We start from the raw sequence: 56,657 nt of genomic DNA on the forward strand, positions 1-56,657 counted from the left end.
GGTGGCGCTCACCCTGCTCGGCCCGATCGGCCCGACCATGGGCACCAACCTGATCATCGACGCCTTCCTGGTCGTCGTGGTCGGCGGGATCGGCCAGCTCAAGGGCAGTGTGATGGTCGCCTTCGCCCTCGGTGTGCTCCAGGCCACTGGGGAGTACCTGACCACCCTCAGCGTCGCCAAGGTGATCGTGTTCGTGGCGATCGTCGCGTTCCTCCAGTGGCGACCACAGGGCCTGTTCACGCTGCGGACCAGGAGCCTCGCATGACCGCCGTCACCCCCGCGCCGCCCAGCACCGCCGTCGCACCGGCCCCCGCCGGCGCCGCACCACCGAACCCGCCGGGACGGCGCTCGCGGCTGCGGACGGCGGCCGGGTTCGCCTTCGGCGCGGCGCTGCTCTTCGCCGTCGCCCCGCTGGTGCTGTCGGACTTCCGGCTGGCGCTGCTCGCCAAGTACCTCTGCGTCGCCATGGTCGCGGTCGGCATCGGGATCGCCTGGGGCCGGGGTGGGATGCTCACCCTGGGCCAGGGCGTCTTCTTCGGCCTGGGCGGCTACGCGATGGCCATGCACCTCAAGCTCGCCGACGCGGGCCCGGGTGGGATGCCCGACTTCATGCAGCTGTACGGGCAGCTCGACGAGCTGCCGCTGTGGTGGCGGCCGTTCGCCAGCCCGTGGTTCGCGCTGCCCGCCACGGTGCTGCTGCCGATGGCTGTCGCCTTCGGGCTCGGCTCACTGGTGTTCCGCCGCCGGGTGCGCGGCGCGTACTTCGCCATCCTCAGCCAGGCGCTCGCCGCCGCGATGGTGATCCTGCTGATCGGTCAGCAGGGCACCACCGGCGGCACCAACGGGCTCACCGACATCAAGGGCTTCTTCGGCTACGACCTGGACGACCCGGTCAACCAGCGGATGGTGTACTTCATCATCGCCGGGACGCTGCTGGCGTTGCTCGCGCTGACCCGGCAGCTCATCCACAGCCGCTACGGCGAGCTGCTGGTGGCGGTCCGCGACGGTGAGGAACGGGTCCGCTTCCTGGGCTACGACCCGGCGTCGGTCAAGCTGGTGGCGTACGTGGTCGCGGCCGGCATGGCCGGGCTGGCCGGTGCGCTGTTCGTGCCGGCGGTGGGCATCATCTCGCCGGCGCTGATCGGCATCGTCCCGTCGATCGAGTTCGTCATCGGCGTCGCTGTGGGTGGCCGGGCCACACTGCTCGGGCCGGTGCTCGGTGCGGTGGCGGTGGCCTGGGCGCGGACCGCCCTGTCCGAGCGGTTCCCGGGCACCTGGACGTACCTGCAGGGGTTGCTCTTCGTGGTGGTGGTGGCGTTCCTTCCCGGCGGCCTGGCGTCGCTGTGGGCGCTGGCTCGCCGCCGTGACGTCGGCGCGCGGCCGGTGCGGCGCGGGTGGTTGCCGGCGGCCCGACGACGCGCCGAACGGACGGAGGTGCCTGCGGCATGAGTGAACGCACCGAGCGCAGCGAGGGCCGTGAGCGCATGCCCGACCGGCACGGCACGAGCGGGGAACGGTTGGACGGGTTGTCCGTCCGCGACGTGCGGGTCAGCTTCGACGGTTTCACCGCCGTCGACGGGGTCAGCCTGGAGGTGCCCGCCGGGGACATCAGGTTCCTGATCGGGCCGAACGGGGCCGGCAAGACCACACTGGTCGACGCGATCACCGGCCTGGTCCGGGCCACCGGCTCGGTCCGCTTCGGTGCCGAGGAGCTGCTGGGTCGCCCGGTGCACCGGATCAGCCGGCTCGGCATCGGGCGGACGTTCCAGACCTCGACGGTCTTCGAGGAGCTGTCGGTGTTGCAGAACCTCGACATCGCCGCCGGGGCCCGGCGCAGCTGGGCGACGCTGGCCCGGCGTCGCCGTGGTGTCCCCGACGAGGTGGCCGCGGCGCTGGAGACCATCGGGCTGGCCGGGCGCGCCGGGCATCTCGCCGGGACCCTCGCGCACGGCCAGAAGCAGTGGCTGGAGATCGGCATGTTGCTGGTGCAGGACGCCCGGCTGTTGCTGCTGGACGAACCGGTCGCCGGCATGAGCCACGAGGAACGCGACGCCACCGGCGCCCTGTTGGAGACGGTGAGCCGGGACCGCACTGTCGTCGTGATCGAGCACGACATGGACTTCCTGCGCCGGTTCGCGCGCAGCGTCACGGTGCTGCACGCCGGGCGGGTGCTCAGCGAGGGCACCGTGGCGCAGGTCCAGGCGGACCCGCGCGTGCAGGAGGTCTACCTTGGCCACCCGGTCGACGCCGGGTCGGCCCGCACCGGCCGGGAGGCATGATGCTGACGCTGCGCGGGGTGCACGCCGGGTACGGGCGTTCTCGGGTGCTGCACGGGGTCGACCTGGCCGTCCCGCCCGACGGGGTGGCCGCGGTGCTCGGGCACAACGGCGCCGGCAAGAGCACACTGCTGCGGGTCGCGGCCGGCCTGCTGCGTCCGAGCGCCGGCACCGTCGAGTTGGACGGTGCGGACGTCACCCGCGCCGGGCCGCACGAGCGGGTGGCGCGGGGGATGGCGTCCGTCCCGCAGGGCCAGCAGTGCTTCCCGCACCTGACCGCCGCGGAGAACCTGCGGTTGGTCGCCGACGGCCGGCGCGACGGGGCGGTGGCCACGGCGGAGGTGCTGGATCTGTTCCCGGCGCTGCGCCCGCTGCTGCGGCGTCGGGCCGGGCTGCTCTCCGGCGGTCAGCGTCAGCAGTTGGCCATCGCCCGTGCCCTGATCACCCGGCCCCGGCTGTTGATGCTCGACGAGCCGACCGAGGGCATCCAGCCGTCGGTGGTCGCGGAGATCCAGGAGCGGATCGTCGAGTTGACCCGGCAGGCCGGGTTCAGTGTGCTCCTCGTCGAGCAGCACCTGGGTTTCGCGTTGCGGGTGGCGGACCGTTACCACGTGCTGGAGTCCGGCCGGGTCACCTCGCACGGCGACGGGGGTGTCACGGCGGAGCGGGAGGTCCGGGCCGCCCTGGCGGTCTGATCGGCGGGGCGTCTGTCACGGCTGGAGCCGGTTGAGGAAGTCGCGGACCAGCCGGACGACCTCGTCGAGGTGCGTCTCGAGCAGCCAGTGGCCGCCGTCGAGCAGGTGCAGGTCCGCGTCGGGCAGGTCCCGCAGGTAGGCGCGGGCCGCGCCTTCGGGCATGTAGCCGTCGTGCGGCCCCCACACGATCAGTGTGGGCGGCCGGTGGGTCCGCAGGTACTCCTGCTGGCGCGGGAACCAGGCGACGGTGCTGCCCTGGTCGGCGAGGAGTCGCAGCCAGGCGTCGCGCCGCCGCGGATCGGTGACCAGCGCGCCGGAGAGCCGCCACAGGTCCGGGCTCACCCGGTCGGTCAGCCGGTCCGGCAGTTCGCCCAGGAACTCGCCGCGAAAGCCGTCCTCGCTGATCGCCGTGGCCAACTCCGCTCGGCCCTCGTCGGTCGGGTCGCGCCAGAACCGCTTCAGCGGCTCGTACTTGGGCCCGTGCTGGTCGGGGTAGATGTCGCCGTTCTGGATGACCAGGCCGGCGACCCGCTGCGGGGCGGCCATCGCCAGGCGCAGCCCGAACTGGCTGCCGTAGTCCTGCAGGTAGATCACGTAGCGGGTCAGCCCCAGCGTGTCGACGAAGCGCTGGAGCAGGTGAGCGTGGGCGTCGAAGGTGTACGCGAACCGGTCGGGGTCGGGCAGCGCGCTGTAACCGAAGCCCGGGCAGTCGGGCGCGATGACGTGCCACCGGTCGGCCAGCGCGGGCAGCAGGTGGCGGAACTGGAACGATGACGACGGGTACCCGTGCGGCAGCAGCACGACCGGCGCGTCGACGGGACCGGCCTCGCGGTAGAAGATCGCGATGCCGTCGACGTCGACGGTCCGGTGGCGTACGGCGTTCTCGGCCATTGACTCTCCTGATCCGGTCACGGGGTGGACCCCTCGACCGTGCCAGACGTCCGGCCGTCGCGGTGCGGCATTGCGGTCAGCTCGTCGGTGCGGGCCCGGTCGAGTCGCGGACGACCAGCAGGTGCCCGGTGGGGCGGCGGCGGGGGCGGGTCGTGCGGGGCTTGAGCGCGAGGGTCAGTGCCGTGCGGCCCATCTCGGTCATCGGCAGCCGGATGGTGGTGAGGCTGGGTGCGAGGTCGGCGGCCACGGAGACGTCGTCGAAGCCGACCACTGACATCCGCGCGGGCACCGGCACCCGGCGGGACCGCAGTGTGGACAGCACGCCCATGGCCATCACGTCGTTGAGCGCGATGATCGCCGTCGTCTCCGGATGCTCGTTGAGGATCCGCTCGGCGGCGGCGCGCCCACCGTCGCGGGTGAAGGCGCTGTGCACGACGGCGAGGTCGACGGGGGACCGGCCGCGCTGGCGCACTGCCGCCGAGACCCCGGCCAGCCGGTCGGCGACGGTGGTGAGGCCGGCGCTGCCCGCGGCGACCGCGATCCGTCGGTGGCCGAGATCCATCAGGTGCTGGGCGAGGGCGTGGCCACCGGCCTCGTTGTCCGGCAGGACGGCGTCGACGCCGAGCGCGTGTCGGCCGATGGCCGCGGCCCGGCCGCCGTGGTCCTGGAACGCGGCCAGCTCGGCGCGGGCCGCGCTCTCCATCCGTGGGTCGTCGTAGCCGGAACCGCTGATCAGGACGATGCCGACCCGTTGGGCGATCAGGTGGCGCAGCTGGTGCAGCTCGTAGTCGGGGTCGCGGCCGGACTGGCAGATCTGCACCAGCAGCCCCTGCTCGGCGGCGAGCTGGATGACCCCGGCGGCGATCTCGGCGAAGTACGGGTCGTCGACCTGGTGGACGATCAGACCCACGGTGGAGGTGGCTCCTCCGGCCAGGGTGCGGGCGTACGGGTTGGCCACGTAGCCCAGCTCGCGGGCGATCTGGCGGATCCGGTCGGCCACCTCGGCGCTGACCCCCGCGCGGCCGGCGAGGGCCCGGGAGGCGGTCGCCAGCGAGACAGCTGCGTGTTCGGCGACGTCCACGAGGCGCGGCCGCCGGCTGGCCCTGGACATCCGCAACCCTCCGGAAACATTCATGTCACCCGATCTATTGCGAGTGGCATTGATCGAAGCCTAGGGTACGTAAGCGCTTACGTAAGCGCTTACGTGACCGGCATCCTCCCTGCCGCGAAACGAGGTGACAGCCATGTCCACTGCCCGACGAGCGGCCGTCTCCCTGCTGGCGATCGGCGTCCTGGCCGGTGTGGGCACGCCACCGGCACAGGCGGACCGGCACCCCTCGCCCGACGTCCACCCGGCGCTGCGCACGCATCTGGTCGCCGCGTACGACTTCGACCACCCGGTGCCCGGCGACCCGGCCCTGGAACGCGACCAGGGCCGTTCCGGCACCGAGATCGAGCTGGTCAACGGCGGCGCGGCGATGCGGGTGCCGGACCACGCCTACCGGGGCAGCCGCAACGCGGTGCAGACCCGCCAAGTCGACCCCACTGGTGCCGGCAACGACGACTGGAAGGCCGGCACCTGGTCGGCCAGCGGGGTGCGGACGCTGCGCGCCTTCAGCGCCACCGCCGGCACCACGGTGATGGGCTGGTTCAAGCTGAACATGGACAGCCCGCTGCCCAACTCCACTACCGCCGACCCGGACGACAGGTACAACGCCATCGGCCTGGCCGGGGTGTTGACCGGCGACTCCGACGGCCACGGCGTCCGCGCCCTGCTGGAGCTGATCGACGTCGACGGGCAGGTGCGCCTCGTCGCGCTCGGCCGGCGGCTCGACGGCGGCAACTCGCAGACCTTCGCCGCCACCCAGGACTGGCGCGAGCTGCTGCCGGTGGGGCAGTGGGTGCACCTGGCCGCCACCTTCGACTTCGACACCGGCGCGCTCGCCCTCTACCGCAACGGTGAACCGGTGGACGGCTTCTACACCCGCGCCGACGACCCGTGGCTGGTGTCCGGACCCGGCCCGCACCTGACCAGCGCGTCCGACCCCCGGGGCATCAAGATCGGCGGCAGCTTCCCGCAGGACACGGTGGAACGCAACCCGTGCGACTGCCGGATGGACGGCCTGATGTTCCTCGACAGTGTGGTCTCCGCGAACGACGTACGGAGGCAGTACCGCCACCTTGCCCGCTGACCACCCTCGGCACCGTCCCACCGAGAAGGAGACACGCGTGCGCACACTGCACCGCCGCGCCGGCGCCACCCGCCGGCTAACAGTGAGGGCCTGGCTCACCGCCCTCGTGCTGATCCTGTCCACACTGGTCGCCACGCCCGCGCGGGCCGCCGACGCGGTCTACGACCCGATCCCCGAGATGCCGACCCAGTCCCGACTCGGGCTGGTGCTCAGCGAGTACGCCAGCTTCCCGCAGTCGTACCCCACGCCGGCGCCGACCGACGCGCGGCTCATGCGTACCGCGCGGATCAACACCATCATGGAGGTGCCCGACGGCTCCGGCCGACGGGCGGTGCCCGACCTCAACGGCAGCCTCTACCTCGTCGAGAATGGGGTGCCGCACGTCTACCTGGACGTGGCCGCGACGTTCGCGCCGCCGTTCTTCTCCGGTCGTGGGCTCGGCCAGGGCTTCGGGTATGTCGCGTTCCACCCGGAGTTCGGGGTGAACGGCCGGTTCTACACCATCCACACCGAGTTGGCGTCGACGACGACCGCCGTACCGGACTACGCCCAGCCCAACACGCTCTTCCACGGCGTCATCACCGAGTGGACGGCGACCGACCCGGCCGCCGCCACCTTCGCCGGTACGCACCGCGAGGTGCTGCGCATCGGCTTCGGCGGCCAGGTGCACGGCATCCAGGAAATCAACTTCAACCCCACCGCCAAGCGCCACGACCGTGACTACGGCCTGCTGTACCTCGCCGTCGGCGACGGCGGGCAGGGCGCGCGCAACACCGACCCGCAGAACCTGGCGGTGCCGCACGGCAAGCTGCTGCGGATCGACCCGCGGGGCACCAACGCCGCGAACGGGCGCTACGGCATCCCACCGACGAACCCGTTCGTGGGGCGGGCGGGCGCGCTCGGCGAGCTCTACGCGGTGGGTTTCCGGGACCCGCACCGGTTCAGCTGGGACCGGGCGACCGGTCGGATGTACCTCGGGCACATCGGTGAACACGCCGTCGAGGCGATCTACGAGGTCCGTGCCGGGGACAACTTCGGCTGGAGCGAGCGGGAAGGCTCATTCGTCTTCGACAAGACGGCCACCAACCCCTGCGACCGGCTGCTCCCGCTGCCCGCCGACGACGCCAGCTACGGCTACACCTACCCGGTCGCCGCGTACGACCACGACCCCGCCGCCGGCTGGAACTGCACCGACGACGTCGGTGTCGCGGTGGCCGGTGGTTTCGTCTACCGGGGGCGGACGCTGCCCGCGCTGCGCGGCAAGTACGTCTTCGGTGACCTGGTCGACGGCCGGGTGTTCTACACCGAGGCCAACGAGATGCGCCGGGGCCGGGGTCTGGCCACCATCCACCAGCTCGCCCTCTTCGACCCGGCGGGCACCCCGGTCCGGATGCGCGACCTGTCCGCGCCGGGTGCGCCCGGCGACCCCAACCGGGTCGACCTGCGCTTCGGCACCGACGCCGCCGGTGAGCTCTACGTCGTCGCGAAGGCCAACGGGAAGGTCTGGAAGGTGACCGGCACCACCGGGTACGCCAGCGGCGACGTCGGGGACGTCACGCTGCGCCGCACCGCCGGGGCGGCCAACTGGGCGCCGGTGACGCCGGCGAAGTGGCGGTTCGCAGGCGACCAGGTCATCCTGGCCGAGGCCGGGGAGAGCCGGCCGGGTCCGCGCCGACCCTTCGAGTACGCCGTGCTGACCGCCGGACCGGCGTGGTCGTCGGTGCGGGTGGACGCTCAGGTACGGCTCGACACACCGGTGGAGGTCAGCAACCGGGACGTGATCATCGTCTTCGGCTGGCGCTCGGACACCGAGTTCTACTACGCCCACCTCTCCACCGACAACACGATCTATCCGCACAACGGCATCTTCAAGGTGGACAACGCCGACCGGGAACGCATCGACCACCAGTGGAACGGCCGGTCCCGGGGCGCGAACCCGGCGATCACCGATGCCCGGTGGCACCGGGTGCGGGTGGTGCACCTGCCGGCCACCGGCGAGATCGCCGTCTACGTCGACGGAGACCGGGACCCGCTGTTGACCGCGAAGGACACCACATTCGGCGCGGGGCGGGTCGGCTTCGGGTCGTTCGACAACGTGGGCCGAGTGCGCGACCTGACCGTCACCGGCACACCAGCCGGCACCGGGTCAATGGCGGGCTAGACCGCGCCGTAGTGCAGGGACAGCCCGGTGGCGGCCCGGTCGGCGGTGATCTGCATCATGCTGCCCACCATCGTCGCCCGGTCCGTCACCAGGGCCGTCCCGTCGGGCGCGTAGGTGATCCGGTCGCTGACCAGCACCGGTGCTCCCTCGGCCTCGTCCAGATACCGGGCCACGTCGGCGCTCAACACCTCCGGGCGGATCGTCTCCGTGGCCCGGGCCACCGGCACGCCGAGGTCGGCCAGGGCCGCGTACAGCGACGTGCCGGTGAAGTCCACGTCGTGCAACCGGCTCGCGTGCGGCTCGCGGACCCAGGAAATCTGGTGAATGGCGCGGCGGCCGGCGAACGCGCGGACCCGCTCGAGGCGCAGGCCCGTCTCGGCCTCGCGGACCCGCAGCCGGGCCGCGACGCGTGCGGGCAGCCGGCGCTGCGCGCGGGAGAGCACCGTCGTGTGGACCTCGTGGCCCTGCTCACGCAGGTCGTCGCCGAAGCTCCGCAAGGATCCCAGCTGGTACGCCGCGGGCGACGGCGCGACGTAGGTGCCCTTGCCGGGCCGCTGGACGATCAGCCCTTCGGCGCTCAGTTCGCGCAGGGCCTGCCGCAGTGTCATCACCGTGACGCCGTACGCCGCGCTCAGCTCGCGTTGCGCGGGCAGCGCGTCGCCCGGCCGGTAGTGGCCGTCGCGGATCTTGGCGGCGAGGTCGGCGGCGATGGCCCGATAGCGTGCCACTGGTCTGCCTCCCGATGCGTCGACTGTCCGCCCCCCGTCGTCGACGGCCACCGCCGATCATCGCACGGGGGCCACCGGCGACAGCGCGGCCCGCAGCGACGCCACGAAGGCCCCGACCTCGGCGGGGTTCGCGCCGTCGAGGATGCGCCGCATGACGGCCGCGCCGACGATGACGCCGTCGGCTGCCGCCGCCGCCTCGGCCGCCTGCTGCGGGGTCGAGATGCCGAAGCCCACCAGCACGGGCAGGTCGGTGACCTGCTTGAGTCGGGCGGCCAGCAGGACGGCCGAGGGCGCGAGCCGGTCACGTTCGCCGGTCGTGCCCATGACCGACACGGCGTACACGAAACCCTGACTGCGCCGGCCGATCTCGGCGAGCCGGTCGTCCGGCGTGGCAGGTGAGGCGAGCAGACTCACCTGGACGCCCGGCACGTCCAACCCGGCCAGCTCGTCGAGGGGCAGGTCGGGCACGATCAGCCCGCTCACCCCGGCCGCCGCGAGCGCGTCGCCGAACCCCGGCCGCAGCGCGATGTTGGCGTACGTGCTGGCGACCAGGGGGATGCCCACCCGCGTTCCGGCGAGGTCCGCCAGGACCGAGGCGGGCGTGGTGCCCCGGGCCAGCGCCGCGTCCGAGGCTTCCTGGATGGTGGGGCCGTCCACAGTGGGATCGGAGAACGGCAGCCCGACCTCGATCATGTCGGCCCCGGCGTGCGCGAAGGCGCTCAGGAAGGCCGTCCAACCGGGCACGATCCCGCCGGTGATGTAGGGCATCAACAGCTTCATCCGAGGTCCGCCTCCGCGATCAGGGTGGTCACGTCCTTGTCGCCGCGCCCCGAGAGGGTGACGAGCACTGTCGACCCGCTGGGCAGCTCCGGTGTGCCGGCGGCGCGAACGACCCAGGCGAGCGCGTGGGCCGACTCGATGGCGGGCAGCACGCCCTCGGCCCGCGCGAGCCGGACGGCGGCCGCGATCGCCTCCCCGTCGGAGGCGGTGACGTACCGGGCGCGCCCCAGATCGCGCAGGTACGCGTGCTCGGGGCCGACGCCCGGGTAGTCCAGCCCGGCCGCGATCGAGTGCGCCTCCCTGATCTGCCCGTGCTCGTCCTGCAGGAACAGCGACCGGAAGCCGTGCAGAACGCCGACCTCCCCGTTCGCCGCGCCGGAGCCGCCTTCGGCTTCGACCCCGACGAGCTTCGCCGACGTCTCGACGAACCCGGCGAACGTGCCGGCCGCGTTGCTGCCGCCGCCGACGCAGGCGACCACGTAGTCGGGGGTGGCAGCGGGCAGTTCGGCCGCGCACTGCTGTCGGGCCTCGTCACCGATGACGCGCTGGAATTCGCGGACCATCATCGGATAGGGGTGCGGACCGATGACCGAGCCCACGCAGTAGTACGCCTCGTCGGCGTCGGTCACCCAGTGGCGCATGGCCTCGCTGGTGGCGTCCTTGAGCGTGCGGCTGCCGGTGGTCACCGTAACGACCTCGGCGCCCAGCAGCCGCATCCGGAAGACGTTGTGCGCCTGGCGTTCCACGTCGCGTTCGCCCATGAACACCGTCACCGGTAGACCGAGCAGGGCACCGGCCGTCGCCGTCGCGACGCCGTGCATGCCCGCTCCGGTCTCGGCGATCAGACGGGTACGCCCCATGCGCCGGGCCAGCAGCGCCTGCCCGAGCACGTTGTTGATTTTGTGGGATCCGGTGTGCGTCAGGTCTTCCCGCTTGAGCAGCACCGTCACGCCAAGTTCGGCCGACAGTCGCACGGCCGGCGTCAGCGGCGTCGGTCGTCCCACGTGCGCCGACAGCAGCGCGGTGAGGCTGCCACGGAACCGGGGATCGGCCCACGCCTCGGAGAAGGCCTCGGCGACCGCCTCGCAGGCGGGGATCAGGGATTCCGGCACGTACCGCCCGCCATAGCTTCCGTACCGCCCGGGGGGAACCGTCGCGCGTACTGTTATAGAACTCATGCAACAGTTATAGAACAGTTTGCCGTGCCCTGGCAACAGCCGACCCGCCTCGTCATCCGTCGACCTGCGCCGCGGCACCCCGTGCGCTTCGTAGACTTCCTGTCATGCCGGAGATCGTCGAGTTGCTGGCCTCGCCCGTGCACCGCTTCCTGGGCCGGCCCGCCGACGGTCCGGCACCCGCCCCACCCGGCGAGCTGGTCGACGCCGTCCGGATCCGGGCCGGCCTCGGCATCGTCGGCGACCGCTACTTCGGTCAGCAGGCACACCGCGACGCCAGCGTCACCGTCATCGCCCGGGAATCGCTGCCGGACGGCATCGGCCTGGCCGAGGTGCGGCGCAACATCCTCACCACCGGGATCGCCGTCGACGAGCTGATCGGCAGAGTGCTGGTGCTGGACTCCGGCGACGGCCCGGTCAGCCTGCGGGTCAACCGGGCGGCCCGACCGTGCGCCTGGATGGACGTCACCGTCGGCCCGGGGGCGTGGAAGGCGCTGCGCACCACCGGCGGCATCCGCTGCACCCCCCTCAACGACGGCACCCTGCGCGTCGGCCCGATCGACGCCGTCGTGACCTGAGGAAAGGGCTCGACGGCAGCACACCGGGACCGGATCGTGGTCAGTTCCCGTTCCCGTTGGTTAGGCGGAATCGGCGAGGTGACGCCGCGACGAGCCGATGCGTGGTAGAACCAAACCGCGCATCGGCTCGTGGGTCTCCGGGCAGCCGGAGCCTTGCCGGACGAGGCCTCATCCGAACAGAGGTGGTGCGGTGAACGCCGAGCTGCGGCAGCTCATCGAGGAGCTGCGGGCCGACCTGGCCGATCTGCCGGAGAGCCTGGCGTACGCCGAGTTCGGCGAGGGGGCGGCCATCGACGCCGTGCCGGCGGGGCTCCCGGCCGACCTGCGGGATCTCCTGCTGGTGACCGACGGGATACGGGCGGGTCGGGTCGAGCTGGCGTCCACGTCGACCCTGCCCGGGATCCAGTACCACCTGGACTACGCGCCCGAATTCTCGGCCATTCCGCAGAACCGGGCCGGCTGGCTGGTGATCGGCACCCGCAGCGACGAACCGGTCTTCATGGACCGTGGCACCGGAGCGATCTGGTACTTCCCACCGACCGGCACCGAGTGGTTCATGTCCGACGCGTTCGAGGAGCTCGCCCCCGACGTGGAATCCTTCGTGGACTACTACCTGCTCGGGCCGGGTTACGCCGACCTGACCCCCGCCGACGACCGGTGGTTCGCGTTCCTCGACGAGCAGGGCCTGCTCGACGAGGACGACGAGGACGACGAGGACCCGAGCTGAGTCAGACCGGGCTGATGTGCGCGGCCAGGACCCGCCAGCCGTGTGGGTCGTCGTGGACCCAGGTCCGGGTGTAGCGCAGCCGCGCCGCGAACGGCACCCCGTCGAGGGTTCCGGACACCCGACCCAGGAAGAACGTGACCCCCGTTCTACCGACGACGAGCAGGTCCAGTTCCTCCTCCACCAACTCCTCGACGACCGAGCGGCGGTCCCGGTGGGCGGTCAGGTCGTCCTGCTTGGTGAGCGCACGCCCGTCCGGGCCGATGGCGATCAGCTGGTCGACCAGCAGTTGGTCCAGGGCGGCGACGTCGCCGGCTCGCTGGGCGGCCTGCAGGGTGCGCTCGGCGTCGAGCAGCTCCGCCTCTCGTGCGCTGTCCGGCATCGTGGCGTCCTCCTGTTCGGGGCTGACCCGGGGCCACCGTCGGCCCGGGCTGTCCGCATTGTGACAGCCGTCGTGGCCCGCGTGGGCGGGGATCGCCGCCGACGTTCACAGACTCAGGCGAATCCGTACGACGGTCTCTCCGGGGCCGGTGAGCACCGCCACCTCGTCACAGATCTGCTCGACGATGGCCAGCCCGCGACCGCGTACCGAGTCGGCGGCCGGCATGCTCCGCCCGAACGCCCGCGCCGGCCCGTGGTCGACCACGTCGCAGAACAGCTGACCCGACTCCGCCCAGAGCCGGACCCAGCCGCCGCCGGTGGTGTGCTGCAACGTGTTGGTGGCCAGCTCGCTGACCGCCAGCGTCAACAGCTCCACCCGCTCGGCCGACAGGCCGCGGGCCAGCGCCCCGGCGCTGACGAACGCGCGCAGCGCTCGCACGTCGGTCGCGACCTGGTACGCCATGGTGTCTGTGGCGTGGGTCGGGACATTCTGCTCGGCCACGGCCTCCCGTCGCTCTCCCGGCATCAGCCCGCCCGACGCGGCTGCCCGGCCGGCGGCACCGCGATCCACGCGGGTGTCGTCGGCGTGCGAGCCTCGAAGTGCGCCATCGGGCAGCCGGAACCCTTCTCGTAGCGACAGCTGTTCTTCACATCATGTCATCCACTGACCCGTTGGCCGTCTCGTCCGTTCGGCGGTTGATCACCTGCGGGCCGGACCGCCCGGCTGGGCTCGCTGGCCGGACACGGTCACCGCGCGGCCGGGGCGGACTTCGCGGCACGGTGCTGCCGTCGGGCCGGTGGACGGGTTCGCCGTCACTGACGGATGTCCAGGGCGCCGATCAGCCCGTCGCGCAGCGTGAACCGGTACCGCAGCTCGACCGGGCTGCCGGGGAAGTCGCCGGACACCCGGGTGAGGGCCAGGTACGAATCGCCCGCCTGCGGGGTGAGGCGGACCGGCTCGGCGGTGTACGAGTACGCGTCCATGGTCTTCTGCCGCCAGGAGCGGATCGAGGCCCGCCCGTCGTACAGCCGGTCCTCGTCGGCGACGCTGGCGGTGTCGGCGAAGCAGGCGACGAAGGCGTCCAGGTCCCGGTCGTTGACGGCCCGGAAGTACCGGTCGATCACGTCTGGCAGGTCGAGGGCCATCTGCTCCTCCTGCGGCACGGGCCGCCGTCGGGCAGCCGTCGGGTTCCCGGTCCGACCTCACCGTACGAGAAGCCGACGGCGTCGCGCGGGGCAACCAGCAGAACCATCGCGCCGGCCGTCGGGTTTGCTGCCGCGTGGCCCGGGTAGCCACGCGTCTCCGAGGCGAAGGGCGGGGACATGGCCGAGCTGGCGTTCGTCGACAAGGTTGCGGCACGCGCGAATGTTTCGCCGGAACAGGCGCGCCCGCTCACCGAGGCGGTCCTGCGGACCCTCACCGAGCGGCTCAGCGGCGGGGAGGCGGGCGCGTTGGCCCCCCACCTGGCCGACGAACTGAGCCCGCTGCTGGTCAAGGCGGCCGAGCCGGCCGAAACGTTCGACTACGACGAGTTCCTGCGCCGGGTGGCCGACCGCGCCGGGATCGACCGCCCGGCCGCCGAGCGGGGCACCCGCGCGGTGTTGCAGACGATGCACCGGGTGGTCGGGCACCGGGAGTTCGAGGACGCGCTGGCCCAGTTGCCGGCGGACCTGCGGGCGCTGGCGCAGCCGCTGCCGCACGGCCCCTGACCGACGCCTCGGAGCGCCTCCCACAGGATGCCGGGGGCGGGGGTCTTCTCCGCGCGGGGCCGACCGGGGGATGATGCCGGTGCGACAGCGGTCAACCGTGGAGGTCAGGCGATGGCGACGCGTACCCCGGAGGGTGTGGACGCCGCGCGGGCCCGGCGGCGTGGCGGTCTGCTGGTCGTCGCCTTCGGCCTGCTGGCGTACGCCGGGACGACAGCTGTCGACGCGCCGACCCGCGCTCTGGGGCTGTCCTGGTCGATCATCGGAGCGGCCGGCGCGCTCGGCGTGCTGACCATCATGGTCGCGGCCCGCCGCCGGGCGGTGCGCCTCGCGGACGCCGCCCGCCTGATGATGGCGGTGGCGGCGCTCGCCGCGCTGGCCGTCGGGGTCGCGTTGGCGCCCCGCGGCGCCGAGCGCGGATTCGTCATCGCGGTGACCGGGGTGCTGGCCGCGGCGCTGGCGGCGTCCGCGTTGCTCGCCGGTGACCTGCGGCCAAGGGGCCGGGGCGCGGCCTGACCCGCCGATCAGGCCACGCCCCCACGTCCGACTGTCAGCCGGTCACCCCGCTGCTGACCACCCACTTCTGGTGTGCGCCGCCCGCATAGGTGCCGAGCTGGATCTGGGTGCCCTCGGCGGTGTTGCCGCCGGCGGCCTCCATGATCTTCCCGGACTGCGGGTTGCGGATCGACCCGTCGCTCTGCGGTTGCCAGACCTGCGCGCCGGTGCCGTTGCAGGTCCAGAGCTGGATCTTCGTGCCGTTCGCGGTGCCCGCATTGTCCACGTCCAGGCACTTGCCGAGCGCGCGGTAGGTGTCGCCGACCCGGGTCCACGACTGCGCGGCGGTGTTGTTGCAGGTCCAGAGCTGGATCTTCGTACCGTCGGCGGTGCCCGAGTTGTCGACGTCCAGGCACCTGCCGCCGACGCCGGTGATGGTGCCGCCGCTCGGCGGTGGCGGACTGCCCGGGATGGAGTTGAGCGTGTACCACGCCTCGGTGCTCCACAGTGACTGGCCGGTGGTGGAGGTGAACGGGCGCGGCGAGCGCAGGTGCACCACCCGACCGGCCTTGCGACCGGGCACCACCAGGGTGACCTTCTTTCCGTCCGAGGAGAGGGTGGCCGAGGTGACGGTCAGCGTCTCCTCGTCGATCTTCGGCCCGCCGTAGGCCGACGTCGCCACGTACCGCCATTGCTTGATCTTGTAGCGCGCGGCCAGTTCGGCGGCGGTCCCCGCCGAGACGGGCTGGGTGTACTCCACCTCGAAGCCGGTGGTGGTGGCGCGCATCGCGAGCATCTCGAACGTGGTGGAACTGTTCGGGGTCAGCTTCTGCAGGCCGTACGACAGTTTGCCGCTCTGGCCCCAGTTGCCGCCCGCGCCGAGCCCGCCGACGTAGATCGCGCCGTCCGGGCCGATGTTGACCTCGGAGACACCCGCCTCCAGGCCCTGGGTGAGCCGGAACAGGGCGCCCTGGTACTCGCCGTTGACCTTCTCCACGTTCGCCCGTTGCAGGCCACCGTAGGTCACGTCGCCGATCACGAACTGGCCGGCGTACCGGCCGCTGGTCAGGTAGAGCGGCGTGCTGGGCGAGTTGGCGATCTCGTTCTGCGGCATCCAGAGCACCGGCTGCGTGACCGGGGCGGTGTCGAACGGCCCCGCCGGGTTCGTGTAGTGGTTGAAGAACCGGCCCTGCTTGACGTGCACCAGCTTCGACGAGGGCAGCCAGCCGCCCTGGTTGTCGGTGACGAAGAGGCCGCTCTCCGGACCCCAGCCGATGCCGTGCGGCGTACGCAGGCCGCCGGCGACGTAACTGACCGCGCCGGTGTCCTTGTTGACCTTGATGGTGGTGCCCCGGTTGGTGGCGGGTTGCGGGTTGGTGGTGGCGCCGCCGGAGTTGATCGACACCGACAGGTTCAGGTAGAAGAACCCGTCGGCGTAGAGCAGGCCGAAGGCGAACTCGTGGAAGTTGCCGCCGTAGGGCCAGGTGGCAACGGTTTCCAGGCGCTCGGCTGCCTCGTCGCCGCCGGTGTTCACCAGCCGGGTCAACCGCTGTTTCTCGGTCACGTAGACCACCCCGTCGACGACCTTGAGCCCCATCGGTTCCTTCAGGCCGCCGGCGATCTTCTTGGTGGTGACGGTGCCGGGGCTGGTCGAGCCGCCGGTGTTGCCGAGGATCCAGACCTCGCCGTCCTGGGAGGTGCCGGACTGGTCGCTACCGCCCCAGGTGCTGATGACGAGCCGGCCGTCGGCCAGCCAGTCCATCCCGGTGACCTTCGGCTGGAAGCCGCTGGGCCGCAGGTTGGTCAGCGTGTAGCCGGGGTGCACGCCGGTCAGCGGCAGCCCGTCGCCGGGGGAGTCGAAGACCCCTTCGCACTCCTTGCGGCCGGGCGCGGTCACCCGGACCACGCCGGCGTCGGTGCTCAGCGCCGAGTTCGGTACGACCACGAAGGCCGACGAGCCGGGCGTCTTCCACTCCAGGGTGATCTGCTGTCCACCGCCGCGCTCGAAGTGGTCGATGCGCAGCGGGTGCAGGCCGGCGGTGAGGGTGACGGTTCCCTCCTTGGGCGGGGTGGCGCCGTGCAGCCCGTCGTGGTTGATCACCACGGCGTTGTCGATGGACAGTTTGGATCCGTCGTCGCTGCTGAGCCGGAACGTGTAGCTGCCGGCCTGGGTGGTGGTGATGTTGCCGAGCACCTGCGAGACGAAGTTGTCCTCGAAGCCGAAGTCGGCCGCCGAGGTCCAGTTGATGGTGGACATCAGCTTGTCCACGTTCGGGGTCTGGGCGGGCTTGAGGGTGCACAGCTCGGACAGCGGCACCTGCACGTCGAAGACGCGCAGTGTGACGCCCGGTTCCTGCGCGGGGGCGGCGGTGGCGGGGACGGCCCAGAGGCCGGCGGCGAGGACGAGCGCCAGCGCACCGAGGACGGGATGGTGGAGTCGGCGTAGCAGGGGTGTGCCCATCGTTCCTCCAGGAGGCAGTGGAGTGCCCGACGGCCGGCGTGGATCAGCGGTGAGGATGACCGTCGGCCCCGGCTCCGTAACGTCCTCGACGCCGACGAGTGACAGTGCGGAAACACCGGGTTGATGGGTCGAGACATTAAGGTGTTTCGATTGCACTGTCCATGGCTTCGCCTCGATACATCAAAAGTTTCCTATGTCCGTGCGAAAGTTCGAGGCGGTACGCGAAGAATGCCGGTTGCTGCGGTGGTCTACCGCCGTCCGCGCCGCGCGGGACCACCCGTCCGGGCACCGGTCTTCCGAGTCGGAGCCGCAGCCTTGCGGGCGCCTGCGCCCCGACCCGCCGGGCCTGCCGGCCGCCGGCCCGCCGGGGAGGCGCCCCGCGCCGCAGGTCGACGGCGGGCCGCCAGCAACACCACCGCCGAGACCACCACGACGATCAGGGCCGGGACCAGCCAGGCCGGAAAGCCGCCGCCACGCTGCTCCGGGGCGGCGCCGGCCGGGTCGTCCGCCGCCGCGTCGGTGAGGGCGACCGGGCTGCCGGTGGCTCCTGGGGTGGTCGAGCCCCCACCCTCGGCCTGGGCGATCAGCGCCGGATCCGGCCCCGCCGTGGGCGGCGACCAACCGGCCGGGGCAGGCGTGCCGGGGCCCTGGTAGTCGAAGCTCACCTCGCCCCGCACCGCCTCACCGTCGGAGGCCACGGAGAGATAGCTGGCGGTGTAACGGCCCTTCGCCGGCCAGTGGGCGACGGTCACCATGGCCGGGAAGCCGGTGTGGTACAGCCGTGGCTCGAACACGCCGTTGACCATGAAGTACTCGGTGACCGGCTTGTCCAGTCGCTTCGGCTCACCGTGCGACCAGCCACTGTCCACTCGCGACCCGTCCGGCCCGGTGACGGCGAAGTGCGCGTTCGAAGCCGGCTTCTCGGTGAAGTACAACGCCAGCTGCGTCAGCGGCTCGCGTACCACGGTGCCGGTCAGCGGGGTGGAGGTCGCCAGCTGGCCGTGCGCGTACGCCGGGGCGACCGGCAGCAGCAGCGACACCGCCAGGGCCGCTGCCAGCGCCGCCACGGTACGGCTCAGAACCTTACGCACAGTGACCAGCTTCGATCGCATTCGTTCATCATGGTCATTTCCCCGGCACCGAACAAGACGTAGAGTTCTCCTCCCCGACGATCAAACCGACACCCGTCCCCCTCGCGTCGTTCGGAGTCCACCCGTGTTCGTCCGCACCCCCGCCGCCCGCACCGCCGCGACCGTCACCGCCGTCGCCCTCGCCGCCCTGCTCCTCGCCGGTTGCGGGCAGGACGACGACCCCTCGGTGGGCACCCCCTCGACGGCGCCGACGTCCGCCGGCCCGTCGGGCGCCACCCCCACCGCACCCGCCCCGACGCCCACCGGCACCCCCAGCGCCGCCGCCAGCACCCCGGCGGTGGACCGACAGATCACCGTGACGATCGCGAAGCGGCGGGTCGATCCGCCGACCGGGCGGGTCACCGTCAGTAAGGGCGAGCTGGTCCGGATCACTGTCACCTCCGACGTGTCCGACGAGTTGCACGTGCACGGCTACGACCTGGGCGCCCGGCTGCCGGCCGGCACGCCCGGCTCGGTCGAGTTCCGCGCCGACCAGACCGGACTGTTCGAGGTGGAGACGCACGACTCCGAGCTGGTGCTCTTCCAGCTCGTCGTCCGCTGAGCGGCATGACGGCCGCTCCCACGCTGCTGGCCCACGGTGTCGGTGGCCGCCAGGACCTGCCGATCACGCTGCCGCAGCTCGTCGTCGCCGCCGCGCTGACCCTCGTCGTCACGTTCGTGGCACTGGGTGTGCTGTGGCGCGAACCCCGGCTCGACCGGGACGCCAGCGGCGGTCGTCCCGTGCCGCGCTGGCTCGCTCGACTCGTCGACGCGCAGGCCGTCCGGTGGGCGCTGCGCGGGCTCGGCCTGCTCGCCGCGGCCTGGTTCTGCCTCGGCCTGCTGGGCGGGCCGGACACCGCTGACAACCCGACGGCCGGCACGCTCTACGTCCTGCTCTGGGTCGGGCTGGCACCGCTGTCGCTGCTGCTCGGCCCGGTCTGGCGGGCGGTCAACCCGCTGCGCACCGTGCACCTGCTCGTCGCGCTGGCCGCGCGGCGCGACCCGCACCGTGGGCTGCGTGAACTGCCCGACGGGGTCGGATGGTGGCCCGCCGCCGCCACCCTGTTCGGGTTCGTCTGGCTGGAACTGGTCGCCCCCGACCGGGCCACCCTGCCGGTCATCACCGCCTGGCTGGCCGGGTACGCGGTGCTCCTGCTGGTCGGCGCGGTGGTGTTCGGCGCCGGCTGGTTCGACCACGCCGACCCGTTCGAGGCGTACAGCACCCTGATCGGTCAGCTCGCCCCGCTCGGCCGGGCCGCCGACGGCGTCCTGGTGTGGCGCAACCCGCTCGACGGGATCGCCGGTCTGCGTCCCCGCCCCGGGCTGGTCGCCGTGGTGATCGTGCTGCTCGGCTCGACCATGTACGACAGCCTCTCCAACGCGCCGGGCTGGTTGCGCTTCAGCCAGGAGAACGGCCTGCACCCGGCCGTCACCGGCAGCGCCGGCCTGAGCCTCGTCATCGCCGCCGTCGCGGTGGCGTACCTCGCCGCCACCGGCGCCGCGGCGCGCATCGGTCGCGCGGACCCGGCCGAGGCCCGTGCCGTGCCGGGCGAGATCGCCCACTCCATCGTGCCGATCGCGGTCGGGTACGTGGTGGCGCACTACTACTCGCTGCTGATCCTGGAGGGCCAGCGCACCGTCGCGTTGCTCTCCGACCCGCTGGGCACCGGTGCCAACTGGCTCGGCACCGCCGACTGGGAACCGCACACCGCGCTGGTCACGCCCTCCGGGGTGGCCACCCTGCAGATCACCGTCATCGTCCTCGGGCACCTGCTCGGCACCCTGCTCGCCCACGACCGCGCGCTGTACCTGTTCCCCCGGGCCCGGGCGGTGGCCGGCCAACTGCCCCTGCTGGCACTCATGGTCACCTACACCGTCGCCGGTCTGCTGCTGCTCTACGCGGGGTAGTGCCGCCCGGTTCCGAGCCGTGCGCCATGATGGCCCGTGCACTCCGATCTTCAGCGCTACCTCGACGACCTGGTCAGCACCGCCCGGGACGTGCTCGGCACCGACCTGGTTGGGGCGTACGCCGCCGGCTCGGTCGGGCTCGGGGCGTACCAGCCCGGTCGCAGCGACGTGGACGTGGCGCTGCTCAGCGCCGGGCCGCTCGCCGAGGCAACCAAGCGGACGTTGGTCGCGCGGCTGCGGCACGAGGCGCTGCCCTGCCCGGCGCGTGGGCTGGAACTTGTCTGCTACGACCGGGCGGTGGCCGCCTCCGGCACCCCCGAGCCCGGCTTCGAGGTCGAACTGAACACCGGGGCCGGCATGCCGTTCCGGCGCACCCTCGACCCCGCCGACCGCCCGGTCGCCGACGGCCGGTTCTGGTACGGCCTCGACCGCAGCATCCTGCACCAGAGCGGACTCGCGCTGCTCGGGCCGCCAGCGGGGGAGGTCTTCGCCGACCTCGCCCCGGCCGACCTGCGCCGGCTGCTCGTCGAGGCGCTGACCTGGTGGCTCGCCCTACCCACACCGCCCGCCGACCAACCCGCACCCGGCACCGAGGACGCCGTGCTCGGGGCCTGCCGATCGCTGGTGCGCCACCGCGACGGCATCTGGCTCGCCAAGACGGCGGCCGGTCAGCGGCTGATCGACGCGGGGGACCCGGCCGAGGTCATCCGGCAGGCGGTCGCCGCGCGGCACGGCGGGCCGCCGCCCACCGGGGCGCAGGCCCGCGCCTTCCAGCAACGGGTACGCGACGAGATCGCCGGGTAGCCGGTGCACGGTTGGTCGAGCGGCGCTCAGCGGACCGGGCGGGACTCCAGCGAGGCGAACAGCAGGTTGAGGCCCTCGGTCATGGTCGGGTGGGTGATGACCGCGTCCCGCAGGGCGGTCCACGGCATCGCGGCGAGCATGGCCAGCTGCACGGAGGTGATCACCTCGCCGGCCTCGGGGCCGAGCAGCGCCGCGCCGAGGATCCGGTCGGTGCCGGTGTCGATGACCGCCTTCCACATGCCCCGGGTCTGACGCAGGGTGCGGGCCCGGGGGATGGCGGCGACCGGCAGGTGGGCGACCTGGACGTCGTACCCGGCGCGGCGCGCCTCGGTCTCGGTCAGCCCGACCCGGGCCAGCTCCGGGGTGGTGAAGACGGTGTACGGGATCAGCCGGTCGGCGGTGCTGCGCCGGCCTCCCGCGAGGTTCGCCCTGATGATCCGGTAGTCGTCCAACGAGACGTGGGTGAACTGGGGGCTGCCGGCGACGTCTCCGGCCGCCCAGGTGTGCTCGGCGCTGGTGCGCAGGTGTTCGTCGACCTCCACGAAGCCCCGTTCGCTGAGCCGTACGCCGGCGACGTCCAGGCCGAGCCCGTCAGTGACCGGTTCCCGGCCGGCCGCCACCAGCACGTCGTCCCCGATCACCACGCCGCCGTCGTCCAGCGTCACCCGCAACGCGCCGTCGGGGTCCCGCTCGATGCGCGCTACCGCCACACCCACCCGTACGTCGATGCCGTCGTCGAGGAAGACGCGCATCACCGCGTCGCTCACGTCGGGATCCTCCCGGGTGAGCAGCCGTGGACCGCCCTCGACCAGCGTCACCGCGCTGCCGAACGACGCGAACATCTGCGCGAACTCCACCCCGACGGTGCCGCCGCCGAGCACCACCAGCCGGGCCGGCAGCCGATCCAGGCGCAGCAGCTCGTCGCTGGTGAGCACCCCGGCCTCGGCCATCCCGGGCACCGACGGCAGATGGGGGCGGGTCCCCGTGTTGATCACGACGTCGGTGCCGCGCAGCAGCCGCTCGCCACCGTCGGCGAGGGCCACCCGGACGGTCCGTGGGCCGACGAACCGGGCCTCGCCGATCACCAGGTGCAGGCCGGAGTCGAGGAACTGCTGCCGGTTGGCGGCGACCATCCCTTCGACCACGTCCTGCTTGTGCGCGCGCAACAGGTCCACGTCGACCCGGCCGCCGTCGACAGTGAGGCCGAGCGCCGACGCGTCCCGCAGTTGGCGGGCGGCCCGCGCGCTGGTCACCAACGCCTTGGTCGGGATGCAGGCGACGTTGATGCAGCTGCCGCCGATCATGCCGCGCTCGACCATGGCGACCCGCTGACCGGATCGGGCGACGTCCATGCTCAACGTCTTCCCGGCCTTGCCGCCACCGACGACGAGCAGGTCGAACTCCTCCGGTTGGTCGGTCACCCGGCGCTCCTCTCGGTCACCGGCCAGGCCGGCGGCCACCGCTGGTGCACGGCGGCCAGCCCAGCCTGCCAGCTCCGTCGGGCGCGGCGATCCGGTTCCGCGCAGAATCCACCCGGACCCTGACCAGGTGCCGAGGACCCACGCGGCGAGCCCGGTGCGGGATCATCGGTGGATGCCTGACATCTCGGCGCAGTTCCGTGCCCGGATCCGCCATGAGCCGGATCGGTCGTACGCGGTGCTGGTCGAGGGACCTGACGGGGAGGTGCTGGCCGGCGCTACCGGCAGCCTGCGGGAGGTGCGCACGGTGGCACGCCAGGGTGCGGCCCGCCTGTTCGGCGTACCGCTGGATCAGATCGCCCGGTGAGCACCTCGACTTCGCCCCCGTCCTCACCGACGGGGAGGCCGCCGACTTGCTGCGGTATCTCGCCCGGTCGGCTCAGCCTCCGTCGTGAGCCACGTCTGTGTCCTGCCAGCGGTAGAGGTCGCGCAGCAGGGAGATCTCGGCGCCGTGATGGATCAGCTCCCGGTTGACATGCAGGATGATGCCCTCCATCGGAAACCGCTCGGTACCCACCGGGGGCGGATTCTCCAGGTCGGCGTCCGAGAGCTCGCGGACTCCGGCGTTCCATCTCCCGTACATCTCGTCGAGCTGGTGCAGCGCCTCGTCAGCGGTCCCCGCGTAGGCGAAGGTCTGCGAGTCGACGTCCTGGCCGCCGAAGTGCCATCCGACCCGATAACCCAGGCAGGAGACGATGATGTGCGCCAACCGCCAGGCAATGGTGGTCACCGGCGCCGGTACCGGGTCAGGGGACGCGTGGTCCACCGTCCATGCCCCCGAACCTGCTGACATCGGTGCGGTCGACGTGCCACGTGGGCGGATGCTCCAGCAGCCGGGCACCGGCTCCCAGAAGTACTCCTCATCCGTCAGATCGTCCAGCCGCGGTCGCAGGTTCTTGCGCCAGTGCCGGTCCAGTTGGTCGGCGAGTCGCTCGCTTCTCGTCACCGCCGCACACTACGGACAACGGACCTGGCTGCCAACCCCGGGCGGTCGACCCGGGCCCGTGCGGAGGTGCTCCGGGCCCGGGTGCAACCGCTGCTGAGGTCAGTGCCGGGCGGCGCCGTTCTCACTGACCGGCTGCCCGAAGGCCAGGAACGGCACGGGCGTCGGCGCGTCGGTGCCGATGTGCCGGGGGAAGATCGGCTCGGCGTCGGCACTCACCTCACGGGCAGCAGTAGCGTCCGGCGCCACCGACTCGTCCGCCACCACCGCCGCGCCACCGTGCTCACCGTTCACCTGCTCGGACGGGTCGCCGTCCACCTGCTCGGCCGGGGCCTGGTCGGCGGGGCCACTGTCGACAGGGGAGCGGTCCGATGTGGCGCGATCGGCGTCGGCCTCGGCCACCGGCGCTCGCTCCGTGGCGTGCCGGTCGACGTTGAGCTGCTCGACACCGGTCCGCTCGGGGGCGGGTCGATCGGCGCTGGCGCGGGAACCCACCATCGGGTACTCCGCGGTCTCCGTACCGCCGGCTGCCGCGGCCATGACCGCGGCGGCGGCGAGGTCGGCCACCCGCTTGGCCTCCCGCTGCACGCGGGCGCGGACCTCCTTGGCGTGCCGCTCGGCGGAGTCCCCGGCCCGGCGGGCCTCGTCCAGGCGGGCGTTCTCGGCGGTGAGGTCCCGGCGGACCTCACTGAGCCGCTGCTGCATCCGGGACAGCTCGTTCTCCAGCGCCTCGCCCTCCTGGCGGATCTCGGCGAGCTGCTGGCGGCCGGTGTCCAGCTCGGCGTGCAGCTCCGCGGCCTCCTGCCGGCGCTCGTCAAGCTCCTTCTGCAGGGCGGCGAGCTGCTGCTGCTGGCTGGCGGCCTGCTCGTCGGCGCGGTTGCGCAGCTCGGTCACGTGCTGTTGCGCCTCGGCCAGCAGCGCGGCGATCTGCTGCTCGGTCGCGCTGCGCTGCTCGGCCAGCTCCTGCTCAGCGGCGGCCTGCTGTTCGGCGATGTCCTGCTCGGCGGCGGTGCGCCGTTCGTTGACCTCTCGCTCCACGTTGGCCTGCCACTGGGCCATCTCCTGCTGGTTCTTGGCGCGGGCCGACTGGAGTTCCTGCTGGATCTGGGTACGGGCCGACTTCATCAGCGCGTCGGCGGCCACCCGGGTCTGGTTGAGCTGCTGCGCGCTCTGCTCGGTGATCCGCTTGGCCTCGTGCTGGGCGCGCTCGTGCGCGGCCTCACCGTCGGCCCGCAACTGCTCGGCGTGCTCGCGGATCGCCGTCAACTCGGCCTCGGCCAGGGTGCGCCGCTCCTCGTACGCCTGCTCCTGCTCGGCCCGCCGGGCGGCCAGTTCCTCGGCCAGGTCCTGACGTGCCTGCGCGGACCGCTCACGGGTGTCGGCGAGGATCCGCTCAGCTTCGCTGCGCAGTTCGTTCGCCCGGTCGGTGGCCGACTCGGTGATGATCCCGGCCTGCTTCTCGGCGAGGGCCATGATCTCGCCGACCATCGGGCCGAGGTCGTGGAACGAGGCGCGGTCCACCTGCACGGGCTGCTCCTGAAGCTCGGCCAGCTCGGCACGCAGCCGCTGCACCTCGGCGGTCAACTCACGGACGCGGACGGCGGACTGTCCATGCTCGCGGCTCAACATCGCGATCTGACTGTCGAGCTGCTCCAGGTGCCGGTCCACCTGGCGTTTGTCGTATCCGCGCAGGGCGAGCTCGAAGCTCGGCCGGGAGGCCGCATCGTCGCGTGCTGCGTGCGGCTCAGCGCCGATGGACATGCACCATCCTCCGTACGATCGGGGCGTCAGGGTCGGCGGTCGCCTGCCCCACGGGCCGTCAGTGTGGCGCAACGCTACCGCCGAGCGGACCTCATGCGAAGTCCTGCCCCACCCCCTCTCACGTTGTCGCCCCGCGTTCCCCCGTTCCCGCGCCGATCACGGACTCGTGGTGCCGGAAAGGTGCTGCTCCACCACCTTTGTCATCCGGGGAAAGTCCATGATCGACGCAGGTCGACGTGCGGACGCGGGGCGACGGGCCGGTGCGGGTCAGCGTCGGCGGGCGACCAGGACCGCGTCGTGGTGGGTGACGTCCTCGCCGTCGGGGTTGGTGGCGAGGCGGGCGCGTTCCTCCGCCGTCAGCACCTCCCAGTGGATCGGGTCCAGATCGGCGGCCACCTCCTGCGCGGTGTACATCGCGTCCGGCATGTGCATCCGGTGCGCCGCCCCCCACAGGTCAGACGGGTGGTGGCCGACGATCAGCAGGACGCCGCCCGGTGCCACCGCCGCGGCCAACCGGGCGAACAACTCCTGCCGCTGCTGCCGAGGCAGGTGCATGAACTGCGCGGACACCAGGTCGTACGCCTGCTCGGCGGGCGGCTTGTCCCGCAGGTCGACGTGGGTGAACTCGATCCGGTCACCGACGCCGGCGGCCTCGGCGTTCGCGGCCGCCCGGCTCAGCGCCGTGCTGGAGATGTCCACCGCCGTCACCTGCCAGCCACGCGTGGCCAGCCACACCGCGTCGGCGCCCTCGCCGCTGCCCACGTCCAGCGCGCGCCCCGGGGTCAGGTCGGTGACCTCGGCGACCAACTGCGGGTTCGGACGCCCACTCCACACCGAGGGCCGGGACTGGTAGCGCTCCTCCCACGCCGGCTCCTCGAACGTCGTGGCCATCAACTGCCGGTACGCGGCCACCGCGTCGCGGGTCTCCTCGGCGATGAGATCGGCGTTGATCGCCGCCGCGGCGGTCAACCCGGCCCCGGCGGACGTGATCACCTGTCCCCGGAGGTCGGCCACGTTGCCCGCCACCCAGACACCGGGGACGGCGGTCGCGCCGGTGGGGTCGGCCGGGATCTGGGCCCCGATGACATGCTCACCCATCGTCACCTCTTCGGGGGCCAGGCCCAGCCCCACCAGCAGGTCGGCGCGGGGGGTCAGTCGCGTCGCCACCACGATCGCGTCGAGCGCCACCACACGACCGTCGGCGAGCCGTACCCCGGTCAGCGCGTCGTCGGTCACCTCCACCGCGGCGACCGGGCCCGGCACCACCGTGATGCTGCGGGCGGCGAGCCGTTCGGCGGTCTCCGCGTCCGGTGCCGGGGTGTCGTGCAGCAGGAGCAGCACGGAGGAGCTCCACTGTCGCCACATTTCCGCCTGGTGCACGGCCAGTGGCCCGGTCGCCAGGATGCCGATGCGACGGTCCCGAACCTCCCAGCCGTGGCAGTACGGGCAGTGCAGCACGTCGCGACCCCACCGCTGTGCCAGGCCGGGCACGTCGGGCAGTTCGTCGGTCAGCCCGGTGGTCACCAGCAGCCGCCGGGCGCGCACCGGCTCGCCGTCGTCGAGGCTGAGCTGGAACCCGTCGTCGTCCCGGGTGGCGCTGCGCACCCGCCCGGTGCGGAACTGCCCGCCGTACCCGGCCACCTCGGCCCGTCCGACCGCGAGCAGCTCACCGGGCGGCGTTCCCTCCCGGCCCAGGTAGTTGTGTATCCGGTCGGCGGGCGCGTTCCGCGGCTCACCGGAGTCGATCACCAGCACCGACCGTCGGGCCCGGCTCAGCGCCAGGGCGCCGCTGAGCCCGGCAGCGCCGCCGCCCACCACCACCACGTCGTATGTCTCGTCCACCGGTTCGTCCCCCTCGTGTTCTGTCGGCTGTCACCACCATCCGCCGCCGCGAGCCCGGCGGCAACTATCCTTGCCGTTATGGCAAACGAGGACAGTGCCGCGCTGGCGGCCGTCGGCCCCCGGCTGCGTGCTCTACGTCACCAACGCGGGACCACGCTCACCCAGCTCGCCGACCTGACCGGCATCTCGGTGAGCACCCTGTCCCGGCTGGAGTCCGGGAGCCGTCGACCGACGCTTGAGCTGCTGCTCCCGCTGGCCAGGGCCTATCAGGTGGCGCTGGACGAACTCGTCGACGCCCCGGCCACCGGCGACCCCCGGGTGCGCCCCAAACCGATCGTCCGGCACGGCGTGACGTACCTGCCGCTGACCCGCCGGCCGGGCGGTGTGCAGGCGTTCAAGCAGATCTTCCCGCCGGACCCGTCCGCCGGAGGCCGGATCCCGCAGGCCCACGAGGGGTACGAGTGGCTCTACGTGCTCTCCGGCCGGATCCGCCTGCTGCTCGGTGACCGTGATCTGACGCTCACCCCCGGCGAGGTGGCCGAGTTCGACACCCGCATCCCGCACCTCTTCTACAACCCCGGCCCGGGCACCGCCGAAGCCCTCAGCCTGTTCGGGCCGCAGGGGGAGCGGCTGCACGTCCGTGCCCGTCCCGCCAGCCCGGACAAACAGCAGTGACCAACGCGGGTTCCGTGTTGTCGGGGCGTCGCCGCGACCGGGACGCCCCGACAACACGGACCGTCGGTGCGAAGATGGCGCGATGACCGACGCGGCATCCCGGCCCCGGAGCGACCGGATCGAGCACCGTGACATCGTCGTCAACGAGGTCCCGGGCTTCCGCCCGCTCACGTTGGACCTGGTCGTGCCCGTGGCGGCCCGCCAACCGGTCCCGGTCCTGGTGTGGATCCACGGTGGCGCGTGGCTGTTCGGCTCGCCCAAGCAGCCACCGGAGTGGCTCATGGAGGTGGATCCCTTCACCGCCGCCATCCGGGCCGGTTTCGCGGTCGCCTCCGCGCAGTACCGGCTCAGCGGCGAGGCACACTTCCCCGCCCAACTCGACGACGTCACGGCGGCGGTTCGCTGGCTGCGCCGACACGGCGACACGGCGGGCGTGGACCGCGAACGGATCGGGGTTTGGGGCGAGTCGGCCGGCGGACATCTCGCCTCGATGCTCGCGCTGACCGGGGACGACCAGGACGACACCCGCGTCCAGGCGGCGGTCTGCTGGTACGCGCCGTCCAACCTGCTGACCATTCAGTCGCAGGCCCACCCGGCCGGGACGATCGACCACGACGCTGCCGACTCGCCCGAGTCGCTGCTGATCGGCGCCCCGTTGGCCGGCAACCCCGAGCTGGGCCGGGCAGCCAGTCCGATCGCCTACGTCACCGGCCACGCCCCGCCCATGCTGCTGGTGCACGGCGAGGAGGACCTGGTCGTACCGGTGGGGCAGAGCGAGGAACTCGCCGCGGCGTTGACCGCGGCGGGTGCCGAGGTCGAGTTGTCGGTGGTGCGGGGCGCCGACCACTGTTTCGTCGGGGTGCCGCTGGAGCCGCTGATCCGCGACACCCTGGTGTTCTTCACCCGAGTCCTTGCCCCCGACACCGGGGTGCTGCCGCCTCCGTAGGGTGACCCGGTGACCGCCTACGACGTCGCCGCCAAACTCCCCGACATCGACCGGCTGCGCCAGCGCTGCAAGGCCTTGGCCGTACTCGAGCGCATCATCGACGGCGGGGACCCCTACTACGCCTACACCTCGACCTGGGGCACGGACGAGGCGGCGCTGATGAGCAATGGCAGCGGCGACGAGTGGGCCGTCGTGTTCACCCCCGACGGCGCCTTCATCCGGCTCTTCGACCATGAATCGGCGATGTCGCCGTACCGTCATCCGGACCACGAGCTGTGGCCCGGTCTGGTCGACGGCGTTCCGGAGGTGCTGCGTTCTCAGCTGACGGAACCCGCCTTCTGCGACGAGGACGGCCGACTCGTGGCGACCACCGTGCTGTGGCGGCTGGTGGAGGACGACCGCTGGCACGCCGGTGACGGCATCACCTTCCCACCACTGCACCGACCGTACGACGACAGCGGCCCGGATGGGTCGGGCATGCTCGACATCCTGCTCGACGACATCGTCGACCGCTTCGTCGAATTCGCCGTCGACTACTACGAGATGACGGTGGACCGGGCGGCGGTCGAGCACATCGTTGCCCATCGGCCGCTCACCGACCGTGTGACGAGGGCCCTGAATCCGCAGCTCAGCGTCGCCGATCTGCGTTCCGACATCGCCGCGATCGGCTATCCGATCGCCGGGGACGGCACGCGCGACGGCGCCACGGTCCAGGTCAAACCTCATGGCGCGTTCTCCGTGAACAGCGTGGGACTGGACGGTGCGCCCTTCCCGTTGAGCTTCAGTGTTCGCGAGACAGGCGGCTCCTGGATGGTGAATGCGACTGCGGCGCAGGCCGCCGAGCTGGCCGATGTGCTGATGCTCGCCGGGAACGACACCATCATGGTTGTCGGCGTGGAGACCAACAGCTTCCTGGACGAGGAGTATCAGCAGTGGCGGCCGTCACGGATCGCTGCCGAACAGGGCGTCAGCTTCGAGGTGCATGAGGTCCGCGCGCTGGCGGCTGGCGTCGTCGGCCTCAGCGAAGAGGCCCTGCTGATACCCCGGGAGCAGCTGCCGCGGTTCCTGGCCGGTTGGTACCCCTACGAGCTGACCTTTGTCGACGTGCCGGGTACGCCTTCCGCCGAGCGCGTCGACGAAATGATCGTCACCATTGGAACGGCCACGTTCGACGAGCCGGTCCTACCCGCTCTGGCCGGCTCACGCCTGTTGTTCTCCGGGCATGACGACTGCTACGTGTCTGTCGAAACGACGGACCCCGCGGTGCCTGCGGCGGTCCTGGGCCGGCTCCTGGTCTTGCTGGTCGGCTCGGCGCTTGTCGACACCACCGTGGTGGAGGTGACGGCGCCCGACGTCGAGACCGTGGAGCGGCTGATCGAAGAGAACCGGCATTGGGTCGGCGAGCTGGGCCCCGCGACGCGGGGCTCGGTGACCGTCGAGCTGCACGCCACCCCCGGGTCGTGGCGGCTCGGCCAGTCGCTTCCGAAGCAGGTCGACCGCACGATGGTCTACGACATCGCGGACAGGGTCTGGCGGTGACCGAGACGGTTGCGGCACCCCGAGGTGGTGAACCATGGGTACGCCAGGGAGCCTCCGGCGCGATGCCGGAGGCTCCCTGATGTGTCGGTCAGTTGAGGGCGTAGATCTCCGCGGCGGTGGTCCACGGGTTGCCGTTGACCTCGCTCAGGGCGCGCAGTCGCAGATACTGGCCCGTTTTCGCGGTGAACCGGACCTCCTTCTGGCTGGCGTTGTTGGCGAACGTGCCGGTGGCCACGGCCGTACCCCAGTTGGTGCCGTCAGTGCTGACGTAGACCTCGTACTGGCCGATGCGCCCGTTGGCGGCGCCGGAGCCGCTGTCCTGCCGGGGCAGGTAGCGGATTCCGGAGACGGAGTAGCTCGCCCCGAGGTTGATCTGGATCTCGTGGGGCATCGGGGCGTTGCCGCCGGTGTACTTCGTGTGCCAGATGGTGCTGAGGTTGCCGTCGAAGGCGTTGGTCGCGGCCCCGTTCTCGGCGGCCGTCTCCTGGCTGTCCACGTACTTCAGCGACCATCCGGTACGCGGGATGACGCCGGCACTGGGCACGCAGACCGTGCTGAGCTGGTGTGCGCCCCGGTCCGGACGACAACCCGGGGTGACGGTGCTGCCGAAGTAGTCGCGGCTGCCCGGGCTGGTCATGACCTGACCACTGGCCAGCGCGGGGGAGCCGGTGCGGAGCCGGTAACCACCGGCGTCGCTGATCGAGGTGGCGGTGCCCGGCGCGACGAACAGCGGATCGGCCGTGATCTTGTTCGGGTCGGCGGGCTCGCCGGCGGGGTGCTGGCCGTAGAACACGTTCGAGTCGAACAGCAGAGCCCCGGCGTTGTAGCTGGCCTGGGTCGAGGTCACGTAGAAGATGTTGTTGTAGAACTCGACATTGGCGCCGGCCGAGCCGTTGCCGTTGTTGATGATCTGCGCTGACTCGCCCACGTAGAAGACATTGTTGTAGATCTTCGTGTTGGTGAGTTTCCCGCAGACCAGGTCGAAGATCTGGCCGCGGTCGTTCTGGCTGATGTTGTAGCGCACGATGTTGTCTTTGGTGGTCGAGCCCCCACCGTTGCAGAGCAGGATGAAGCCGCCCTCGTTGTCGTGGCTGTAGTTGTACTGGTAGATGGTGCGGATGTTGCCCTCGTCCAGGTCGAAGCCCTGCCCGTCGCAGGTGCTCCGGCCGCCGCTGACCTCGTTGAACTGGAACAGGGCGTCGTTGATGTTCCAGCCCCAGATGCCGGCGGCGCACTGCGCGGGCTCGCGGACCCGGAAGCCGTCCACCCGGTTGTTCTCGACCAGGGCGCTCTGGGTGTGGTGCACGTCGATGGCGTCGCCGCCGATGTCGGTGACCGTGTTGCCGCGCACGACGACCCGGGTCTGCGGAAGCCAGGTGCCGCAGGTGGAACCGCAGTTGGGGTTGGCCAGCTCGGGCCGGACCATCCAGCGGGTCCAGAAGTGGATGCCGTAGCGGTCGACGGTGCCGATCGTGTTGTTGTTGATCAGCACGTCGTCGAACTTCGTCTGCGTGGTGTAGCCCAGAACCTCGAAGAAGATGCCGGCGCTGGCGTCGTCGTCCTTCTTGGTCTGGTTGCCGTTGACGTCGTGGACGCTGAGCCCGGTCACCCGGTAGTAGGTGCCGGTGCCGGAGTTCTCGCGGATGATGTGCACGCCGCGGCGGGTGGCGATCGCCGATCCCTTGTTGGAGATGTCCAGGTTGCGGATCTCCCAGTACTGCTGGTTGTAGAGCTTCACGACGTCGACGACAGCACCGTTGCCGGCCAGCGCCGGCTTGGCGCCGCTGCCGTACGCGTCGATGATGATCGGTGCGCCGGCCGCGCCGGAACCCTTGGGAAAGAGCTGCTGGTTGGCGCAGGTCGTGCCCCGCCGGATCAGGATCTGATCTCCGGCGGCGAACGTCTTGGCGTTCACCGGTGTGAAACTGTTCCAGGGGCTGGCCTGGGTGCCGCTGCCCGACGTGCTCGCGGAGCAGTCGACGTAGTAGTTCGTGGCGGCTGCCGCGGCGGGGGGCGCGGCGACCAGTACTGCGGTGGCTAGCGTGGTCAAAGCCACCAACGAGGACCTGAACAGGCGCATCGAGAGTCCTAACCGTGGGGGTGGTCGGGGTGGGGGAGTCTGTCAATTCCTTGCGCTGTCTCGTTCGTACGCCGGGAGGGAACGCCCCCGGCGGAGCTCGGGCCCGCCGCACGCCGCGGCTCACCGGAACTTTCTGTTGTAGTCCGCGAGAAGACCGATCAGGACGGCGAGCGCCACAAGCATGATCGCGAGGTTGCCCCACCCGACAGTGGGTCGGACGACCACCACGGCGACGACACAGGCGAGCGCGAGCAGCAGCCGGGCGACGACGAGCAGCACGGCATGCGTCGGTTCCTTCATGACATCCCTTTCTCGGGCCTCAGCCCTTGACGCCGCCGGCGGCCATGCCCTGGATCAGTCGGCGCTGGATCAGCGCGTACAGGAGCAGCACCGGCACGATGACGATGACCATGCCGGCGTAGAGCCGCCCCGGGTCCGCAGCCGCCTTCTGCGCCGCCATCAGGTTGAGCAGGCCGACCTGCAACGTCTTGCCCTCACCGGGCAGCAGCGTCAGCGCGATGATGAAGTCGTTCCAGTAGGCCAGGAAGTTGAACAGAATCACCGTGGTGACCGCCGGGCGGGCCATCGGCAGCATCACCCGCGTCATGATCCGGAATCGGGATGCCCCGTCCAGCAGCGCGGCCTCCTCGAAGTCTCCCGGAATCGACCGGAAGTACGCAGTCAGCAGGTAGATCGTGAATGGGATCGAGGTCGCCGCGTAGACCAGCGAGAGCATCGCCGGGTTGTCGAGGAAGAACCCGTCGGGGAACACGTCGACCAGCGCGCGGTCCCAGTCGACGAGCATCAGGAAGATCGGCACCACGATGTAGTTGACGTTGACGAACAGCCCGGCCAGCAGCGCCACCTCGACGATGCCCTTGCCGCGGAACTCGTACCGGGCGACGACGTACGCCGCCGGCACCGAGACCGCCAGCACGAAGACCAGGCCGAGGAGCGTGACCAGTACCGACGTGGCGAAGTAGCGGCCCATCTGCGCGCCGCCGAACGCGTCGACGTAGTTCTGCAGGTGAAGGCCCTCGGGCAGGGTCCACGGGCTGCCGAAGAACTCGCTCTTGCGCTTCAGCGAGGCCACCAGCACCCAGCCGACCGGGATGACGATGAGCAGGGTGATCGCACCGACGAGCAGGTGGGTGAGTCCACGGCCGGGCCGTGGACCGGATTTGTTGATCGTGGTCATGGGAGTGTCCTCTAGAACTGGAGGGGCTCACGCCGGGTCGCGCGGCTCACCAGGAGCGACACGAGGAACGAGAAAGCGAAGATCACCACGCCGATGGCCATGCCGTAGCCGTAGGCCGAGTTCGTGTACGCCTGCTTGTACATGTAGCTGAGCAGCACCTCGGAGGCACCGTCCGGGCCGCCGCCGGTCATCGCCCGAACCAGCACGAAGCTGAGGTTGACCGCGCTGAGGATGAAGAAGGTCAGCGTGGTGCGCAGGTTCTGCCAGATCAGCGGCAGCGTGACGGCGAAGAACTGCCGACCTGCCGAGGCACCGTCGAGTGCCGAGGCCTCGTACAACTCCTCCGGGATGCTCGCCATGCTCGACATGTAGATGACCATGTAGTAGCCGAGCGACTGCCACAGCATCGCTATCGCGACCGAGTAGAGCACCAGCTTCTGGTCGCCCAGCCAGACCTGTTGCAGGCCGTCCAGCGAGAGCAGCCGGAGGGTGCCGTTGAGCAGGCCGTTCTCCTGGTCGTAGACGGCCGAGAAGATGGCCGCGATGACCACGACCGAGAGCACGTTGGGGATGTAGAGCACGAACCGGTAGAGGGTGTGGCCGCGCAGCTTCTGCCGGGTCATGACGGCGGCGAGGAACAGACCCATCCCCATCGTCACCACGGTCACGACCACGAGCAGCGCGACGGTGTTCTGGAACGCGCGGAGGAACTGCTCGTCGTCGACGAGCTTGGTGAAGTTGTCCAGGCCGACGAACCGCATCTGCGCCGAGAAACCGCTCCAGCTGTAGAGCGACATCCGGAACACGCTGACGGTCGGCCAGATCATGAACAGCGCGAACAGTGCCAGTGCCGGAAGCAGGCAGGCGGCGACGAATCGGCCGTCGCCGGGCCGGCCGCGTGCGGCGCTGCCACGCGCTGACACCGGGGGTCGGCTGGGCGCGCGCTTGCTGGCGCCTCTGGGTGGTGGAGTGAGGGTCGTCGTCACCGTGACCAGTCCTTGGTTCTCGCGGGGGGAGGGGTCGGCGGCAGCCCGGTTCCGGGCTGCCGCCGGGGCGTCACTTGCCCGCTTGCCGCAGCTTCTCGCTGGCGTCGTTCAGCGCGGTCTGCCACTGGTCGACGGTCTTGTCGCCGCTGATGATGCTGTTCGCGGTGTCGAAGAGCGTGCCCTTGATGTTCACGCCCTCGACCGGCGCGGTGCTTCCGAAGCCACCCACCAGGGCGGAGATGCTCGGGTCCTCGTAGAGCTGGTAGAACGGGGCGATCTCGGCGGGCAGCGTCGAGGCGATGCCCTTGATCGGCTGGATCGCGTTGGCCTTGGCGAAGATGCCGGCGGCCTCGTCGGAGTAGAGGTACGCGACGAAGTCCTTCGCGGCGTCCTTGTTCTGCGCGCCGCTGGGAACCCAGGCGGACTCGACGATCGTGGTCAGGTAGCGCTTACCACCGGCGTTGACCGCCGGCAGCGGGGCCATCGCCCACTCGAAACCGGTGGCGCGCGGAGCGTCCTTCATCTCGCCGACCACCCACGTGCCGTTCGGCATGAACAGGGTCTTGTTGTCGAGCAGCGACTGCTGGTTCTTGGTGAAGTCCTGCTCGTTCGCGTACCCCACCGTGGTCTTCGCCGCGTAGCTCAGCAGCCGGGCGGTGATCTCCAGGACCTGGCGCCCCTGGGCGGTCTTCCAGACACCCTCGGAATACGTCATGACGTCCTTGTAGAACTGCTCACCGCCGACGTCGGCGAGCAGCGCGAAGAAGAACGAGTCCAGGTAGCCCGCGGTCGGGTACGTGAACAGCGCGATGCCCTCGGCCTTGGCGGCGTCGCCGAGCTTGAACATGTCGTCCCAGGTGGTCGGGACCTGCCAACCCTTCTGCGCGAAGAGGCCCTTGTTGTAGACCAGCCCGGTCGGCGCGTAGTACATCGGCATCAGGTAGGTCTTGTCGTCGTTGTACGGGTTGGTGCTGAGGTTGCCCACGATCCCGTCGGCGAGCTTGGAGCGCACGGTGACCTGTTCACCAGGCACCGTCATGTCCAGGACCCCGGTGAGGTCCTCCAGTGCCTTGTCCTTGACCAGCGTCTCGGCGAGCGCTGCCTTGCGGCCCTGGGGCAGCACCACGACGTCCGGGAACTTGCCGGCCTTCATGTTGGGGCTGATCTCGTCCTCAAGGGTCTTCGAGAGCTGCAGCTGCACGTCCACATCGGGGTGCTTCGCCTTGTAGGCCTCGATGACCTGCAGGTACATGTCCCGGCCGTAGCCGCCCTCGAAGGCCGCGACCTTCAGGCTCTTCTTGCCGTCGGCGTTGTCGTCGCCTCCGGAACAACCTGTGAGCAGGCTGAGCGCCGTCGCCGCGGCGACGGCTAGGACGATGGGTTTTCTGAACATGGGGGTGGTCCTCCGTGGCGGTACGCACAACGGTGCGGGAGTGAGAGGCGAGCACGAGACACGGTCCGCCTAGATCGCTGGGGCGGGCCGCGCGTTGTTACTGTGGCACCCGTAACATGACCCGTCAAGAATGATCTGCCCGCAGCAGGACGGTCAGCGTGGCCGCGGCGCCGCGGTGGACTCCCGGACGATCAGGGTGGCTGGCGTGAGCGATTCGCCCTCCGACTCGGTGTCGAGCAGGAGTGCGACAGCAGCCGCCCCGGAGCGGTAGAAGTCCTGCCGAACGGTGGTGAGCGGCGGGTGGCAGTAGGCGGCCAGCTCGATGTCGTCGACGCTCACGATCGAGACGTCCTGCGGCACCGAGCGCCCGCGCTCCCGCAGCGCCTTGATCAGCCCGAAGGCCATCTCGTCGCTGGCCACGAAGACGGCGGTGACCTCGGGAATCATCGCGAGGATCTGCCCCAGCCGGTAGCCCGACTCGGGCGACCAGTCGCCCTCCAGGGCTGGAGGCGCGTCGATCCCGGCAGCGGCCAGGCACTCCTGCCAGCCCTGCCGACGCTGCCGCGCCTCGATCCACTCGTCCGGCCCGGCTACGTGCCACACCTGGCGGTGCCCCAGGTCCAGCAGGTGTTGGGTGGCCGCGCGCCCCGCCTCGTGCTGGTCGATGCCCAGCACCCGCGCCCCGGTCGTGCGCGAGCCGTCCACCGTGACGGTGGGGATGTCCCGGGTGATGTCCTCCATCCGCTGGGTCACGGAGATCAACGGGACCGCGATGATGATGCCGTCGACGCCCTGGTCAGAGAGCTTGAGCAGGGACTTCTCCATCAGTGCGGTGTCCAGCTCGGCGATGGTCGCGATGCTCACCGAGTAACCCGCCTGACCGGCCGCCGCCTCCACCCCGGCGGTGACCCCCGAGCGCGAGTAGTAGCCGCCGGCCTGTAGCAGGACCAGGCCGAGGGTGAAGCTTCGTCCCGAGGACAGCAGCCGGGGAGCGCCGTTGTACCGGTATTTGAGCTGCTCGACCGCGTCGAGTACGCGACGTCGGGTTTCCGCGTTGACGTTCGGCGAGTTGCGCAGCGTACGCGAGACCGTCTGTGCCGACACGCCAGCGGCACGTGCCACGTCGGTCATGCTCGGTTGCTTGTCGCGCATTGTCGCCTCGGTCATCCGCCCCGCCCTCCTGAGAACCCGGTACGGCGGCATCCTAGCGCCATTGTTATAAATGGCACGGGTAACATAGGCTTCTGCCATGATCGAGACGACCCGGCCGAGCAGCACGCTGACACCGTCGCCCAGGCCATCACCCGCGCTCGGCTGGAGCGGCCGTCAGCTTCACCGGCACGGCGTCCCCCACCGCGTCCTCTCCGGCGCCCTGCACTACTTCCGGGTCCACCCACAGCTGTGGCGCGACCGGATCCGGCGACTGGCCGACCTCGGTCTCAACACCCTCGACACGTACGTGCCGTGGAACTTCCACCAGCCGCACGCCGAGCGCGCGCCCCGCTTCGACGGCTGGCGTGACCTCGAGGCGTTCATCGCGCTCGCCGGCGAAGAAGGCCTCGACGTCGTCCTGCGGCCCGGCCCGTACATCTGCGCGGAGTGGTCCAACGGTGGCCTGCCAGCCTGGCTGACCGCGCGTGACGTGGTCCTGCGCAGCTCCGACCCGGCGTTCATCCGGCCGGTCGAGCGGTGGTTCGACGAGCTGATTCCCCGTATCGCACGGCAGCAGACGCATGCTGGCGGACCGGTGGTGGCGGTACAGGTCGAGAACGAGTACGGCAGCTACGGCGACGACGAGGCGTACCTGCACTGGATTCGCTCAGCCCTGCTCGAGCGCGGCATCACCGAGCTGCTGTTCACAGCGGACGGCCCGACCGAGTTGATGCACGACGCGGGCACGGTGCCGGGCACCCTCGCCGCGGCCACCCTCGGCTCGAAGCCCGAGGCCGCCCGCGCCCTGTTCGCCACGCGCCGGCCCGACGAACCGTTCGTGGTCGCCGAGTACTGGAACGGCTGGTTCGACCACTGGGGCGAGCGACACCACGTCCGCACGGTGGACAGCGCCGTGCGCACTCTCGACGCCATCCTCGGCGAGGGCGGAAGCGTCAGCCTCTACATGGCCCACGGCGGCACCAACTTCGGGTTGTGGGCCGGCGCCAACGCGGACCGGGGTCGGCTTCAGCCCACCATCACCAGCTACGACTCCGACGCGCCCATCGCCGAGGACGGAACGCTCACCGCCAAGTTCCACGCCATGCGTGCGGCGCTCGGCGTGACCGGGCAACTGCGGGTGCCCGAGCGGATGCCGGTGCTGCCGCCGACGCGGGTGCCGCTGACCCACCGCGCCGACCTGATCGCCGGCCTGCGCGCCGTGCCCGCACCGGAGTCGACCGGTCCGCGGCCGGCCACCTTCGAACAACTCGGCCTGGACGCCGGGATGGTGCTGCTCACCGCCCACCCGAAGATCCCGACGGGCGAGCACACCATCATCCTCAGCGACGTGCGCGACCGGGCGATCGTCCTCGCCGACGGCGTGCCGATCGGTGTCGCCGACGCCGATCATCCGGAGATACCGATTCGCGGCACCGGCGCGATCGTGCGCCTGGAGATCCTGGTAGAGAACCTGGGCCGGATCAACTACGGCCCACTGGTCGGTCAGCACAAGGGCCTGCTCGGACCAGTGCTCGTCGACCGCCGGATCGTGCACGGCTGGGCCAGCTCGCCGATCGCCCTGGCCGAGTGGACACCTGACGACCTGCGTCGCGCCACCACCGCCGGGCCGGCCAGCACCGGCGCCGGGTTCGCGGTCGCGACGGTGCCCGTCGAGCAGCCGGCGGACACCTTCCTCGCCCTGCCCGGCTCGGTGCACGGCATGGTCTGGGTCAACGGATTCCTGCTCGGTCGCTACTGGGACATCGGTCCGCAGGTGACGCTCTACTGCCCCGCGCCACTGCTGCGCGCCGGCGAGAACACGATCGTCGTACTGGACACCGACCGGCTCGGCCCGGTCCTGGAGCTGCGCGATCAGCCCGAGTTGGGCCCCACCGAGGAGTACGTGGAGGAGTTCGAATGACCGTCTGACCGCTCCCGGTCGCCCGCCGTGCGAGCGGGCGACCGGGCCCGACCGGCCGGTCAGGCGTGCTTGCCGCGGCGACGCTTCAGCAGGAGGAATCCCAGGCCGGCCGCCAGCAGGGCGGCACCGCCACCGGCGACGAGCGGCATTGTGGTCGAGCTGTCGTCGTCGGCGGTCAGCTCCCGGGAGCCGAGCTCGGTGACCGGCTCGGAGCCGTCGGACTCGGCCTCCGTGGCGGTGTTCGCGCTCGGGCTCGCACTGGGGGTGGGGGTGGCGCTCGGGGACGGGGACGGGGACTTCGTGGGGGCCGCGTCGATGGAGGCGAGCGAGTCGCCGTTGAGCGCGACCTTGACCTTGGCCTGACCACCGCCGGAGGACACGACGGCGACTGACAGCTTGCTCGCCTTGTCCGTCAGCTTGGTGATGGCGTCCGCGTTCGGCGGCGCGTTGTTGGTGGCTGTCTTGTCCGCCGTCGTGGTGTCGATGAGTGACGAGGCACCGTAGGAGCCCTTGGGGACACGGTAGGCGTGCACGCCCTCGAGCTTCGCGTCGAAGTTGCCGGCCGCGTGGCGGTACTCGATGACGAGCCGGTCGCCGCCCAGGGCGATGTCCAGGGCCCGGACTCCGCTGCCCTTGCCGTGCAGGGAGCGCAGCGTGTAGACCCCCGACTTGGTGACCTTCTGGGACGCCCCGCCGTTGAGCCATCCGGCACGGATCATCTCCGGTGCGGAGAAGCCGGCCGGCCGGTAACCACCGGCCATGATGGTCGTGTGGCTGGCGCCCCCTGACTTGCACGCGCCCAGGTTGCCGCCGGTGCACTTGACGCGACCCTGGTGCCCGAAGCCCAGGTTGTGCCCGAGTTCGTGGCCGACGACGTCGATGCCACTGGCGGTGCCGTAGAGGTTGATCCAGGTGGTCGGGCCGGGCAGGGTGGCGAGGCCGGCCCAGGGGCAGTTCGTCTTCTGCGCCGGGAAGACGATCGAGATGCTGTCGTAGTCCTCGCCCGCGACCAGGCCCCGCTTGGCGAGTTCGTCACGGGTCATCTGATTGATCTTGCCGTGCGGGCAGCCGGCGGCGCTGAGGTCCAGCTTGATCGGGCCGAGGAACTGCTCCGGTACGGCGGGCACCAGCTTGTACTGCCCACGCGACAACTCCGACAGGTACGACGCGGCCGAGTCGCTCTTCGCGCCGAAGTAGGTGTCCGGCGTGGACGCCTTCACCTTGTCCGGGAACTGGAAGGAGGCGTCGCTGAACTCCACCAGGACGGGGAGCATCTTCCTCTTCACCGGTGCGGCGGCCGCAGGGGTGCCGGGGAGCGTGGCGGTGGCCAGCACGGTGATGCCTGTGGCCAGAGCGATACGGCCGAGGGCGGACAGCTTCATGGGGTCCTATTCCTTGAGGGGGATGCCGGACGGCCAGGACGCCGATGTCCGTGGCCGCCCGGCAGCGTCGGGCCGCTTGGCGCTAAGGCGGCCGATGACGGGGGATTCCTGCCGGTCTCGTGCGGGTTCGTGGCCGCAGGCGGGGCCGGGCCGCCGCACCAGACCGGTGGGGGTGGGCGGGAGCGGCTACCAGGACGACGGGAGAGAAAGAGTCAGGAGCAGCCAAAGCTGCCGCATACACCACATCCTATGACATCCTATGTCCGATGTCATATGACCGTAGGTCGCATCGATGTGTCAGTCAAGCCGGCGGGGCAGGGGCGGCTATCGTGCAGCTCGTGACGCACGAACGTGAGCTGCTCTCGCCTGTCGACCTGTGCCAACGGGACGGGCGACTCAACCCCGCGGCGGTGGGCTGGACCCGGCGTCCCCTGCACACCGCGAACCTGCGCGGCTGGGGCCGGACCAAACGATGGGAGTACTGGGGCATCGTGACCCCACGGCACATCATCGGGCTGGTCGCCTCGTCGCTGGACTACGCCGGTGTGCACAGTGTCTACGTGCTCGACCGGGACAGCGGCACCGAGACGACTGCCGACGTGGTGGTGCCGCTGGCGCGGGGCGCTGTGCTACCGCCGCACTGCGGCGTGGGCGAGGCGGGCGCCCGCGGCGGTGGCCTGGCGATCCGGATCGTCCAGCGCCCGGACGGCACCGCGATCTCGGCGAGCGCCAGTGGCGTACGGCTGGAGGTGGACGTGCCGTTGCCGGCCGGTCACGAGTCACTCGGGGTCGTCGTGCCGTGGAGCACCAGACGATTCCAGTACACGGTCAAGGACGTCGGCCGCCCGGTGCTCGGCACGCTGGAACTGCACGGCCAGACGTACGAGATCGGTGGGCCGGACGCGTTCGCCGTGCTGGACCACGGTCGCGGCAGATGGCCGTACTCGGTCAGCTGGAACTGGGCCGCCGGCGCGGCGCCGGGACGAGCGATCCAGCTCGGCGGTCGGTGGACCGACGGCACCGGGGTCACCGAGAACGGCCTCTTCGTCGACGGTCGCCTGCACAAGATCGGCGAGGAGCTGCGCTGGACCTACGACCGGGCGGACTGGCTGCGCCCCTGGCGGATCAGCGGCGACCGGGTCTCTGTCGAGTTCCAGCCGTTCCACGAGAAGGTGTCCCGCACCAACCTGGGTGTCGTCGCGAACGAGACGCACCAGTGTTTCGGGCACTTCTCCGGCTGGGCGAAGACCGACGACGGAACGACGGTGAGCCTCGACGGGCTCGTCGGTTGGGCCGAGGAGGCACGCAACCGCTGGTAGTGGTTTGCCGCCACCACGCGCACACCGCGCCAGCGCACGGCAGCGCTTCGAACTGTGGACACCTCGCCTCCGTGTTTATGATCGACGACCCCGACCGGGGCACGGAAGGCTGGCCGTTCGGCCCAGAACAAGAGGTGAGGTGCGCGACGGTGATCCGCGAGGCGTACGCCTGCTGGGTGCGCGAACCCGGCGCGGCCGAGATCCGGCCGGTGTCGCTGACCGCCCCCGGCCCCGACGAGGTGCTGGTCCGGGCCCGCTACTCCGGGGTCAGCCGGGGCACCGAGACGCTGGTCTTCACCGGTCGGGTGCCCGCCGACCAGCACGCCGCGATGCGCGCGCCCTTTCAGGAGGGTGACTTCCCCGGCCCGGTGAAGTACGGCTACCTCAGCGTGGGCGTGGTCGAACAGGGCCCGCCGGACCTGCTCGGGCGGACGGTCTTCTGCCTGCACCCGCACCAGAGCGCGTACGTCGTGCCCGCCACCGCCGTGGTGCCCGTGCCGGAGGGGGTGCCGGCGGCCCGGGCGGTGCTCGCCGGCACCGTGGAGACCGCCGTCAACGCGCTGTGGGACGCCGCGCCGCTGGTCGGTGACCGGGTCACCGTGATCGGCGCCGGCATGGTGGGCTGCTGCGTCGCGGCGCTGCTCGCCCGGTTCCCCGGCGTGCAGGTCGAACTGGTCGACACCGACGCGCGCCGGGCCGGCGTGGCCGGGGCGCTCGGTGTCGACTTCGCCGACCCGGCCGACGCCCGCGCTGACCGTGACCTGGTCGTGCACGCCAGCGCCACCGCCGCCGGCCTGCAACAGTCGCTGGACCTGCTCGCACCGGAGGGCACGGTCATCGAGCTGAGCTGGTACGGCGACCGCCCCGTGCAGGTGTCGCTGGGCGGCGCGTTCCACTCCGGTCGACTCACCGTCCGCAGCAGCCAGGTCGGCATGGTGGCACCCGCCCGACGGGGGCGGCGCAGCTACGCCGACCGCCTGGCGCTCGCCCTGGACCTGCTCGACGACCCGGCCTTCGACGCGTTGATCACCGGCGCGTCCCGGTTCGCGGAGCTGCCCGACGTGCTCGCCCGACTCAGCTCGGGTGACCTGCCCGCCCTCTGCCACCTCATCACCTACGACGACGGGGAGTGACAGTGTTCAGCGTGACCGTTCGAGACCACATGATGATCGCCCACAGTTTCCGAGGCGAGGTCTTCGGGCCCGCCCAACGCCTGCACGGCGCGACGTTCGTGGTGGACGCGACGTTCCGCCGGCCCGACCTGGACGCCGACGGGATCGTCGTGGACATCGGCCTGGCCACCGAGCAGCTGCGGGCCGTGCTGAGCGAGCTGACGTACCGCAACCTCGACGACGAGGCGGCCTTCGCCGGGGTGAACACCACCACGGAGGTGCTGGCCCGTACTGTCGCGGACCGACTGGTCGAGCGGGTGCACGCCGGTCAGCTGGGAGCGGGAGCGCGCGACCTGGCCGGCATCACGGTCACCCTGCACGAGTCGCACATCGCCTGGGCGAGCTACGAGCGGTCACTGTGACCGATGCGGGCCGGGCGGTGCACGTCGTCCTGCCCGGTGACATCGACGACCCGGCCACGCCCAGCGGCGGCAACTGCTACGACCGGCGGATCTGCGCCGGGCTGGGCGAGCGGGGCTGGTCGGTCCACGAGCACCCGGTGCCCGGCGCGTGGCCGCACCCCGAGCCGGCCGACCGGGCGACGCTGGCCGGGCTGCTCGCCGCCACGCCCGACGACGCCGTGGTGCTGTTCGACGGCCTGATCGCCTCGACCGTGCCGGACCTGCTCGCCCCGCACGCCCGTCGGCTGCGTCTGGTGGTCCTGGTGCACCTGCCGCTCGACGACGAGCCGGAGGCCCGCGCGCTGGCCACCGCCCGGGCCGTCGTCACCACCAGCGAGTGGACCCGCCGCGCCCTGCTGGCCCGGCACCCGAGGCTTGCCGAGCGGATCCGGGCCGCGCCGCCCGGGGTGCGGCCCGCGCCGCCGGCTGCCGGCTCCGCGACCGGCGACCGGTTGCTCTGCGTCGCGGCGGTCACCCACCACAAGGGGTACGACGTGCTGGTCGACGCGTTGGCCACGCTGGTCGGGCGGGAGTGGACGATGCTCTGCGCCGGGACGCTGGCCCGGGAACCGGACCTCGTGCACCGGCTGCGCGACCGGCTGACCGGGGCGGGTCTCACCGAGCGGGTGCGGCTGGCCGGCCCGCTGACCGGCGCGGCGCTGGACGACGCGTACGCCGCCGCCGACCTGCTGGTGCTGCCGTCGCGGGGCGAGACGTACGGCATGGTCGTCACCGAGGCGCTGGCCCGGGGCCTGCCGGTGGTGACCACCGAGGTGGGCGGGCTGCCGGAGGCGCTCGGCCACGCCCCCGACGGTGACCGACCGGGACTGCTGGTCCCGCCCGGCGACCCGGCGGCGTTGGCCGCCGCGCTGATCCGCTGGCTGGACGACGACGCGCTGCGCGCCCGGCTACGGCGTGCCGCGCTCGCCCGGCGCGACACCCTGACCGACTGGTCGGTGACCGCCGCGCTGCTGGCCGGCGTACTGAAGGAGGTGGCGGAATGACCGCCGAGGAGACCCTGCCGTTCGCCGACTGGCTGCGGTTGCGGGAGCCGGCCGACGCGGCGGCGCGCGCCGAGGACCTGCTGGACGCCGTCCGCGCCCGGCCGACCGCCAACGCCCCGATGGTGATCCACGACCTGGGCAGCGGCACCGGCTCGATGAGTCGTTGGCTGGCCGCCCGGCTGCCCGGGCCGCAGCACTGGGTGCTGCACGACCGGGACGCCGACCTGCTGGCCCGCGCCGCCGAGGGCATGACCGGGGTGCGAGCCGCCGACGGCGCCCCGGTGACAGTGCGGACGAGCTGCGGTGACCTCACCCGGCTGACCGCCGCCGACCTGGCCGGGGCGTCACTGGTCACCGCGTCCGCGCTGCTGGACATGCTCACCGCGGAGGACGTCGAACGGGTGGTGGCCGCCTGCGTCGGCCGGCCCGCGCTGTTCGCCATCTCGGTGACCGGGCGGGTCCGGCTCAGCCCGACCGACCCGCTCGACGAGGAGGTCGAAGCCGCGTTCAACGACCACCAGCGGCGTACCGTCGATGGCCGGCGGCTGCTCGGCCCGGATGCCGCCGCCGCCACCGTCGCCGCGTTCGCCCGGCACGGCGTCGACGTGCGGGAACGACCCAGCCCGTGGCGGCTCGGCCCGGAGCAGGCCGACCTGGCCGCCGAGTGGTTCCGAGGTTGGCTCGGGGCCGCCTGCGCGCAGCGCCCCGACCTGGCCGGCCCCGCCCAGGCGTACGCCCGCCGTCGGCTGGCCGACGCGGCCGCCGGCCGACTCACCGTGCTTGTCGACCACACCGACCTCCTCGCCGGTGGATGAACCGTTCACGCCCTGGGTACGTGGACTAGGGCAAGTGGACGATCTTCAAGGGGAGGGCCGGCGCGGATGTTCTGGGCCTGGGCACGAGTGGTCGGCGGGGTGGGTCTGCTCGCCGTCCTGCTGTGGCAGGTGGGCAGTGGCCCGTTCCTCGCCGGAGTACGACTGATCGACGCGCCGGCGTTGGCAGCGGCGCTGGTCATCGGGGTGCTCACCACGGTCTGCGCGGCGTGGCGGTGGAGCCTGGTCGCCGGCGGCCTCGGTGTCCGCCTGCCACTGGCGACGGCGGTGGCGCACTGCTACCGGGCGGTGTTCCTCAACGCCACACTGCCCGGCGGTGTGCTCGGCGACGTGCACCGGGCGGTGCGCCACGGCCGCGACGCCGGTGACGTCAGCCGGGGAATCCGCGCGGTGGTCTGGGAACGTACCGCCGGGCAGGTGGTCCTGGTCGGCGTCGCGCTGGTGGTGCTCGCGGCCTTCCCGTCCCCGGTGCGGCCGTACCTGCCGGTCGCCGCCGCGCTCGTCGTCGCCGGCGGTCTGGTCGTCGTGCTGGCGGCCCGGGTCCTGCCCAACGGGGGCGGGTCCCGCTGGGCCACCGCGCTGCGTACCGCAGTGGCGGACGTGCGGTCAGGGCTGCTGGCGCGGCGCACCTGGTTCGGTGTGCTGGTCGCCTCGGCGGTGATGGTCGCCGGTCACCTGGCCACCTTCCTGGTGGCGGCGCGCACCGCCGGATCCGACGCCCCGCTGTCCCGACTGTTGCCGTTGACGCTGCTCGCCCTGCTCGCCATGGGCCTACCGTTGAACGTGGCCGGCTTCGGGCCACGGGAGGGGGTGGCCGCGTGGGTGTTCGGCGCGGCCGGTCTCAGCGCGGCCGAGGGTGTCGCCACCGCCACCGTCTACGGTGCACTGGTGCTGGTGGCCAGCCTGCCGGGTGCCGCCGTGCTGCTGGCCCGTCGGCGTCGAACTCCGGCCGCTGCCCGGGAAGCCACCTCCGACGGCGGCTGTTGAAGTCGATGGTGAGACGGTACGCGTCGCCGGACGGCGGTGGCGCCGGACGAAGGAGTCCCATGCCCGAAGCATTGCCGGTTGCCACGATCCGCACGCAGGTCACGGTGCCGCTGGCGTTTCCCGACGGCTACTCCACAACCGCCCGGGTGTTCACCTTCAAGGGCCTGGTGGACGGTAGGGAGCATTTGGCCCTCGGCCTCGGTGACTGGGCCGGTGCCCTGGACCGGCTCGCGGTCGGGGGAGAGGCGCCGCTGGTGCGTCCGCACAGCGAGTGCCTGACCGGCGACGTGTTCGGCAGCGAACGCTGCGACTGCGGCCCCCAACTGCGCGAGGCGGTGCAGCGGATCGCCGAGACCGGTGGGTTCCTGCTCTACCTGCGGCAGGAGGGCCGTGGCATCGGCCTGTACGCCAAACTGGACGCGTACGCGTTGCAGGACGCCGGGTTGGACACCTACCAGGCCAACGTCGCGCTGGGCCGGGGCGAGGACGAGCGGGACTACACGGCCGCCGCGCAGATGCTGGCCACGTTGGGCGTGCCGCGGGTTCGACTGCTCAGCAGCAACCCGGACAAGGAAGACCAGTTGACCCGGCTGGGCGTGGACGTGGTCGAACGGATCCTCACCAGCGTCTTCCTGTCGCCGGCCAACGCCGAGTACCTGGCGGCGAAGGCGGCCAAGGCGGCGGAAATCGAGGCGGCGGACGCGCTCGCGGGTCGCACTCCTGAGCAGCCCCGATGAGTTGCCGGCCGGAGCCGACGCGGCCGTACGTGCTGCTGAGTTGCGCCGCCTCCATCGACGGGTACATCGACGACGCCACCGAGCAGCGGTTACTGCTCTCCAACGACGAGGACCTGGACCGCGTCGACGCGGTCCGCGCCAGCTGCGACGCCATCCTGGTCGGCGCCGGCACCGTCCGGCGCGACGACCCGCGGCTGCTGGTGCGTTCCCCGAGCCGTCGGGCCGAGCGGGTCGCGGCCGGTCGACAGGCCTCGCCCACCAAGGTCACGCTGACCGCCCAGGGCGACCTCGACCCGACCGCGCGCTTCTTCACCGCCGGTGATTCGGTGCGGCTCGTCTACTGCGCCACCGGCGCGCTGGAGAAGACCGAGGAGCGGGTCGGCCGACTGGCCACAGTGGTCGACGCGGGTGAGCCCGTCGACCCGGGGTGGCTGCTGAGCGACCTGGCCGCGCGGGGTGTGCGGCGGTTGATGGTGGAGGGCGGCGGGACGGTCCACGCCCAGTTCCTCGCCGCCGGTCTCGCCGACGAACTGCACCTCGTGGTGGCCCCGTTCTTCGTCGGCGACGGCCGGGCGCCCCGGTTCGTCGGCGAGGGTCGCTTCCCCTGGCATCCGGGTCGCCGCGCCCGCCTGGCCGAGGCTCGCCAGATCGGCGACGTGGTTCTGCTCCGCTACGCCCTCTCCGAGCGCTGCCCGGCCGACTGATCGGGGCCCGCGCGCCGTGCCGCCGCGCTCTGCCGCGAGCCGTCGAGTGGTTATTCTGTCGACGGCGGTGCCGGTGCCCGGCCAGAATCCCCTGATGTCCGTTCCGCCGCTGGCCCTGCTGCGCTGGCAGTTCGACCTGACCTGGTCGCTGTTCGAGTACCACCTCGAGCGACTCGACGCCGCCGATGCCCTCTGGGAGCCGGCCGCCCACTGCTGGTCGGTGCGGCAGGGCGTCGACGGCACCTGGGTTCCGGACTGGGCCGACACCGAACCCGACCCGGTCCCGGTGCCGACGATCGGTTGGCTCACCTGGCACGTCGGCTGGTGGTGGACCGTGGCGATGGACCATCTGCGGGGGGTGCCCGCGCCCGACCGCACGGCCGTCACCTGGCCGGGCCCGGGCGAGCCGACTGTGGCCTGGCTGCGTGACCTGCGCACCGAGTGGCTGGGTCTGCTCGACCAGCTCAGCGAGCGTGACCTCGACCGCACCGCGACGTTCCCCTGGCCGGACGGGACCGACCACACCGTCACGCACACGATCGGTTGGGTCAACTCCGAGCTGATGAAGAACGTCGCGGAGATCGGCCAGCTCCGGCTGATGCGCGCGGCACAGCAGTCTCGACGGTGATGCGCGGATCCTGGTCGATAGGGTGGCGGGCGTGCCCGGACTGGTGAAGATCAGTGAACACAACGTGGAAGCCGCCTGCCGGTTGCAGGTGCGACCCGACCAGGAGAAGTACTCGTCCCCGGTCGCCTGGTCCCTTGCCGAGGCGTACGCGCAGCCCGACATCGCCTGGCCACGTCTGATCGTGGAGGGTGATGAGGTCGTCGGCTTCCTGATGGGCTTCTTCGACATCGAGTGGGACCGACCGGACGACAGGCGCTCGGGCCTGTGGCGGCTGAACATCGCCGCCGAGCAACAGGGCCGGGGGTACGGCCGCTTCGCGGTGGACGCCGTTCGTGCGGAGGCCCGCAGCCGAGGGCACGACCAGATCTACACGACCTGGGAATCGGGGGAGGACGGCCCGGAGGGGTTCTATCTCACCCTCGGATTCCGTCCGACCGGGGAGACCAGCGGAGGTCAGATCGTCGCCGTCCGGTCCGTCCACTGACCAGGCGGCATCACCTCGGTTGTTCGACGGCCTGGCCGCGCTCGGCGGGCGCCACAGTGGTGCCTGCCGCCCTCATTTCGAGGGGCACCGCGTCGGACCTGTCCCGCGTAGGCTCCCAGCCGCGCAAAGACAACCTACGGGGGATCGGTCGACATGACGAAGAACAGCCTTAGCCGCCGCGCTCTGCTCTACGGCACGCCGGTGCTGGCGGGAGCTGCGGCGCTGACCGCCGCTGAGCCGGCGATGGCGGCGGGTTCCGACACCTCGGTGGTGTCGCCGAAAGACTATGGCGCGGTTGGCGACGGCGTCACGGACGACACCGCGGCTGTGCAGCGGTGCCTGTCGCAGGGCCGGGCCGTGGACTTCGGCGGCCCGGGCAACGTCTACCTGATCACGAACACGCTCACGGTCTACCAGGCCACGCCGCAGATATTGCGAGGCCACGGTGCCACCATCAAGGCGGGTGCCGCAGTCAACCTGATGCGTCTGGGCAGGGCGCGCCACTCGCTCGACGGCCTCAACTTCGACGGAACAAGCCAGCCGGGTGGCGTCGGTGTGATCATCGAGGGTGACGCTCAGTACAGCTCCATCGTCAACTGTCGGTTCACGAACATCGGCGGCTCCGGCGTGTCCGTCTCTTCGGGCGCGCACCATGTCACAGTCGCCGGCTGCTTCTTCGACCACTGCGGGCACGGCTCCACGGTGGCCGACAACAACTATCGCAGCTCGATCTACGTCGCCGATGCCGACTTCTGCGTTGTCACCGACAACCGCGTCCTCAATTGCAACTGGGGCATCATCTTCCGCGGCGATTCGGCCGCGGTTGGCATCAACTTCTATACCTGTCAGTCCAACGTCATCACCGCGGTCAGTCCGCCCGTTGCGATTTCGCAGGGCATCTCGAACCGCTACGGCCGCAACGGCAAGATTGCCGGCAACACGGTCATCGGCTTCGACGACAACAGCATCGACTGCTGGGGTTGTAACACGACCATCATCGCCGGCAACAGCACCAAGGGCGGCAAGGACGGCGTCTTCGTCGGCGACCCGTCCAGCTCCAACATCGTCGTCAACGGCAACACCTTCAACGGGCCCCAGCGCGGGGTGCGAGTTTTCAGCCAGGAGACGGTGACTCCAGCCCTGGTCATCGGGGTCACCATCGTCGGCAACACCATCACCCAGCCCACCGACGGCGGCGTCCTGATCTCCCGGAACAACCTCTCCCAGGTCACCGGGATCACAGTGTCCGACAACGACATCCACGTAACGGGCGCCGGCAGCTACGGAGTGAAGGTGGTCAACGCCGAGTTGGTGCGCGTGCTGGGAAACCGGATCTACCGACCGCTCCAGCAGGGCATCCACCTGAGCGGCGTCGACATCACCGAGGTCGCGCACAACACGGTTTCCGACGCCGGTTACCAGACGCCCAACACCTACAGCGCCATCGACATTGTCGGCTCGAACCGAGTCACCGCCCGCGACAACGTCGCCTACGGCAATGCGAAGCATGCGGTCGCGATCAACAGCGGGGTGGGTATGACGGTCACCGGCACACGATGGCGCTCGCTGGGTGCCGGCGGCATCAGCAACGGGGCGACCGGCACCGTACTCGCCGACAACGTTCAGTTTTGACGTGACGCCGCCGCCCGAGCGCGGCGACGTGCTCCGGCGGTCGGTAGGTCAACCGCCGCGCTGAGCGGTGCGGGCTGTCGCGCCGATCTCCCGCCGTCCCGCGGACGTCAACCGTCCTGACGGCTGCGACTGCGACTGACCGAGTGATCAGCACCGCTGCGGGGGCTGCGTACGATGCGGGGTCGAGTTCCCCTCGTCGCGGCGGAGGTATCGGGCAATGGCAGGCCAGCACGAGGGTTTCGCACTCGGTGTCGACCTCGGTACGTCCAACACGGTCGCGGTGCTGCGCTGGCCGGACGGGCGGACCCGTCCGCTGCTGATGGACGGTCAACCACTCAGTCCGTCCGCCGTCTACGCCGACCAGGACGGCACCCTGCACAGCGGCTGGGACGCCCGCCGGTTGGCGCAGACCGACCCGGGCCGGTTCGAGGCGAACCCGAAGCGTCGGGTGGACGAGCCGACCGTGCGGCTCGGCGACAACGCGTACCCGCCGGCCGAGCTGCTCGCCGCGGTGCTGGCGGCGGTCGCGCGGGCCGCGGTGGGCGCGGTGGGCTTCCTGCCCCCGGCCGTGGTCACCTGCCCGGCCGCCTGGGACGCGACGCGGCGGCAGGTCCTCGCCGACGCGCTGCTGCGGGCGGGCTGGCCGCAGGCGGCCGAGCACACCCTCGCCGGGCCGACCCCGCCGGGCACCCGTTTGCTGCGGGAGCCGGTGGCCGCCGCCCGCTACTACACGCAGGTGCTGCACCGTCCGGTGCCGGTCGGCGGGGCCATCGCGGTGTTCGACTTCGGTGGCGGGACGCTCGACGTCGCGGTGCTGCGCAACGAGGGTGCGGACCCCTGGGGCGACTCCGGCTTCAGCGTGGTCGCCGACGGCGGCCTGCCCGACCTGGGCGGCCTGGACCTCGACGCCGCGCTGGTACGGCGGGTCGGTGAGCTGGTCGGTGATCGGCACGCCGCGCAGTGGGCCCGGCTCACCCGACCGGCGGATCCGGCGCAGCGCCGCGACCAGATCCGGCTCTGGGACGAGGTACGAGGCGCGAAGGAGACCCTGTCCCGGTCCGTTGTCGCGCCGGTCGCGGTGCCGGGAGTGGCCGAGCCGATCCAGCTGACCCGGGCGGACGTCGAACGGGTGGCCACGCCGCTGCTGCGGCGGGCGGTGCAGCGGGCCCGGGAGGTCATCGCCGCCGCCGGTCTGCGCCCCGACCAGCTCGCCGGGCTGTTCCTCGTGGGCGGGTCGTCGCGGATCCCGCTGGTGGCCCGGATGCTGCACGCCGACCTGGGGATCGCGCCGACGGTGCTGGACCAGCCCGAGTTGCCGGTGGCCGAGGGTGCCCTGACCGACCTGCCACTGCGCAAGCCGCTACCCGCCCCGGCGTACGCGGGACCACCGGTGGCCCCACCCGCGCCAGCTCCGGTGAGCCCGCCCGCCCCGGCCGCAGCACCCGCGCCGGTCGTACCGTCGCAGCCCTGGCCGGGATCCACCCCGCCGGTGGGCCCGCCCCCCGGGCCGGGCCTGGCCGGCGCGACCCCGACCCCGAGCGGCGGCGGGACCCGCTGGCGGCGGGCACGCTGGGTGGTGCTCGGCGCGGTGCTGGCGGTGGCCGGGGTGGCCACCGCGGCGACGCTCTACCTGACCCGGGACCGCTACCCGGACCTGGAGTTCGCCTCGCTGCGCGAACTGTCCCGGCTCTCGGCCGGCGCCGAACGTCCGACCGACATGTGGACGGCGGTGCTCGACGATCGGGCCTACCTCGCGTTCCCGCTGCCCGACGACCGGCTGGAGGTGGTGGCCGTCGACGCGGGCACCGGTCGCGAGGTGTGGCGCGAGCAGACCGACGTGCGCGCCGACGACTGGGAGGCGGTCATCGCCGTCCCCGGGGCGGTCGTGGTCCTCGCCGACGCGCCCGGCGACAGCACCCCCCGACCGATGGCCGTCCTCGACGGTCGGACCGGCGAGCAGCGCTGGCAGCGCGTTCTCCGTGGCGACGACGACGTCTACGTCGCCGACGACACGGCGGTGCTGGTCGACCGGGCCGCTGACGAACTGGTCGGCCTGCGCCTGACCGACGGCGCGACGAAGTGGACCCGAGCCAACCCCCGCGACCGGTACGCCGGTGGCCGTACCGTGGTCCGGCCGGTGGGCACCGACGCGGCGGCGGGCGGACCGGCCTTCCTCGACGGCACGCCCCGCGACCCGTGGACGGGCAAGGGGCGGCGACTCGTGCAGGTGGGCGCGGACCGGTCGGTGCGGCTGCTCGACATGGCATCCGGCGCGGTGCTGCGCCAGTGGGGCAGCGTCGCCGACCTCGACGACCTGGTGGTCGCCCACGAGGACCGCCTGTACGTGGCCGCCAACGAGGGCGGTTACCAGCTGCTCGCCTACGACCTGGGTTCCGACGCCGAACCGGTGGTGCTGCACCGCTCCGGGAACGACGAGTACCGTCCGACGGAGCTGGTCGCCTGCGGTCCCCGACGGGCCTGCCTGGTGCAGGTGCCCAACAGTGACGCCACGCGCACCGAGGTGGTGGCGGCCACCGAGGGTGAGCGTGCGATCCAGTGGTCGGCGCCGGGCGTGACCGGCCTGGTCCCGTTGGGTGAGCAACTGCTCGCCCAACGGGAGTCCCCGGAGCCGAGCGTCACCATCTTCGACGCCGCCGGCAAGCCGGTGCTTCGGGACCGGGGCGGGGTGGCGGTCCGCCTCGACGAGGGCAACCTGCTGGTCTTCGCCAAGGCGCCCAGCGTGGTGGTGGCCAACCGGGTGCTGGCCGGCGTGTGGGCCGAGTCCGGGAAGGTCGACGAGTTGGGCGAGCTGCAGGACGTTCGCAGCTCGTCCTGCTCGTGGAACACCCACCTGATCGCCTGTGGCGCGGAGAAGGACTTCGTGCTGTACCGCTTCACCACCGACTGACGTCAGCGCCCCACCGGCCGGCTCGTACGATGCTCCGGTGAATCTTCGAGGTACGGTCCGCGCCGATCGTCCGTTGGTGGTGCTCGCCGTCGGGGAGGAGGCCCGCTACCTGCCGCCCGAGCTGCCGGTCCTGCTCACCGGCATGGGCAAGGTGAACGCCGCCAGCGCGGTGGCCGCGGTGCTGGCCGCCGGGCCGCGCCCGGCCCTGCTGCTCAACCTGGGTACGGCCGGGGCGTTGCGTCCCGGGTTGGCCGGCATCCACGAGATCGCCACCGTCCTCCAGCACGACCTGGACACCGAGCTGCTGCGCACGCTCACCGGCGAGACGTACGGGGCGCCGCTGTCGCTGGCCGCCGAGGGCGCGGTGCTGGCCACCGGTGACACCTTCGTGGCCGACGACGAGCAGCGGGACCGGTTGGCGCAGCGCGCCGACCTGGTCGACATGGAGGGGTACGCGGTGGCCTGGGCCGCCGCGCAGGCCGGTGTGCCGTGCCGGCTGGTCAAGCAGGTCAGCGACGAGGCGGGGGAGGGCGCGGCCCGGACCTGGCAGGAGTCGGTGGACGCGTGCGCCCGCGACCTCGCCGAGTGGGCCGCTCGACACGTCGGCTGAGCGTGCCGGGTCAGTCGTCGGGTTGCCGCACCCGCAGGCCCGGCGTGGTCTCCCGGGCGGCTCCGGGCAGCAGGATGTGCGCCGCCAGCCCGAGCGCGACGCTCGTGGTGACCAGCAGCGGTGGCCAGCGGCCGGCCCACGGCAGCGTCAGCAGTGGCAGGATGAGGCAGAGCATTCGCCGCCACGGCACGAGCATGGACACCAGCAGGGTGAACAGGACGCGGCCGATCACGAACAGGGCCGGGCCGCCCATGATCAGTAGCAGCCATCCCACCGGCGTCGTACCGGTCGGCCGGGCAACGACCAGGTCGAACGAGGCCGCCGTGCCGACCACCCCGGCCAACATCACCAGATGGGTGTACGGCGCCACCCGCGCCGGGCGGCCCGCCCTCGCCCCGGCCTCCAGCAGTTCGCCGGCGCGAAAGACGTAGATCTGCCAGAGCAGCAGCATGACCGCGAACGCGCAGAACAGCGCGGCGACCCGGAGCCCGGTGAACTCTCCCCGACTCACCTGCAGGGTGGGCACCAGGATGATGTCGCCGAGGGCCAGGATGACGAACTGCTGGTACCGCTCGCCCAGATGAGCGGTGGTCCGCTCGTACTGGTCGAAGGGCACCCGGCCCAGCCCGGGCGTGGGGTAGCGGGCCGCCGCGGAGACCAGGTCGATCGCGATGGCGATGCTCCAGAGGGTCCAGTTCACCGTGTCGAACAGCGCGCCGGCGATCCAGAAGACGCCGGACACCAGGAACCAGAACAGGAACCGGGTGGCGCGGATCTCGGCCAACCGGTGCCGCTGTTGATGCAGGCTGGTGATCAGGATGAAGCCGCGAATCACGTGCGTGCCGACGTACGCGACGGCGAAGACCAGCGCGTGCCCGCTGGCGATCTTGGGCAGCGACGCGCCCATCCCCACCGACCCGACCATGGCGACCATCAGGATGGCCTGGATGGGACGCTGCTGCGGGTCGTAGAACTCGGTGGTGGTGGCGGTGACCGACCAGGTCCACCAGATCGCGGTCAGCATCAGCAGGACCATCGTGGCGGTGGACCAGGTGTGGCGTTCCGCGAGCAGGGTCGAGGTCAGTGCGAGCGAGGCCACGAAGACCACGTCGAAGAGCAGCTCCAGCAGTGTGGCCCGGGTCGACCCGTCCGGACGGCGTACCAGCGCCCCGGTGCCTCCGGTGGTCATGCCGGGCCTCCCGCCGTTTCTTCCGAAAATTATCGGCGGTGTCGACACGGCTCGTCCCCGGATCGGCGATTCCCGCCGCTCACCGAGGGACGCCCGGAGGTTGGCACGGCGGACGCCCGCGCCCGGGACCTCGCCGAGGCGCCGGTGGGCACGTCGGTCGATGGCGCGCCGTCATTCGTCGGGCTTGCGCGTCCACAGGCCCGGTGTGGTCTCCCGTGCCGCTCCGGGAATCAGGATGTGACCGGCCAACCCGAGCGCCACGATCGAGGCCACGAGCAACGGCGGCCAGCCGCCGGCCCACGGCAGCACCAGCAGCGGCAGCAGTTGCCAGGCGACGCGCCGCCACGGCATGACCCACGACACCGCCATGGTGAACAGCACGCGACCGACCACGAACAGCGTCGGGCCGGTGATGATCAGCACGAGCCACGGCACCGGCGTCGTTCCGGTCGGCCTGCTGACGACCAGGTCGAACGTGGCGGCAGTGCTGACCACGCCGGCCAGCATGACCAGATGGGTGAACGGGGCCAACCGGGTGGCGCGGCTCCCCTTGGACCCGGCTGCCACCAACAACTCGCCAGCGCGGAAGACGTAGATCTGCCAGAGCAGCAGCATGACGGCGAAGGCGCAGAGCAGGGAGGCGAGCCGGAGGTGGTCGAGATTGCCCCGGCTGACCTGCAGCGTCGGCACCAGGATGATGTCGCCGAGGGCCAGGATGATGAACTGCTGGTACCGCTCGCCGAGGTGCTCGGTGGTCCGGCCGTACTGGGTGAGTGGCACCTTGCCCAGCCGGGGCGTGGGGTAGCGGGCCGCCCCGGCGACCAGGTCGATCGTTATGGCGATCCCCCAGAGCGCCCAGTTCGGAGTTTCTGACAGCGCGCCGGTGATCCAGAAGACGCTGGACACCGTGAACCAGAAGAGAAACCGCGTGGCCCGCTCCCTGGCCGTCTGGTGCCGCTGCCGGTGCAGGGCGGTGACCAGGATGATGCAGCGAATGACGTGCGTGCCGACGTACGAGGCCACGAAGAGCAGTTGGTGCCCGATGGTGACCATCGGCAGCGATGCCGCCATCGCCACCGACCCGACCATCGCAAGCATCAGGATGGCCTGGATCGGGCGTTGCTGCGGATCGTAGAACTCGGTGGTGGTCGCGGTGACCGACCACGTCCACCAGACGGCGGTCAGCATCAGCAGCAGCTTGGCGCCGCCGGCCCACGAGAGCTCTTCGGAAAACAGTTTCGACGTCAGGGCGAGGGCGGCCACGAAGACCACGTCGAAGAGCAGCTCCAGCAGCGTGGCCCGGGTCGACCCGTCCAGCCGGCGTACCAGCGTCGCATTCCCTTCGGTGGTCATGCCTGGCCTCCCGCCGCGTCTCCCGAGGATTATCGGTGCCCTGACACGGGCCGTCCTCCGGATCGGTGATTCCCGCTGGTCGGGGAAGAGGGCGGGCGGAGCTTGCCACGGTGCGAGCGTCGCGCGATGCTGCACTGCATCCATCAATCTCGATCTCTTCGGAGGTTCGGATGCGTCGCTCCCCACTGGCCGCCCTCGCCCTGACCATCCTGCTGCTCGTCGCACCCGGCGCGGCGCAGGCCGCCGTCCCCGACCGGGCCGCCGCGCCCACCGCCGATCCGGTGGCCCTGCTGAGCGGGGTACGCACCGCGGGC

At 71.6% G+C, this 56,657-nt stretch carries 55 protein-coding genes (2 of these 55 running past the window's edge); 32 read left to right on the top strand and 23 right to left on the bottom strand.

What is annotated here, in order from left to right; translation table 11 throughout:
* The 4 genes in view from urtB to IF22_RS0123465 are tightly spaced (each overlapping or abutting the next) and all read left to right on the top strand, a layout consistent with a single transcriptional unit that may run on beyond the window.
* Window positions 1-265, top strand: the 3' portion of a protein-coding gene (gene urtB, locus IF22_RS0123450; RefSeq protein WP_030335462.1) for an urea ABC transporter permease subunit UrtB. 623 nt of this gene lie to the left of the window's left edge; 265 of the gene's 888 nt are visible here — the last part of the coding sequence; the start codon falls outside the window, past its left edge; it ends in the stop codon at window positions 263-265.
* Window positions 262-1,449 carry an urea ABC transporter permease subunit UrtC gene (gene urtC, locus IF22_RS0123455; RefSeq protein ID WP_030335464.1) on the top strand — a complete coding sequence of 396 codons (1,188 nt, stop codon included), beginning with the start codon at window positions 262-264 and terminating at the stop codon, window positions 1,447-1,449. The genes urtB and urtC overlap by 4 nt, the downstream gene beginning before the upstream one ends.
* Entirely contained in the window at window positions 1,446-2,279 is an 834-nt protein-coding gene (gene urtD / locus IF22_RS0123460) for an urea ABC transporter ATP-binding protein UrtD (RefSeq protein WP_245233716.1), read from the top strand. The genes urtC and urtD overlap by 4 nt, the downstream gene beginning before the upstream one ends.
* A complete protein-coding gene (locus IF22_RS0123465) occupies window positions 2,279-2,971 on the top strand; it encodes an ATP-binding cassette domain-containing protein (RefSeq protein ID WP_030335467.1) in 693 nt (230 codons plus the stop codon). Before urtD ends, IF22_RS0123465 begins: the two co-directional genes overlap by 1 nt.
* A gap of 15 nt (window positions 2,972-2,986) precedes the next feature.
* On the opposite strand, the gene IF22_RS0123470 is transcribed toward IF22_RS0123465, so the two are convergent.
* Window positions 2,987-3,862, bottom strand: a complete 876-nt coding sequence (locus tag IF22_RS0123470) for an alpha/beta fold hydrolase (protein WP_030335469.1) — start codon at window positions 3,860-3,862, stop codon at window positions 2,987-2,989.
* Between the two features lie 76 nt (window positions 3,863-3,938).
* On the bottom strand, window positions 3,939-4,973 hold the full coding sequence (locus IF22_RS0123475; protein ID WP_030335470.1) for a LacI family DNA-binding transcriptional regulator: 1,035 nt from the start codon (window positions 4,971-4,973) through the stop codon (window positions 3,939-3,941).
* 133 nt (window positions 4,974-5,106) lie between these two features.
* Here IF22_RS0123475 and IF22_RS0123480 point away from each other — a divergent pair, with 133 nt between their 5' ends.
* Entirely contained in the window at window positions 5,107-6,054 is a 948-nt protein-coding gene (locus tag IF22_RS0123480) for a LamG-like jellyroll fold domain-containing protein (RefSeq protein WP_030335472.1), read from the top strand.
* Window positions 6,055-6,091: 37 nt separating this feature from the next.
* Window positions 6,092-8,215: a PQQ-dependent sugar dehydrogenase gene (locus tag IF22_RS0123485; RefSeq protein WP_030335474.1), complete on the top strand. Its 2,124-nt coding sequence runs from the start codon at window positions 6,092-6,094 to the stop codon at window positions 8,213-8,215.
* On the opposite strand, the gene IF22_RS0123490 is transcribed toward IF22_RS0123485, so the two are convergent.
* Genes IF22_RS0123490 through trpB form a run of 3 tightly spaced genes read right to left on the bottom strand, consistent with a single transcriptional unit; the run spans window position 8,212 to window position 10,892 of the window.
* Window positions 8,212-8,943 carry a GntR family transcriptional regulator gene (locus IF22_RS0123490; protein WP_030335477.1) on the bottom strand — a complete coding sequence of 244 codons (732 nt, stop codon included), beginning with the start codon at window positions 8,941-8,943 and terminating at the stop codon, window positions 8,212-8,214. The genes IF22_RS0123485 and IF22_RS0123490 overlap by 4 nt on opposite strands.
* Window positions 8,944-9,000: 57 nt before the next feature.
* Window positions 9,001-9,723, bottom strand: a complete 723-nt coding sequence (gene trpA / locus IF22_RS0123495; protein WP_030335479.1) for a tryptophan synthase subunit alpha — start codon at window positions 9,721-9,723, stop codon at window positions 9,001-9,003.
* Entirely contained in the window at window positions 9,720-10,892 is a 1,173-nt protein-coding gene (trpB, locus tag IF22_RS0123500; RefSeq protein WP_374224318.1) for a tryptophan synthase subunit beta, read from the bottom strand. Before trpB ends, trpA begins: the two co-directional genes overlap by 4 nt.
* 113 nt (window positions 10,893-11,005) lie before the next feature.
* Here trpB and IF22_RS0123505 point away from each other — a divergent pair, with 113 nt between their 5' ends.
* A complete protein-coding gene (locus tag IF22_RS0123505; RefSeq protein WP_030335483.1) occupies window positions 11,006-11,476 on the top strand; it encodes a hypothetical protein in 471 nt (156 codons plus the stop codon).
* A gap of 190 nt (window positions 11,477-11,666) precedes the next feature.
* Entirely contained in the window at window positions 11,667-12,203 is a 537-nt protein-coding gene (locus tag IF22_RS0123510; protein ID WP_030335485.1) for an SUKH-4 family immunity protein, read from the top strand.
* Window position 12,204: 1 nt separating this feature from the next.
* Here IF22_RS0123510 and IF22_RS0123515 read toward each other — a convergent pair whose 3' ends face one another.
* The 3 genes from IF22_RS0123515 to IF22_RS0123525 all read right to left on the bottom strand — a co-directional run bounded on the left by IF22_RS0123515 (window position 12,205) and on the right by IF22_RS0123525 (window position 13,727).
* Window positions 12,205-12,582 (bottom strand): nuclear transport factor 2 family protein, encoded by a 378-nt coding sequence (locus IF22_RS0123515; RefSeq protein WP_030335487.1) that lies wholly within the window; start codon window positions 12,580-12,582, stop codon window positions 12,205-12,207.
* 105 nt (window positions 12,583-12,687) lie between these two features.
* Window positions 12,688-13,152, bottom strand: coding sequence for an ATP-binding protein (locus IF22_RS0123520; protein WP_307857870.1), 465 nt, complete (start codon window positions 13,150-13,152; stop codon window positions 12,688-12,690).
* A gap of 242 nt (window positions 13,153-13,394) precedes the next feature.
* The gene (locus tag IF22_RS0123525) at window positions 13,395-13,727 is read right to left on the bottom strand and encodes a nuclear transport factor 2 family protein (protein WP_030335490.1); all 333 of its coding nucleotides are present in this window, start codon (window positions 13,725-13,727) and stop codon (window positions 13,395-13,397) included.
* A gap of 177 nt (window positions 13,728-13,904) precedes the next feature.
* On the opposite strand from IF22_RS0123525, the gene IF22_RS0123530 reads away from it, so the two are divergent.
* On the top strand, window positions 13,905-14,291 hold the full coding sequence (locus tag IF22_RS0123530) for a DUF2267 domain-containing protein (RefSeq protein WP_030335491.1): 387 nt from the start codon (window positions 13,905-13,907) through the stop codon (window positions 14,289-14,291).
* A 111-nt stretch (window positions 14,292-14,402) separates the two neighbouring features.
* The gene (locus tag IF22_RS0123535; protein ID WP_030335492.1) at window positions 14,403-14,804 is read left to right on the top strand and encodes a hypothetical protein; all 402 of its coding nucleotides are present in this window, start codon (window positions 14,403-14,405) and stop codon (window positions 14,802-14,804) included.
* A gap of 34 nt (window positions 14,805-14,838) precedes the next feature.
* Here IF22_RS0123535 and IF22_RS0123540 read toward each other — a convergent pair whose 3' ends face one another.
* Window positions 14,839-17,244: an RICIN domain-containing protein gene (locus IF22_RS0123540; protein WP_081883979.1), complete on the bottom strand. Its 2,406-nt coding sequence runs from the start codon at window positions 17,242-17,244 to the stop codon at window positions 14,839-14,841.
* 248 nt (window positions 17,245-17,492) lie between these two features.
* Complete coding sequence (locus tag IF22_RS35670) at window positions 17,493-18,335, bottom strand: copper resistance CopC family protein (RefSeq protein ID WP_245233717.1); 843 nt, start codon at window positions 18,333-18,335, stop codon at window positions 17,493-17,495.
* Window positions 18,336-18,459: 124 nt separating this feature from the next.
* Here IF22_RS35670 and IF22_RS35675 point away from each other — a divergent pair, with 124 nt between their 5' ends.
* The 3 genes from IF22_RS35675 to IF22_RS0123560 are packed head-to-tail and all read left to right on the top strand — an operon-like array spanning window position 18,460 to window position 21,086.
* Window positions 18,460-18,936 carry a cupredoxin domain-containing protein gene (locus IF22_RS35675; RefSeq protein WP_030335497.1) on the top strand — a complete coding sequence of 159 codons (477 nt, stop codon included), beginning with the start codon at window positions 18,460-18,462 and terminating at the stop codon, window positions 18,934-18,936.
* Window positions 18,937-18,941: 5 nt separating this feature from the next.
* Window positions 18,942-20,282 (top strand): hypothetical protein, encoded by a 1,341-nt coding sequence (locus IF22_RS0123555; protein WP_030335498.1) that lies wholly within the window; start codon window positions 18,942-18,944, stop codon window positions 20,280-20,282.
* Between the two features lie 36 nt (window positions 20,283-20,318).
* Window positions 20,319-21,086, top strand: a complete 768-nt coding sequence (locus IF22_RS0123560) for a hypothetical protein (protein WP_030335500.1) — start codon at window positions 20,319-20,321, stop codon at window positions 21,084-21,086.
* A 26-nt stretch (window positions 21,087-21,112) separates the two neighbouring features.
* Here the strand turns inward: IF22_RS0123560 and IF22_RS0123565 are convergent, their stop codons facing one another.
* On the bottom strand, window positions 21,113-22,507 hold the full coding sequence (locus IF22_RS0123565; RefSeq protein WP_081883981.1) for a dihydrolipoyl dehydrogenase family protein: 1,395 nt from the start codon (window positions 22,505-22,507) through the stop codon (window positions 21,113-21,115).
* Between the two features lie 172 nt (window positions 22,508-22,679).
* Here IF22_RS0123565 and IF22_RS0123570 point away from each other — a divergent pair, with 172 nt between their 5' ends.
* Entirely contained in the window at window positions 22,680-22,871 is a 192-nt protein-coding gene (locus tag IF22_RS0123570) for a hypothetical protein (protein WP_030335504.1), read from the top strand.
* A 72-nt stretch (window positions 22,872-22,943) separates the two neighbouring features.
* Here the strand turns inward: IF22_RS0123570 and IF22_RS0123575 are convergent, their stop codons facing one another.
* From IF22_RS0123575 to IF22_RS0123585, 3 genes are all read right to left on the bottom strand, one after another.
* Window positions 22,944-23,510 (bottom strand): DinB family protein, encoded by a 567-nt coding sequence (locus IF22_RS0123575; protein WP_030335506.1) that lies wholly within the window; start codon window positions 23,508-23,510, stop codon window positions 22,944-22,946.
* A 99-nt stretch (window positions 23,511-23,609) separates the two neighbouring features.
* Window positions 23,610-25,268 (bottom strand): coiled-coil domain-containing protein, encoded by a 1,659-nt coding sequence (locus IF22_RS0123580; protein WP_030335508.1) that lies wholly within the window; start codon window positions 25,266-25,268, stop codon window positions 23,610-23,612.
* Window positions 25,269-25,535: 267 nt separating this feature from the next.
* A complete protein-coding gene (locus IF22_RS0123585) occupies window positions 25,536-27,110 on the bottom strand; it encodes a bifunctional NAD(P)/FAD-dependent oxidoreductase/class I SAM-dependent methyltransferase (protein WP_030335510.1) in 1,575 nt (524 codons plus the stop codon).
* A gap of 78 nt (window positions 27,111-27,188) precedes the next feature.
* Here IF22_RS0123585 and IF22_RS0123590 point away from each other — a divergent pair, with 78 nt between their 5' ends.
* From IF22_RS0123590 to IF22_RS36335, 3 genes are all read left to right on the top strand, one after another.
* Entirely contained in the window at window positions 27,189-27,785 is a 597-nt protein-coding gene (locus IF22_RS0123590; protein ID WP_030335512.1) for a helix-turn-helix domain-containing protein, read from the top strand.
* A gap of 82 nt (window positions 27,786-27,867) precedes the next feature.
* The gene (locus IF22_RS0123595) at window positions 27,868-28,731 is read left to right on the top strand and encodes an alpha/beta hydrolase (protein ID WP_030335515.1); all 864 of its coding nucleotides are present in this window, start codon (window positions 27,868-27,870) and stop codon (window positions 28,729-28,731) included.
* Between the two features lie 9 nt (window positions 28,732-28,740).
* Entirely contained in the window at window positions 28,741-30,270 is a 1,530-nt protein-coding gene (locus IF22_RS36335; RefSeq protein ID WP_307857871.1) for a hypothetical protein, read from the top strand.
* 88 nt (window positions 30,271-30,358) lie between these two features.
* On the opposite strand, the gene IF22_RS0123605 is transcribed toward IF22_RS36335, so the two are convergent.
* From IF22_RS0123605 to IF22_RS0123630, 6 genes are all read right to left on the bottom strand, one after another.
* A complete protein-coding gene (locus IF22_RS0123605) occupies window positions 30,359-32,326 on the bottom strand; it encodes a discoidin domain-containing protein (protein ID WP_167337332.1) in 1,968 nt (655 codons plus the stop codon).
* Between the two features lie 144 nt (window positions 32,327-32,470).
* A complete protein-coding gene (locus tag IF22_RS0123610; protein WP_030335519.1) occupies window positions 32,471-32,650 on the bottom strand; it encodes a DUF6903 family protein in 180 nt (59 codons plus the stop codon).
* 19 nt (window positions 32,651-32,669) lie between these two features.
* Window positions 32,670-33,548, bottom strand: a complete 879-nt coding sequence (locus tag IF22_RS0123615; protein ID WP_030335522.1) for a carbohydrate ABC transporter permease — start codon at window positions 33,546-33,548, stop codon at window positions 32,670-32,672.
* 11 nt (window positions 33,549-33,559) lie between these two features.
* Complete coding sequence (locus tag IF22_RS0123620; RefSeq protein WP_245233718.1) at window positions 33,560-34,534, bottom strand: carbohydrate ABC transporter permease; 975 nt, start codon at window positions 34,532-34,534, stop codon at window positions 33,560-33,562.
* Between the two features lie 70 nt (window positions 34,535-34,604).
* On the bottom strand, window positions 34,605-35,927 hold the full coding sequence (locus IF22_RS0123625; protein WP_030335525.1) for a carbohydrate ABC transporter substrate-binding protein: 1,323 nt from the start codon (window positions 35,925-35,927) through the stop codon (window positions 34,605-34,607).
* 153 nt (window positions 35,928-36,080) lie between these two features.
* Window positions 36,081-37,094: a LacI family DNA-binding transcriptional regulator gene (locus IF22_RS0123630; protein ID WP_030335527.1), complete on the bottom strand. Its 1,014-nt coding sequence runs from the start codon at window positions 37,092-37,094 to the stop codon at window positions 36,081-36,083.
* Window positions 37,095-37,176: 82 nt separating this feature from the next.
* Between IF22_RS0123630 and IF22_RS0123635 the strand changes: the two genes are divergently transcribed.
* Window positions 37,177-39,000 (top strand): glycoside hydrolase family 35 protein, encoded by a 1,824-nt coding sequence (locus tag IF22_RS0123635; RefSeq protein WP_051708740.1) that lies wholly within the window; start codon window positions 37,177-37,179, stop codon window positions 38,998-39,000.
* Window positions 39,001-39,059: 59 nt separating this feature from the next.
* Here IF22_RS0123635 and IF22_RS0123640 read toward each other — a convergent pair whose 3' ends face one another.
* The gene (locus IF22_RS0123640) at window positions 39,060-40,382 is read right to left on the bottom strand and encodes an LPXTG cell wall anchor domain-containing protein (RefSeq protein WP_030335532.1); all 1,323 of its coding nucleotides are present in this window, start codon (window positions 40,380-40,382) and stop codon (window positions 39,060-39,062) included.
* 338 nt (window positions 40,383-40,720) lie between these two features.
* On the opposite strand from IF22_RS0123640, the gene IF22_RS0123645 reads away from it, so the two are divergent.
* The 13 genes from IF22_RS0123645 to IF22_RS0123705 all read left to right on the top strand — a co-directional run bounded on the left by IF22_RS0123645 (window position 40,721) and on the right by IF22_RS0123705 (window position 53,801).
* Entirely contained in the window at window positions 40,721-41,701 is a 981-nt protein-coding gene (locus IF22_RS0123645) for a DUF2804 domain-containing protein (protein ID WP_030335534.1), read from the top strand.
* A gap of 149 nt (window positions 41,702-41,850) precedes the next feature.
* Window positions 41,851-42,834, top strand: a complete 984-nt coding sequence (locus IF22_RS0123650; protein WP_030335536.1) for a zinc-dependent alcohol dehydrogenase — start codon at window positions 41,851-41,853, stop codon at window positions 42,832-42,834.
* 2 nt (window positions 42,835-42,836) lie between these two features.
* Window positions 42,837-43,235, top strand: coding sequence for a 6-pyruvoyl trahydropterin synthase family protein (locus IF22_RS0123655; protein WP_030335538.1), 399 nt, complete (start codon window positions 42,837-42,839; stop codon window positions 43,233-43,235).
* Window positions 43,232-44,278: a glycosyltransferase family 4 protein gene (locus tag IF22_RS0123660; protein WP_030335540.1), complete on the top strand. Its 1,047-nt coding sequence runs from the start codon at window positions 43,232-43,234 to the stop codon at window positions 44,276-44,278. The genes IF22_RS0123655 and IF22_RS0123660 overlap by 4 nt, the downstream gene beginning before the upstream one ends.
* Window positions 44,275-45,093 carry a class I SAM-dependent methyltransferase gene (locus tag IF22_RS0123665; RefSeq protein ID WP_030335542.1) on the top strand — a complete coding sequence of 273 codons (819 nt, stop codon included), beginning with the start codon at window positions 44,275-44,277 and terminating at the stop codon, window positions 45,091-45,093. Before IF22_RS0123660 ends, IF22_RS0123665 begins: the two co-directional genes overlap by 4 nt.
* 66 nt (window positions 45,094-45,159) lie before the next feature.
* Window positions 45,160-46,098 carry a lysylphosphatidylglycerol synthase transmembrane domain-containing protein gene (locus IF22_RS0123670; protein ID WP_036412151.1) on the top strand — a complete coding sequence of 313 codons (939 nt, stop codon included), beginning with the start codon at window positions 45,160-45,162 and terminating at the stop codon, window positions 46,096-46,098.
* Between the two features lie 59 nt (window positions 46,099-46,157).
* Window positions 46,158-46,835 (top strand): GTP cyclohydrolase II, encoded by a 678-nt coding sequence (locus IF22_RS0123675; protein WP_030335546.1) that lies wholly within the window; start codon window positions 46,158-46,160, stop codon window positions 46,833-46,835.
* Window positions 46,832-47,539, top strand: coding sequence for a RibD family protein (locus IF22_RS0123680; RefSeq protein WP_030335549.1), 708 nt, complete (start codon window positions 46,832-46,834; stop codon window positions 47,537-47,539). Before IF22_RS0123675 ends, IF22_RS0123680 begins: the two co-directional genes overlap by 4 nt.
* 94 nt (window positions 47,540-47,633) lie before the next feature.
* The gene (locus tag IF22_RS0123685; RefSeq protein ID WP_030335551.1) at window positions 47,634-48,167 is read left to right on the top strand and encodes a DinB family protein; all 534 of its coding nucleotides are present in this window, start codon (window positions 47,634-47,636) and stop codon (window positions 48,165-48,167) included.
* A 31-nt stretch (window positions 48,168-48,198) separates the two neighbouring features.
* Window positions 48,199-48,651, top strand: coding sequence for a GNAT family N-acetyltransferase (locus IF22_RS0123690; protein ID WP_036412170.1), 453 nt, complete (start codon window positions 48,199-48,201; stop codon window positions 48,649-48,651).
* Window positions 48,652-48,804: 153 nt separating this feature from the next.
* Entirely contained in the window at window positions 48,805-50,283 is a 1,479-nt protein-coding gene (locus IF22_RS0123695; protein ID WP_030335555.1) for a right-handed parallel beta-helix repeat-containing protein, read from the top strand.
* Between the two features lie 217 nt (window positions 50,284-50,500).
* Window positions 50,501-53,191 carry an Hsp70 family protein gene (locus IF22_RS0123700; protein ID WP_030335557.1) on the top strand — a complete coding sequence of 897 codons (2,691 nt, stop codon included), beginning with the start codon at window positions 50,501-50,503 and terminating at the stop codon, window positions 53,189-53,191.
* Window positions 53,192-53,228: 37 nt separating this feature from the next.
* Window positions 53,229-53,801, top strand: a complete 573-nt coding sequence (locus IF22_RS0123705; RefSeq protein WP_030335558.1) for a nucleosidase — start codon at window positions 53,229-53,231, stop codon at window positions 53,799-53,801.
* Window positions 53,802-53,811: 10 nt separating this feature from the next.
* On the opposite strand, the gene IF22_RS0123710 is transcribed toward IF22_RS0123705, so the two are convergent.
* Together IF22_RS0123710 and IF22_RS0123715 are read right to left on the bottom strand one after the other, a co-directional pair.
* The gene (locus IF22_RS0123710; RefSeq protein ID WP_051708741.1) at window positions 53,812-54,990 is read right to left on the bottom strand and encodes a low temperature requirement protein A; all 1,179 of its coding nucleotides are present in this window, start codon (window positions 54,988-54,990) and stop codon (window positions 53,812-53,814) included.
* A gap of 171 nt (window positions 54,991-55,161) precedes the next feature.
* Window positions 55,162-56,343 (bottom strand): low temperature requirement protein A, encoded by a 1,182-nt coding sequence (locus IF22_RS0123715; protein ID WP_051708742.1) that lies wholly within the window; start codon window positions 56,341-56,343, stop codon window positions 55,162-55,164.
* 170 nt (window positions 56,344-56,513) lie between these two features.
* Between IF22_RS0123715 and IF22_RS0123720 the strand changes: the two genes are divergently transcribed.
* Window positions 56,514-56,657: the start of a S1 family peptidase gene (locus IF22_RS0123720; protein ID WP_030335561.1), read on the top strand. It continues 717 nt past the right edge of the window; only the first 144 of its 861 coding nucleotides appear in the window; the start codon lies at window positions 56,514-56,516; its stop codon lies beyond the right edge, outside the window.

It is taken from the genome of Micromonospora parva, from assembly GCF_000718515.1.
Lineage (GTDB): Bacteria > Actinomycetota > Actinomycetes > Mycobacteriales > Micromonosporaceae > Micromonospora > Micromonospora parva.

Bases quoted from the DNA above. Each gene is read 5' to 3' on its own strand.
- urtC (WP_030335464.1), top strand. From the start codon at position 262: ATGACCGCCGTCACCCCCGCGCCGCCCAGCACCGCCGTCGCACCGGCC.
- urtD (WP_245233716.1), top strand. From the start codon at position 1,446: ATGAGTGAACGCACCGAGCGCAGCGAGGGCCGTGAGCGCATGCCCGAC.
- IF22_RS0123465 (WP_030335467.1), top strand. From the start codon at position 2,279: ATGCTGACGCTGCGCGGGGTGCACGCCGGGTACGGGCGTTCTCGGGTG.
- IF22_RS0123470 (WP_030335469.1), bottom strand. From the start codon at position 3,862: ATGGCCGAGAACGCCGTACGCCACCGGACCGTCGACGTCGACGGCATC.
- IF22_RS0123475 (WP_030335470.1), bottom strand. From the start codon at position 4,973: ATGTCCAGGGCCAGCCGGCGGCCGCGCCTCGTGGACGTCGCCGAACAC.
- IF22_RS0123480 (WP_030335472.1), top strand. From the start codon at position 5,107: ATGTCCACTGCCCGACGAGCGGCCGTCTCCCTGCTGGCGATCGGCGTC.
- trpA (WP_030335479.1), bottom strand. From the start codon at position 9,723: ATGAAGCTGTTGATGCCCTACATCACCGGCGGGATCGTGCCCGGTTGG.
- IF22_RS0123505 (WP_030335483.1), top strand. From the start codon at position 11,006: ATGCCGGAGATCGTCGAGTTGCTGGCCTCGCCCGTGCACCGCTTCCTG.
- IF22_RS0123515 (WP_030335487.1), bottom strand. From the start codon at position 12,582: ATGCCGGACAGCGCACGAGAGGCGGAGCTGCTCGACGCCGAGCGCACC.
- IF22_RS0123525 (WP_030335490.1), bottom strand. From the start codon at position 13,727: ATGGCCCTCGACCTGCCAGACGTGATCGACCGGTACTTCCGGGCCGTC.
- IF22_RS0123530 (WP_030335491.1), top strand. From the start codon at position 13,905: ATGGCCGAGCTGGCGTTCGTCGACAAGGTTGCGGCACGCGCGAATGTT.
- IF22_RS0123535 (WP_030335492.1), top strand. From the start codon at position 14,403: ATGGCGACGCGTACCCCGGAGGGTGTGGACGCCGCGCGGGCCCGGCGG.
- IF22_RS0123540 (WP_081883979.1), bottom strand. From the start codon at position 17,244: ATGGGCACACCCCTGCTACGCCGACTCCACCATCCCGTCCTCGGTGCG.
- IF22_RS0123555 (WP_030335498.1), top strand. From the start codon at position 18,942: ATGACGGCCGCTCCCACGCTGCTGGCCCACGGTGTCGGTGGCCGCCAG.
- IF22_RS0123570 (WP_030335504.1), top strand. From the start codon at position 22,680: ATGCCTGACATCTCGGCGCAGTTCCGTGCCCGGATCCGCCATGAGCCG.
- IF22_RS0123580 (WP_030335508.1), bottom strand. From the start codon at position 25,268: ATGTCCATCGGCGCTGAGCCGCACGCAGCACGCGACGATGCGGCCTCC.
- IF22_RS0123590 (WP_030335512.1), top strand. From the start codon at position 27,189: ATGGCAAACGAGGACAGTGCCGCGCTGGCGGCCGTCGGCCCCCGGCTG.
- IF22_RS0123595 (WP_030335515.1), top strand. From the start codon at position 27,868: ATGACCGACGCGGCATCCCGGCCCCGGAGCGACCGGATCGAGCACCGT.
- IF22_RS0123610 (WP_030335519.1), bottom strand. From the start codon at position 32,650: ATGAAGGAACCGACGCATGCCGTGCTGCTCGTCGTCGCCCGGCTGCTG.
- IF22_RS0123615 (WP_030335522.1), bottom strand. From the start codon at position 33,548: ATGACCACGATCAACAAATCCGGTCCACGGCCCGGCCGTGGACTCACC.
- IF22_RS0123625 (WP_030335525.1), bottom strand. From the start codon at position 35,927: ATGTTCAGAAAACCCATCGTCCTAGCCGTCGCCGCGGCGACGGCGCTC.
- IF22_RS0123630 (WP_030335527.1), bottom strand. From the start codon at position 37,094: ATGACCGAGGCGACAATGCGCGACAAGCAACCGAGCATGACCGACGTG.
- IF22_RS0123635 (WP_051708740.1), top strand. From the start codon at position 37,177: ATGATCGAGACGACCCGGCCGAGCAGCACGCTGACACCGTCGCCCAGG.
- IF22_RS0123640 (WP_030335532.1), bottom strand. From the start codon at position 40,382: ATGAAGCTGTCCGCCCTCGGCCGTATCGCTCTGGCCACAGGCATCACC.
- IF22_RS0123665 (WP_030335542.1), top strand. From the start codon at position 44,275: ATGACCGCCGAGGAGACCCTGCCGTTCGCCGACTGGCTGCGGTTGCGG.
- IF22_RS0123670 (WP_036412151.1), top strand. From the start codon at position 45,160: ATGTTCTGGGCCTGGGCACGAGTGGTCGGCGGGGTGGGTCTGCTCGCC.
- IF22_RS0123675 (WP_030335546.1), top strand. From the start codon at position 46,158: ATGCCCGAAGCATTGCCGGTTGCCACGATCCGCACGCAGGTCACGGTG.
- IF22_RS0123680 (WP_030335549.1), top strand. From the start codon at position 46,832: ATGAGTTGCCGGCCGGAGCCGACGCGGCCGTACGTGCTGCTGAGTTGC.
- IF22_RS0123685 (WP_030335551.1), top strand. From the start codon at position 47,634: ATGTCCGTTCCGCCGCTGGCCCTGCTGCGCTGGCAGTTCGACCTGACC.
- IF22_RS0123695 (WP_030335555.1), top strand. From the start codon at position 48,805: ATGACGAAGAACAGCCTTAGCCGCCGCGCTCTGCTCTACGGCACGCCG.
- IF22_RS0123700 (WP_030335557.1), top strand. From the start codon at position 50,501: ATGGCAGGCCAGCACGAGGGTTTCGCACTCGGTGTCGACCTCGGTACG.
- IF22_RS0123710 (WP_051708741.1), bottom strand. From the start codon at position 54,990: ATGACCACCGGAGGCACCGGGGCGCTGGTACGCCGTCCGGACGGGTCG.
- IF22_RS0123715 (WP_051708742.1), bottom strand. From the start codon at position 56,343: ATGACCACCGAAGGGAATGCGACGCTGGTACGCCGGCTGGACGGGTCG.